The organism is Anoxybacillus sp. J5B_2022 (assembly GCF_026847645.1).
Lineage (GTDB): Bacteria > Bacillota > Bacilli > Bacillales > Anoxybacillaceae > Anoxybacteroides.
Genome location: NZ_JAPSMC010000023.1, coordinates 1 through 40759 on the forward strand (window position 1 = coordinate 1; position 40759 = coordinate 40759).

Annotated in this window: 33 protein-coding genes and 1 pseudogene; 27 read left to right on the forward strand and 7 right to left on the reverse strand. The window is 39.6% G+C overall.

The features are described from left to right. The first annotated feature begins 153 nt into the window (after nt 1-153). The 16 genes from M4I42_RS08330 (at nt 154) to M4I42_RS08405 (ending at nt 20055) form a co-directional block, all read left to right on the forward strand. Nucleotides 154-1317, forward strand: coding sequence for a hypothetical protein (locus M4I42_RS08330; RefSeq protein ID WP_268851746.1), 1164 nt, complete (start codon nt 154-156; stop codon nt 1315-1317). Between the two features lie 17 nt (nt 1318-1334). After that, nucleotides 1335-2372, forward strand: a complete 1038-nt coding sequence (locus tag M4I42_RS08335; RefSeq protein WP_268851747.1) for a ParA family protein — start codon at nt 1335-1337, stop codon at nt 2370-2372. A 17-nt stretch (nt 2373-2389) separates the two neighbouring features. Beyond that, nucleotides 2390-2752 carry a hypothetical protein gene (locus M4I42_RS08340; RefSeq protein ID WP_268851748.1) on the forward strand — a complete coding sequence of 121 codons (363 nt, stop codon included), beginning with the start codon at nt 2390-2392 and terminating at the stop codon, nt 2750-2752. A gap of 14 nt (nt 2753-2766) precedes the next feature. Further along, complete coding sequence (locus tag M4I42_RS08345; RefSeq protein WP_268851749.1) at nt 2767-4644, forward strand: HsdM family class I SAM-dependent methyltransferase; 1878 nt, start codon at nt 2767-2769, stop codon at nt 4642-4644. Nucleotides 4645-4648: 4 nt separating this feature from the next. Then, nucleotides 4649-5905 carry an AAA family ATPase gene (locus M4I42_RS08350; RefSeq protein WP_268851750.1) on the forward strand — a complete coding sequence of 419 codons (1257 nt, stop codon included), beginning with the start codon at nt 4649-4651 and terminating at the stop codon, nt 5903-5905. After that, nucleotides 5902-6414, forward strand: coding sequence for a hypothetical protein (locus M4I42_RS08355; protein WP_268851751.1), 513 nt, complete (start codon nt 5902-5904; stop codon nt 6412-6414). The genes M4I42_RS08350 and M4I42_RS08355 overlap by 4 nt, the downstream gene beginning before the upstream one ends. Before the next feature lie 105 nt (nt 6415-6519). After that, entirely contained in the window at nt 6520-7929 is a 1410-nt protein-coding gene (locus M4I42_RS08360) for a restriction endonuclease subunit S (RefSeq protein WP_268851752.1), read from the forward strand. A 32-nt stretch (nt 7930-7961) separates the two neighbouring features. Beyond that, entirely contained in the window at nt 7962-9047 is a 1086-nt protein-coding gene (locus tag M4I42_RS08365; protein WP_268851753.1) for a hypothetical protein, read from the forward strand. Next, nucleotides 9044-10123 carry a hypothetical protein gene (locus M4I42_RS08370; protein ID WP_171700541.1) on the forward strand — a complete coding sequence of 360 codons (1080 nt, stop codon included), beginning with the start codon at nt 9044-9046 and terminating at the stop codon, nt 10121-10123. The genes M4I42_RS08365 and M4I42_RS08370 overlap by 4 nt, the downstream gene beginning before the upstream one ends. Nucleotides 10124-10136: 13 nt before the next feature. Further along, nucleotides 10137-14189, forward strand: coding sequence for a hypothetical protein (locus M4I42_RS08375; RefSeq protein ID WP_268851754.1), 4053 nt, complete (start codon nt 10137-10139; stop codon nt 14187-14189). Between the two features lie 2 nt (nt 14190-14191). Next, nucleotides 14192-15001, forward strand: coding sequence for a hypothetical protein (locus M4I42_RS08380; RefSeq protein WP_268851755.1), 810 nt, complete (start codon nt 14192-14194; stop codon nt 14999-15001). Continuing rightward, the gene (locus M4I42_RS08385) at nt 14988-16151 is read left to right on the forward strand and encodes a hypothetical protein (RefSeq protein WP_268851756.1); all 1164 of its coding nucleotides are present in this window, start codon (nt 14988-14990) and stop codon (nt 16149-16151) included. Before M4I42_RS08380 ends, M4I42_RS08385 begins: the two co-directional genes overlap by 14 nt. After that, the gene (locus M4I42_RS08390; protein ID WP_268851757.1) at nt 16151-17839 is read left to right on the forward strand and encodes a helicase HerA domain-containing protein; all 1689 of its coding nucleotides are present in this window, start codon (nt 16151-16153) and stop codon (nt 17837-17839) included. The genes M4I42_RS08385 and M4I42_RS08390 overlap by 1 nt, the downstream gene beginning before the upstream one ends. Beyond that, a complete protein-coding gene (locus tag M4I42_RS08395; RefSeq protein ID WP_268851758.1) occupies nt 17832-18437 on the forward strand; it encodes a hypothetical protein in 606 nt (201 codons plus the stop codon). The genes M4I42_RS08390 and M4I42_RS08395 overlap by 8 nt, the downstream gene beginning before the upstream one ends. A gap of 5 nt (nt 18438-18442) precedes the next feature. Continuing rightward, the gene (locus tag M4I42_RS08400; RefSeq protein WP_268851759.1) at nt 18443-18946 is read left to right on the forward strand and encodes a protein kinase domain-containing protein; all 504 of its coding nucleotides are present in this window, start codon (nt 18443-18445) and stop codon (nt 18944-18946) included. Nucleotides 18947-19050: 104 nt separating this feature from the next. Beyond that, nucleotides 19051-20055, forward strand: coding sequence for a protein kinase domain-containing protein (locus M4I42_RS08405; RefSeq protein WP_268851774.1), 1005 nt, complete (start codon nt 19051-19053; stop codon nt 20053-20055). A 51-nt stretch (nt 20056-20106) separates the two neighbouring features. Here the strand turns inward: M4I42_RS08405 and M4I42_RS08410 are convergent, their stop codons facing one another. After that, nucleotides 20107-22434 (reverse strand): TOTE conflict system archaeo-eukaryotic primase domain-containing protein, encoded by a 2328-nt coding sequence (locus tag M4I42_RS08410; protein WP_268851760.1) that lies wholly within the window; start codon nt 22432-22434, stop codon nt 20107-20109. A gap of 181 nt (nt 22435-22615) precedes the next feature. Between M4I42_RS08410 and M4I42_RS08415 the strand changes: the two genes are divergently transcribed. From M4I42_RS08415 to M4I42_RS08465, 11 genes and pseudogenes are all read left to right on the forward strand, one after another. Continuing rightward, nucleotides 22616-22909, forward strand: coding sequence for a phasin family protein (locus M4I42_RS08415; protein WP_066324950.1), 294 nt, complete (start codon nt 22616-22618; stop codon nt 22907-22909). Between the two features lie 42 nt (nt 22910-22951). Continuing rightward, entirely contained in the window at nt 22952-24628 is a 1677-nt protein-coding gene (locus M4I42_RS08420) for an ABC1 kinase family protein (RefSeq protein ID WP_268851775.1), read from the forward strand. Beyond that, nucleotides 24629-24862 carry a hypothetical protein gene (locus M4I42_RS08425; protein ID WP_268851761.1) on the forward strand — a complete coding sequence of 78 codons (234 nt, stop codon included), beginning with the start codon at nt 24629-24631 and terminating at the stop codon, nt 24860-24862. It begins immediately after the preceding gene. 267 nt (nt 24863-25129) lie between these two features. After that, entirely contained in the window at nt 25130-26332 is a 1203-nt protein-coding gene (locus M4I42_RS08430; RefSeq protein ID WP_268851762.1) for a DNA polymerase IV, read from the forward strand. Between the two features lie 145 nt (nt 26333-26477). Continuing rightward, a complete protein-coding gene (locus M4I42_RS08435; RefSeq protein ID WP_268851763.1) occupies nt 26478-26897 on the forward strand; it encodes a ferritin-like domain-containing protein in 420 nt (139 codons plus the stop codon). Between the two features lie 285 nt (nt 26898-27182). Then, a pseudogene (locus tag M4I42_RS08440) lies at nt 27183-27326 on the forward strand (DoxX family protein); the annotation flags it as partial. Between the two features lie 559 nt (nt 27327-27885). Continuing rightward, nucleotides 27886-29292 (forward strand): cytochrome ubiquinol oxidase subunit I, encoded by a 1407-nt coding sequence (locus tag M4I42_RS08445; protein ID WP_268851764.1) that lies wholly within the window; start codon nt 27886-27888, stop codon nt 29290-29292. A 2-nt stretch (nt 29293-29294) separates the two neighbouring features. Then, nucleotides 29295-30308: a cytochrome d ubiquinol oxidase subunit II gene (gene cydB / locus M4I42_RS08450; RefSeq protein WP_268851765.1), complete on the forward strand. Its 1014-nt coding sequence runs from the start codon at nt 29295-29297 to the stop codon at nt 30306-30308. Next, nucleotides 30308-32029 carry a thiol reductant ABC exporter subunit CydD gene (cydD, locus tag M4I42_RS08455; RefSeq protein ID WP_268851766.1) on the forward strand — a complete coding sequence of 574 codons (1722 nt, stop codon included), beginning with the start codon at nt 30308-30310 and terminating at the stop codon, nt 32027-32029. The genes cydB and cydD overlap by 1 nt, the downstream gene beginning before the upstream one ends. Continuing rightward, nucleotides 32029-33816 (forward strand): thiol reductant ABC exporter subunit CydC, encoded by a 1788-nt coding sequence (gene cydC / locus M4I42_RS08460; protein WP_268851767.1) that lies wholly within the window; start codon nt 32029-32031, stop codon nt 33814-33816. Before cydD ends, cydC begins: the two co-directional genes overlap by 1 nt. A gap of 220 nt (nt 33817-34036) precedes the next feature. After that, on the forward strand, nt 34037-34234 hold the full coding sequence (locus M4I42_RS08465) for a hypothetical protein (protein ID WP_268851768.1): 198 nt from the start codon (nt 34037-34039) through the stop codon (nt 34232-34234). Nucleotides 34235-34472: 238 nt separating this feature from the next. On the opposite strand, the gene M4I42_RS08470 is transcribed toward M4I42_RS08465, so the two are convergent. The 6 genes from M4I42_RS08470 to M4I42_RS08505 form a co-directional block, all read right to left on the reverse strand. Beyond that, nucleotides 34473-34667 (reverse strand): hypothetical protein, encoded by a 195-nt coding sequence (locus tag M4I42_RS08470; RefSeq protein WP_268851769.1) that lies wholly within the window; start codon nt 34665-34667, stop codon nt 34473-34475. Between the two features lie 151 nt (nt 34668-34818). Then, nucleotides 34819-36018, reverse strand: coding sequence for a LysM peptidoglycan-binding domain-containing protein (locus tag M4I42_RS17105; RefSeq protein ID WP_328284600.1), 1200 nt, complete (start codon nt 36016-36018; stop codon nt 34819-34821). A gap of 114 nt (nt 36019-36132) precedes the next feature. Continuing rightward, nucleotides 36133-37365: a DHH family phosphoesterase gene (locus M4I42_RS08490; protein WP_268851770.1), complete on the reverse strand. Its 1233-nt coding sequence runs from the start codon at nt 37363-37365 to the stop codon at nt 36133-36135. Nucleotides 37366-37389: 24 nt separating this feature from the next. Next, nucleotides 37390-39306, reverse strand: coding sequence for a vWA domain-containing protein (locus tag M4I42_RS08495; protein WP_268851771.1), 1917 nt, complete (start codon nt 39304-39306; stop codon nt 37390-37392). Nucleotides 39307-39316: 10 nt separating this feature from the next. After that, nucleotides 39317-40195: an ATP-binding protein gene (locus tag M4I42_RS08500; RefSeq protein ID WP_268851772.1), complete on the reverse strand. Its 879-nt coding sequence runs from the start codon at nt 40193-40195 to the stop codon at nt 39317-39319. Nucleotides 40196-40338: 143 nt separating this feature from the next. Continuing rightward, the gene (locus M4I42_RS08505) at nt 40339-40713 is read right to left on the reverse strand and encodes a helix-turn-helix transcriptional regulator (RefSeq protein WP_268851773.1); all 375 of its coding nucleotides are present in this window, start codon (nt 40711-40713) and stop codon (nt 40339-40341) included. Between the last annotated feature and the right edge of the window lie 46 nt (nt 40714-40759).

Sequence of the window (40759 nt, forward strand, 5' to 3'; positions counted from 1 at the left end):
AAATTATAATTAAAGAAACGAACATCATATAAAAAGAGAGAAAAATGAACAAAAGGATGTGGTTATATCTGGTGGTTTGTCTACACAAAAGATTTACAGAATGAACGTTTAGACCCGTATTTTTATCAAATCGAATTGGAATTAAAAAAACACTTGGAAAATAAAAAAACTATCCCTTTACGGATGTTATGTAAAGAAATTACAGATGGGACAAGAAATGCAACGGAGTTTGTTGATTATAAGACGAATGTCCCTTATATCCGCTTATCAAATATTAAAGGTGGTAAATTAGTTCAGAAAGAGATGAAATACTTATTTGATTTAGATGGGATTGAGGAAAAAGCCATTGTTAGAAAAGGGGATGTTTTAATTTCGAAAATCATTTCGCTTCCAAAATTAGCTCTTGTTGATGAGACATATGATGGAGCGGTTATTAGCCCTGATATTATAAAAATTCGTCCGAACGATCAGCAGACACAAGAGAAACTAAAGAGATTTTTTTCTTCAGATATCGGGATGCTTTCACTAAAAAAAATGGCTGTCCCGTCTATATTACCGAAAATTTCGTTAAAACAATTAGGAGATTTAGAGATCATAATTGACGAAGAAACTGAAGGGGACATTCGTAGCGAACAAACCGATTTAAAACAAAAGCTGTACAGCTTATATGAATTGGAGTTCAATCACATCAATAAGTCATTATCAACAGAGTTTTGGGTTAAAGGTCAATTTTTAGCGGAACGATTAGACGTTGACTATTATCGCTACTATACTTCAGATGCTTTCAAACTATTGAAACATAAAATCAAAAACGAACAATGGACGCAGTTGAAAGACATTTGCGAAATCGTAACATATACGGTGAGTCCAAAAGATTTTCACAACAAAGAAATTCGTTACATTGGCTTCAAAAATATTGATGCTAATGCGTGTCGGATTGTTTCTGCAGAAACTATATCATTTGAGAAAGTGAAAAGCCGCGCTCGTTATGAATTGAAAGAAAACGACGTACTTCTAGGAGTTGTTGGACCACATATTGGAGAAGAAAACCACCCTTTAGCTTTTGTTACGAAAGAGTATGAGGGGGCACTGGCGTCAAGTGCGTTTGCTGTAATACGTTCAACAAAACTATCTGCATATTATTTGCTATGGTGTTTAAAACATCCGGGGGTTCTCTTCCAAATGAAAATGGGAAGACGTGGACAGTTACAGTTGATGATTAGTACAGAAAGTCTAAAAGATCTATATATACCTATACTAGAGCAGTCGAAAATTCGTCTAATAGAATCTTTATTTGCAAATTCACTAAAAGGTTAAACAAAGGGGGATTTATGATGGTAAAAATGATTTCGCTATTCAATCATAAGGGTGGTGTCAGTAAAACAACGACAACTTTTAATCTTGGCTGGGCTTTAGCAGATTTAGGGTACAAAGTGATTATGGTTGACGGAGATCCACAATGTAACTTAACTGGAATGGCGCTGGATTTTTCGGGAATGGACGATTTTGAATATTTCTATGAAAATAATCCAGAGTGCAATATAAAAGATGCCCTTAAGCCAGCCTTTTCCTCCCAACCTGTACCAATTAAACCTGTCAAATGTTTAGAAGTAGCAGGTAGATCCAATTTATTTGTATTGCCTGGGCATGTAGGGTTTTCAGAGTACGACGTACCACTCGGAATCGCTCAAGAAATGAGCGGAAGCTTACAAGTGACACAAAATTTGCCTGGTTCAATTAATTTCTTACTTCAAGAAACAGCAAAAATGTATGAAGCTGACTTTGTTTTAATTGATATGAGTCCAAGTATCAATTCAATTAACCAAAACTTGTTTATGTTAAGCGACTACTTCATCATCCCTTGTAGCCCTGATTATTTTTGCTTGATGGCTATCGATTCTCTTTGTAATGTATTTCCAAACTGGGTAGATTGGGGGAAAAGAATGAGAGAAAATAGAGTTTATGCCGAAGCGTATTATCCTGTGCCATCCACTCCTCCAAAATTCTTAGGTACAATTTCACAAAGATATCGCCCTCGAGATAAAAGTCCGGCGAAGTCTTTTCAGAAATGGATTGATAAAATTAATGGTAGAGTACAAAAAAAGCTAGTACCGACTTTAAAAAACTTAGATATGCTAATCGATACTTACGATATCCAAGACGACGGATCGACACCTGACTATAACTTGTCTTATATATCAGATTTTAACAGCCTTATAGCACAATCACAAAAACATAAAGTCGCTGTATTTGCGTTAACAGACGAACAGATTGAACAATCAGGAAAAATATTAGAAACTCAAAGAGCTAATCGAGAAGATTTTAAACAGGTATTCTTAGAGCTAGCACAAAAAATTATTGATAGAACATAGATATAAAGGTGTGCATAATGATGATTTTATATGATTATTTAAAAACCCCAAAAACGATTGAACAGCTTGTGACGATTGCGCATGAAAACGAGTTATATTGGAATCGGGAACAAATGGAGTTGTTTGTGCGCTTAGATCCAACTATTGTGCAAAATAAAGCAGGGCTGTGGACAGTAAAACAAGATGAACGTCAGCAAATCATTTTGGCAGCAATCGAGCGGGCGTTGCAAGGCCGCCCGCTAACAAAGATTGATCCCGATGTTTTCGCTCAGCTCCCTGCTGATATGATTGTGCCGCAACGTGAAATTATTGATGTTGCCATTAGCAGCGGCAAATACGAATCACCGCGGGAAAATTTACTTCGTGTCAAACGAAAATAGGAGGAGACAGCAACATGGAAACGACAATTCAACAAGTACAAGATCAATTAACAATGAAAGGATATGGCCAGTTCTCTGAACTTACTGTAAATGAAGAGGACGGAACAACGATTTTCACAGCAACAGGAGATGAGAAAGTCGTTTATGTAAAAATTTTTGAAAAAGATGCTGATTTATCATACGCTGTGCAACAATCGGCACTCATTGAAGCACAATATCATGAATCGGCTCCTGACTTTATTTGGGCCACGAACGGAGAGGTAAACTATTACGCTGACTGTATTGAATCTACGCCTATTGCGGAAATTCCATCTGTTGTCGATGTAACAAAAAAAGAAAAGAAAAAATTAACAAAGCAAGAACTTTGGTCGTTAGATATTTATTCAACTTTGCAAAAACGGTTTGATGATTTACACGAACGCCTTTACGGTCCTGCTGGTGCCGATAATATTAGCTCTACGAACGAGGCGATCGATGAAATAAGTAAATTATTGTTTATGGAAATTTTTCGCCTTTATCACCCTGACTACGTATTAAGAGAAGGAGAAAATGCTGGTTTAAAATTATATGACATTTTAAAGTATGAGTACATAAAGCAGCATGGAAAAGAAGCGGTAAAACAAATCAAAGCGGCATTTAAAGAAATAAAAAATCATGACGACTATGTAGCGATCAACGACAAAGGTGAAAAGTGCTATATTTTTAACGAAGATGAGTATATTAAGTTGGAAAATCCAGCAAACTATGTTGCCGCGTTTGAAACATTCCAAGAGCTCGGTGAGTTCGAAGATGATAACGGAGTCGTTAAAAAGGCGACATTAAAAGATGTTACAGCCGACATTTTAGGGCGTCTATTCGACGTTTTAATCCGCGGTAAATACGATAGTAAAGTCGGTCAAGCGACGTATTTAACACCGCGTCAAGTAACTGAAGCAATGGTTGATATGGTGATGCACGATTTAACAACAAATCCAAAAGAAGCGGCTAAATTACTAGAAACGGATGAAAACGGGAATCCAACCTTTCGTGTACTTGACCCAACTTGCGGCTCTGGAGGATTTTTAATTAAAGCCTATGAAGCAATAAAAAGATACTTTACGAGAGAATTTGCAGGAATTCAAAAAGAAAAAATAAAAGAACATTTAGAAAAAATGAAAGAGCATAGCTTTGTTGGTGCCGATAAAACACGGAGCATGATTGTAAAAGCACGTTTGAATATGGCGATGCACGGATTGCCGAAAGCACCGATTTTCTGGGTAAGCGACTCGTTAATGACCGATTCATTGCAACCTGAAACATTTGATGTGATCATCACAAACCCGCCGTTTGGCTCCGGGTCTGTATCGAATAAAACAGAAGAAGGTAAAGCAATTCTAGAACGTTACACATCCGGAATTGACGAAGACGGAAAACCGATGAAAAAAGGTTTATGTCTTGGAGCAAAGCCAAATAACAAAGGTGTTTGGAAGCAAGTCAATTCGACAGACCAAGCGGTGTTATTCATTGACCGAAATTTAGAGCTATTAAAACCGGGCGGTTATCTAATCATCGTTCTTCCAGACGGAATTTTAAGTAACTCAAGCTATAAACATGTGCGTGAATATTTAATGGGTAAGAAAAATGAAGTGACAGGTGAGTTTGAAGGCGGCCGCGCGATTGTGAAAGCGGTTGTTTCATTACCGACAGTAACATTCCAATTATCTGGAACAGGTGCGAAAACGTCATTCCTTTATATTAAAAAGAAAGAACATGAAAATGAAAAACAAGGACCAGTGTTTATGGCGGTTGCAGAAGAAATTGGGTTTGATGTGAAAAATAAGGTTGAAGTACAGTTAGGGAATGACCGGAACGATTTGTTAAAAATTGTTGAAGTGTATAAAAAAGGGATGTGAATCGATGTTAAAAGAAATTCGTTATAAAAATTGGAAAAGTTTTTCCGATGCGACATTATATATCGATCCGTTAACGATTTTAATCGGCACGAATGCAAGCGGAAAATCGAATGCGTTAGACGGTATTGCTTTTTTAAATCGAGTTGTACAAGGAAGGGATTTACAAACTATTTTATCAGGAGATCCTGCTCTTCTTTTAGAAGCAAACATTCAAGCGATTCGAGGCGGTGTGGAATGGGCCGCTAAACGTCCTTTCACAACTTTTACATTAGAAGCTGTTATTGAATATAATGAGGAAATTGACTATCTCTACGGAATTGAAGTGAGTACAAAATCAGATGTAGAAATTGTTTCTGAGTCATTAATCAAAATAAACCGCAAAACAAATAAAACAACCAATATATTTACGGCTACAGCGGAGGAAGGTAGTCCAAGTATTGAAGCTGCTGTTTATAATGGGAAAGGTCGTCCGAAACATAAACAATTAAAACGTTCTGTTTCGGTCATTAGCCAATTAAAAAATCAAGAAACTCGCCAGGAAGTTGATGAAGCGATTCAGTTTGTAACTCATACGTTAGAACATATTTTTATTCTTGACCCTGCTCCTGCATTGATGCGTGACTATAAGCCGTTTTCTAATCGGCTTGCAAGCAATGCTTCCAATGTGGCCGGAGTGCTGGCCGCATTGCCGGAAGAAGAAAAAAGTTATATTGAGTCGTTGCTTTCAAAATATGTTTCCCGCCTTCCTGAAGGAGATGTACAGCGGGTATGGGCGGAGCCGGTCGGCCGTTTTCAAAAGGATGCGATGCTGTATTGTGAAGAACAATGGCTAGGAAGCAATGAAAAATTGATTGTCGATGCGCGCGGTATGTCAGATGGCACACTTCGTTTTATCGGGATTTTAACTGCCTTGTTAACTCGTCCTAAAGGCAGTCTCATTGTGATCGAAGAGATTGATAACGGTCTTCATCCGTCTCGCGCTGAAATTTTGCTTGACATGTTAAACGAAATCGGCAGTGAGCGGCAAATTGATATTTTAATGACTACCCATAATCCAGCGTTGCTTGATGAGCTAGGACCGGAAATGATTCCATTTATTATCGTCGCCCATCGCTCAGCAGAAAATGGAGCAAGTGAACTGACGTTATTAGAAGATATTCAAGCACTGCCAAAGCTGCTCGCCAGCGGTTCGATCGGCAAGCTGGTGACAGAAGGAGAAATTGAAGAAACGCTTACACAACAAGGAAGTGCAGAGCGATGAAGCGAAAAATTCTTGTTATTGATACATCGATTTTATGTTGTTGGCTGCAAGTCCCTGGCAAAGAAACGTGCGGAGCGCAAGGAAACAAGTGGGACTATAAACGTGTAAACGATTTGCTGACGGAAGAAGAACGTCAAGGGGCAACGTTCGTTCTTCCGCTGGCAACGATCATTGAAACAGGCAACCATATCGCCCAAGCCGCAAAAGATCGTTATGAATGCGCGCAAAAGCTTGTTCGCATTATTCAAAAAGCATTAGATAAAGAGTCTCCTTGGGCGCAATTTTCTGAGCAGGCCGAATTGTGGACAGCCGGTGAATTGCATAAACTCATCAAGGAATGGCCGGATCAGGCGAACCAACGTTTATCGATTGGCGACGCCACGATCAAATCGGTTGCGGAATACTACGCCAAAATCAACGGATGGGAAGTCGAAATTCTCACCGGCGATGAAGGATTAAAAGCATACGAACCGACTAAACCAGCAAGAACGCCGAGGAGAAGGAGATAGTGTTTTCCAGTTTTATAAGTGGGAGCACGGTTGGGAAACGGGAGGAATGATTTATTTTTAACTTTAAGATTGCTGATGTATATAAGAAAGGGGTTAAAATACCTCATGAAAACTGATGCAAAGTATGTAACTACAAATTATATTGCAGATAGATTAGATGCTAATTATTATTCAAACAAATATTTTGCAATAGAGCAAAAAATTAAAAATTCAGTCTACAAAGTTGTTAAATATCAAGATATATGCGATGTCATAAAATGTGGTCCATTCGGTTCATCAGTTCTTGCAGAGAATTATAATGATACAGGGATTATTATGATAAGACCGTTGAACTTAAAAGAAGTACTTTTGTCCGAGGATGAATTAGTTCGTTTCCCAGAAGAATCATTAGGGACAGATTTTCCAGTATTTGAAGCAGGAGATATTCTTTTTACAAGAGTAGGTACACCCTCTTGTTCAATAATTCCTAATTCTATAGGGAAGATAACTATTAGTCCTAATATAATAGCATCCAAATTAAAAAAGACAATTAATCAATATTATGTAGCAATATTTTTAAATACTGTTTATGGATTGAATCAACTTGAGAGAAGATTTAAAGCTGTTTCTCAACCTACCATCTCTACAGACGAAATAAAAACAATAGACATGGTTCTACCTGACGTTCATATTCAAAACTACATTGGCAACAAACTCCGAAAAGCGGAAGAGTTACGAGAAGAAGCGAAGCTGTTGAAGGAAGAGGCTGAAAAATCACTGAATCAATTTTTAAAGTTAGATTCCCTTGAGCAAAAAATAAACAATGTATTGCATATCAAAGCAAACTATGTTTTACCAAATGATATGAATGATCGTTTAGATTCCGAGCATTATAAAAAGAAATTTACAATCCTTTACGAACATTTAAAAGAACTAGAACGCTCTAAAGTCAAAGTCCTGTCCTTAAAGAAAATTATTGACGAAGGAAGTTATGGTATTCTACCCGATTCTCAAGATTATGGAAAGGGAGAATTAATTTTTATTCGCTCTACTGACTTAAACGACTACATGATAGATTTAGATTCTTGTGAAAAAGTTCCTGATAAATACTTAACTCCTAAAGCAACTGTTTCGCCGGGAGATATATTGTTAGAAATTAAAGGAGCTATAGCTGGCGGAGCAATTGTGCCTGATATTAAAACAAATGCTATTGTAAACGGTAGTATATTCCGCTTTAGAGTGAAAAATGATTTTAATAACTTTTATATCTTGTCTGTTCTGCAATCCATTATTGGTAGTTTGCAAAAAGAACAACATGGCGCAAATAGCGTTATAAGCTATTTAAGCCTAGATGTTATAAATAACCTTAAAATCCCAGTAATAGACATAGAGAAGCAAAATGAAATCGGAGATAAACTCAAAAAGTTTGTCGAAAACAATATGAAAGCAAAAAATTTAATAAAATCTGCCAAACAAGATGTCGAAGATCTCATCGAAGGCAAGTTCGATGAGTCGAAAATTTCCGAAGGAGTGTAAGGACACTCCTTCTTTTCTAGGAGGTGAATGGGGTGGATTTGAAAAAGTTACATAGTCACTTAGAGAAGTTATATCACTATGGTGAGACCGTTTATGTGGCGGAGCTTGAGCCGTTTGTTGCGAAAGGTCTCTTATATGTACGTGGGAAGAAGGCAGTGATTACGAACAATTGGATTGCGTTTGTGAAGCGGTTTTCGAATCAAACTGATTTTCTTCATACATTGTTTTGCTTTGATGAGGAGTATCAACAATACTTGTTGAAAACTTCCTTGTTAACGGTATTAAAAATGCGTGAGGCTGAGGATTTGGAAGGAATTGTTGATTTTGTTCATAAAATGCCAAGATTTGCAGGGAAAATCGTAAAAATATTAGATGAGTTAAAACATGGTGAGCGGTACGAAACGGAATCTTTAGAGCAACATGTAAAGGAAGTTGAGCCTCTTTTCCGTGAGCGCAATCATTTGATTTTTAACGGGGCACCGTATTATCAGCGCATTATTTACTATTTAACCCATATCCAACAGTATCAACAAGAAGCGGTTGAACAAGACGAACTGCTCGGCAAAAAAATTGATGAGCAATGGGTGAAAGGGCGAAAAATAGCTACTAACTTGCAGTTATCGCCGTTAAAAGATGCACCGCTTACGGTATTAGCGCCGCATGAACCAGACATCGTTTTAAAAAATCCGTTATTTAAACATATTTTTACCCATCCTTGGAACTTATTTATTTTCCTTTGCTGCGTTGTTCGTGAACAGACGGAGGCGCAAGGGATGACGACCATTCGGTTTCATGCGGTAAACGACGAAGTTGACGTTATTTTAATGTCGTCAAAAAAACAAGAATATCGGTACGGAACGATCAATGATTTCGTTTTAGAGTTTTGTAAAGTGAGCAACTATCAACTATTCCCAAGCGAAATCGCAGGTTTAGAAACAATATTCCATCATTTGCATGATCGCGGTTTTTTAACGATTGTCGATGAAGAATATCGCATTCCGAGCCATATTGAAGATGAGTTATACAATACAAGTTTGTTTATTTCGCTGATGGCAGGCAGTAAACAGCTCCGCCAACGAATCGAACAGTGGATTGATGAATTGAGGGACAGAGGATGAAGCAAATCAAACTATCGATTGAGCGATTTTGGATTGAGCCAGGGAATTTTGAGAGATGGTGTGAGTTGTTATCGCGCATTCCCGAAAAAACCGAGGCACGCTCAATCAAGGAAATCGCAAAATTATATTTAGGAAAAGATGTGGAAGAAAAAGATAAAAAGCTAGACCGTTCCAAAGAATTATTTGGACTACATGGTTATGAGTACTCGAAACATTCGCGGAGTTTTGAAATTAAAGGTGTCCATTTCCTAACAAGAGCAGCCGATGGATATTTGATTCGTACAGAGGAAGCAAATGAACTTGTAGCTGCGTACGAACAACAACACGGATGGGAATTGTTACTTGCAAAACAACTATTGCGATACTCGCCAAGAACGCGAGTCATCATGCATTTATTGTTGAATGATGGTTTTTTTGAAACAAACGGTCAATCACTCGAACAGCTAAGCAAGTGGACATTACGATTTGCCGATGATCTGTATCATCCGTTTTCAAGCAATCCAGATCTTAATGATATGAACTTTCTTCTTCATACTTTTAAAAATGAAGCATTAGGGAAAGATTGGCGTAACATTCTTGCTCAAGAAGAAATTGAATTAGATGAAGATTGGATGTTTGTTGGCTCAAGCGGTAAAGAGCCGGCGAAAACAAATATTTCTTCGTTTATGCGGGCACCGATGCAATTATTTGCCTATTTAGACTGGTTTATCGAAGCTGATGTCGGAATCATCATTTTAAATAAAGAAAAGGTGTTAGAACATATTGATTCACATTCTTTATTTTCATTTACGAACGTTCAGAGTATATCAGAAATCGAATGGTTAAAGAAAAAAGTGAACGAAGAGCAGGATGATCGCGGTTTTGTTGCGATTGAACCGTTACTTCGTAAGCTGATGGAGCGTTTTTATCCAACATGGGAGCAAGGGCTTGCACGCTTTGTCGATTATTATATGACAAAAGGTATTCGTGAAGGTTTGTTTTATATTGCTGATTATGAATCAGGTCAGCCGAGACATGGAAGGGGTTATTTAGGTAAACGAGAATACCAATTATTAAAACTTGAATTTCAACGATAAAGGGGTTGAAAAGATGAGCAAATCTGTCTGGTTAAAAGATGGGGTCTCCACATTTCCGGTTCAGCAGCCAATGGTCGGTCAGCGTGAATTTTATGAGGCGTTTAAAGAGTATTTACGAGATTTAAAATCAGCGCCAATGGCGCGAGTTTTTACATTGATTGCTAAATGGGGAATTGGTAAATCGCGTATTGCTTATGAATTAGTGAGCGAAGCGCTTGGAATTGATAAAGGATGGACAATTCGTGACCAACAAGGTCAACTGCAAAAAGTCCGGTTATTAAAGCCAGATTTCGCTGACGGCATTTTACCTGTTTATATCCGCTATGAGCAAATGCATGAGGATCTTCTTTATGGGGAAAACTGGGTCGGTTATGGAGCGTATGTAGCGTTAGCAAAATTAGCGGAACAACAACCTGCCCGCACGATTCAAGGTTCGATTGTGAAACATATTCAAGATCATTTTCTTCCGCTTGGTTTTTCACCGGCAAAATTGGCAGAGGCAATTGAGTTAGGACAACATGAAACCGATGATTTACTGCAGCAGCTTGATCAGCTTGATCAACTTGTGCAAAATGGTTTAGCTTACTTAAAATCGTTTGGCATCGAACATTTAATGGTGATTGTCGATGAAGTGGAATCCGAATACGAATTATTTATGGATGGGATTCAAGAACAAAGTGAAGAGCGGAAAAAGAAACTAGACGGTGATGCGGTTAAAGTGATCACATCAGCGATTAAACATGAAGATAGCCGCACTCGCCATCCAAATGTCTCTTTCTTGCTGCTTTGTTCTCCGGCCATCGGCGATCAAATTAAAGCGCTCGAGGCGCTTGCTCGTCGTTTAGATAAATTAGAAATCAATCAAAACTCCTATGCAGATATTAGCGATTATATCGCATCGTTACAACAAAGTGGGAAATTGCGTGAATATCCTGCTGGGCTTGTTGAAGCAGCTTACACGATTGCCGCGGGAAACTTTGGTTGGCTAAATGTAATTATGGCTCATTGTGATCAATATCTTGAGCAGCATCCAGACAAGGAAACAGGTGAAATTTTACAAGACTTAGCTTATTCAGTGCCGCGTTTTAAAGAAAGTTTAATCGACCATTCCCAGCTAGATTACATTGATACAAAGCCAGTGCATATTCCGTTTGTGAAAAAAGCATTATTACGGCAGCTGCCATATCCGAAAGATTATTATAGTGAGGAAGAACAACAAATTTTATTATCAGCGAAACATATTGAAGGCATACCATTATTTAAAGAGTTTGTCGCTTTGCCGCTTGCGAAAAATGATTTAGGTTTTTATCTTGTGCAAAACAAATATAAAGCTGAATCTGATCATTTATTCGTGAATGAAACGACGGGTGAATCATTTAGTTTAGAAGTCCTCTTGCGCAGTCTTGAAACGTTCTCAATTAATGCACCTAAAGGTTCTTTTATTGTCGGAAAAGAACGGGAAACGTTTTTAGCGCAAGTGCGCATGCTTTATCCGAAAGACGAAGTCGTTGAAGCAGCGGAGCTTTTATATACGTATCTTGAGCAACGAATGAAAACAGAGCAATTCGAAACATATATCGGTCCAAACTTTGCGTTCCTTGAGCGGTTAAATCGTCGCTATGCCGTCAAAACAGGTATTGCGAACTATTTATTAAATGAAGAAAAAGATCAACAGCTTCAACAACATTTAAACGAATTGGCGAAACAATATGATAAAGATGGAGAAATTCAACGTCTTCTTCTTGGTTTTGCAAGAGCCATTGAGCAAGACTATCCAGACGTGCAAACAATTCAAGTAAAAGGAAATAAATGTGGGCTCCGTATAAAAGTAACGAATCATCTATATTTAGGAGTTCATCCGAAAAAAATTGTCGACATTATTTGGGCTAGCAAACTAGCTTCCTTGCACGATCTTGTTGACAGTAAATTACTAGATAGCGGAAATCACCCGATTATCATTTTAGCACTGACCGCTGATGCGGAAACAGAAATCGATGATATAAAACGAAAGTATGAGCGGCTCGGCCGTTGCTTACTCTTTTTCCAAGTGACGAATTCGCAGAAGAAAGTATTAGAAGCGTTATCGGTTGAGCGTGAGATGATGGATATCCGCAAGTCAGCCCATCAATTAACGCAGCCATTCCGCGCAAAAATTCGTGCGATTACAGATGAAATTACAAGAATCGCACGAGCTTGGTTTGAACGAATCGATAAAGAAGGATATATATTGCGCCCAATTGTTTTTACAAAATCAGAAGAAGACTATCTTCCGGTATTAGCGGAAGGATATGCGAAAATGATTATTCACGATGCAACAATTGCCGAACTAGGGGCAAAGCAAGGCGTAAAATTTATAGACAGCGAAGATTTTACTCGCTTTCAACATGCTTTAAAAGCGACGAAAGTTCCGGCTAAATTAGATAAGGACGGTTATCGAGGTACGGGCTTATTTATTCAAAATCACGAAAATGATCAATATGAAGTGCAAATTCCAAGTACGTTTGCCTCTTTAATGTCGTTTATTGGCCATCGTCGTGTAACATATAAAGAGATTGAAGATGCGTTTTTCTTTAGCTCTGTGGATGCCATTAAACCGCCAAAAATCGTTGAACAATGGATGACGTTCTTGCAAGCGCTAAAAGTCGTGAGAACCATCAACAATACTCATGTGGAAAATGTTACTTCATATACGTTGGAAGCAAAAAGAGATAAAATTAAACAGTGGTATGAAAAAGAATACGATCAACTCGTTGATCAGTTCAAGGAAACGTTTAAAGGACCTAGACTCGATTTACTGAAGGGATATAAAAGACACGGAAGCTTAAGAAAAATTAACGAAGCTTTGCGTAATATCGATTTAAAGCTATTGCAAGTTCATACAAATAACCACCTCGCTATTTGGAAAGAGCAATTAAGTTATTTGCAACAATTTCATGATGAATGTAATTTCATCTTTGATGAAGAAAAATGGAATACACTTCAACCAAACGAGCGCAACTTTGAGAATCTCACATTAGATGGAAAAGACATGCCGATTTGGAAAAAGATAAAAATTGTACAACAATTTCATGATTATGTGTCAACGATTCAAAAGGACATTCTTGCAAAAATTCAAGAAAAAGTAGAAGAGATAAAAAATACGAACGAATATAAGGGGTACTATATCCCTATTTCACCATTTACGTACGTGCTCGAATTATATAAAAACGAAATTGAAAATGCGATGAATCATGTAAAATCTTCGCAACTACGAACGATGGTATCAAATGAAGAAACACTGGCACATCATCTATCTCTAGGAAATTATAAAGAAGCAATTGATCGGTTAAATATCATTATTTCACAAATCGGCTTAAAAAAAGTGGACCATACAAAGGTGGATTGGAAAGAACGGAGCGGTATCATTGGCCGTTATTACGATTTGAAAGATAAATTTGTGCAAATGGTAGACCTTTTTGTAGAATCGAAACCGAAAGTTGAGAAATGGATTGCTTATTATGAAATTAGTGAGACCGATGTGAAGCGTGAGGTAGGGATTGTTGAGCTTTCTATACTTTTTGACAAGTTAACCGTATTTTTAGAATCCGGTTTTGAAGAAGCGGTTGATGATCTTTTTACCGCAAAAAAAGAAAAGGCGATGGCACTTATTGATGAAACAGAAAAGCTGTTGCAGGAACGAAAAAACGATCTGACGGATCTAATCGCCCAAGTGACAAAAGTGGAAAATACGACGAAGAAAAAGCGGAACCAATATTTCGATGACCTATTAATTGATGCGGTGAACCGCCTGTTCCGTCTGCAGCATCAACCGCTATATCAAGCAGACTTAAGTGCACCGATTCAAGAAGCAACTTATAAAGAAACAATAGATAAAGTACAGATGGAAATGAAACAATTAGAAACATATGCCCATCAGTTTTTTGCGGAACATGCCAAATTTGTGCAATTTGAGTTTTATAAAGAAGTGGTTGACCGCAAAGGAGAGTTAGACTGGACTAATTACCAAAAAGAAAAAGAAGAGCTTAAGCAAATCGGATTGATTCGGATAAAAGTGGAGGTTCTCTAATAATGTCGAGTTTGCAAATTTTAAAACCATTCGCAAGACGGACAGAGTATAAAATGTTGCGCGAATGGTTTGATGTGGAAGAGAAAGATGTCGGAGAGTTACGGTCAGGTATTTGTGTGATTCCAGCTATCATTCTTTTAAAAATGTCAGAAAGCGATCGTTCGCGCCTTATTCAATGGACAAAAGAGTGGGGAAACCAACTAATGGTTTTCCCACCATATCTTAATTTGGATATTTCATCATTATTGCAGCTGAATCATTCGATTTCCATTAAAGAAATGAATGAATGCATGTATGAAGGAGTTCCGGTTCGTGAAGAAATCGTGACTAACTTAACTCCAGAAATCCAATTACCGACAAAACAAACGGTTGCCGTTGACTTTTATTACGACACAAGCAGTGGCTGCATGACAATCACGACATTGCCGCTTCTTGATTACCGGTTGCTTGAGCAACGTGAAATATGTCAACGTCTATTTCAATCGTTAATGCACATCAATGAAAGAGATACAAAAGATGAAATGAGCGAAGAAAAACAAATTGCTTTTAAGCCTGTTCATCACTTTGTACTTCTTCTCTCAGCAGCCGACGTCATAGAACGAAAACAGCTCGTTCCATTCATTCAAAAGTTTTTCTATTTAGAAGTACGCGAAAATGATGTGAAAAGTGCTTTTGCTGAGCTCGAAAATTTACATTATATTCATTCAGACGGAACCATCACTGAGAAAGGGCAACAGTATATTATGGAAAATGGTTATCGTGCATTTGTAAGAGAAATCATAAAGCGGAGGAACGACGATGGAGAATGGTAAAACGAAACGGGATACCGCGATTGCCAATAGTTTAGTAGCGAAAATCCAGTTAGGGTTGCCAAGTACGGTTACGAAATTAAGCGCGAAAATGCGTTTTATTGATCATATTGCTCCGAAACTTCGCAACAGTGGTGTCATTCGTCCCGTTGAAAAAAAATCGCCACTAACGATTCGGGTATCGGGGATTGCAACAGCAAGCAAAACAATACCGGCATTTGGCGGTATTTTATATAGCGCTGGTGCTGTTCGTCAAGATTTATACATAGAGGAAGGCTCTGTGTACGAAACATTTCAAGACAGCCTCGTTGACATTGATGAAGCGGATGATATTGATATTAACCATAAATTAAAATTTATTCATATCATGCAAGTTTACGATTTGTTAGAAGAGATGTTGTTAGAAGCCCATAAGCCGGAACTGGTGATTGTCGACACTCCGTTAATGCTAGAACGGGCTGACGCGCCAATGGATACACATGGCCAATTATATATTGACTATCAAAACTGTGTAGAAAGAATCAAAAATTTTTGGGAGACATATCAACATTTTATTTTTCCTTTTAATCGAAACGGTATTCGGCTTGTTTCAGTGAGTACTAAACGTTTCGGTTCTATCTTCTACGGTCTCTTTTCTGAAAATAAAAATAAAGAGATGTATATTGTAGATGAAGTGAGTTTTAACGATATCGAGCAAAACAATGAATCGTTATACAAAATTAAAAAGGTTGGCGTAAAAAAACTGTTGCACGGTGTTTTAACTCGAAGAACGCGCACGGCTGCCTATCAATACGATTTATTAGTCCAAACCAATCAGTTAGAGCCTAAAGACATTAGAAATCTAGGGATTATCAATTTTCATTTCCGGGCAGGGATGCATACACAACCTTTATTAGTAGAGATAATGGGAAACGCTCAAGAATGGGATTCTCAAAGTTTAGATGAGCTTACATCCTATCTCGTTTCGCTTTATACGCTCGACCAACCAAAGGCACTCCCGTTGCCGCTTTGGTATGCCGAGTATGCTCTAAAACCAATTCGAAGTGGTGCCATTCTTCATTATTTTAAAACACAGGCACGCGAAATGATTAAAAAGGAAGAAGTAGAAAATGTTTGGACCGAAGAAGTAGACTTTTTCGGGGAGGATGAATGATGAGTCAAGAAAAATATATCGGTAAACTAATTGGGAATACTGGAAACCCGAATGATTTAAAAATGGTGCTTCAAGATAGCTTTTCCGCACGCCGTGGCGAGTTTGTGAAAATTTTACATCAAGAACGTCCAGATGAACAACCGACTTATGTGCTTGGGCGGATTACTTCTATTTCGCGCAGCAATATTTTATATAACAGCGATCTTGGAGAAGGATTGAATTCGATCGAATTATTACCCGGAACACAAATGACTGGGGAGACACTATTTGCTTCCATTGACCTTGTCGGTTACAAGGAACCAGCCACAGGACAAATTCGCATTCCACGTCGCCCGTTAGATCCTGGAAGTAAAGTATATGGTGTTGATTATGAATTTCTTTCTAAGTTTTATCAATTTGATGAAAATAAAAGCATTGCGATTGGCAACTTAATCGGCTATGAACGTGGAGAAAATATTGTTCCTGTTTACTTGGACGTCAATAAATTAGTGACAGAGCATTTAGCAGTTTTGGCGATGACGGGTTCAGGAAAGTCTTATACCGTCGGCCGTATCATCGAACGACTAGTGGCACAAATGAATGGAACCGTTGTTGTGTTTGATACGCATGGTGAATATGGAAAGGCATTTGAAAATGGGGACATTCGTTTCAATACCAACCTTGATCATATTGAAGATGAAAAAGAGCGGGAAAGCATTTTATTTATTCAAGAACGTTTCCGTGCTTTACAAGCGGCAGGAGGCGGCATTCATGTATATACGCCGCAAATGGAAGAATTTGATTACAAATACGCTGGAAAGAATAAACACCTCGCGTTGCAATTTGATCGTTTTGAAATGGACGATTTCGAAGAGATTTTGCCTGGCTTAACAGAACCACAACAACGAGTACTCGATGTAGCGATTCGTTATTGGAAATATAAATATCCACATCCGCCGCGCGATATTAAAGATTTGCGTGAGTTGCTTTCAGGCGATTTAGAAGAATTGCGGGGGTGGGATGAAATAACGGATGCAGAAGCAAGAGCTTTAAGTGGCAGAAGTGCAGCGGTCGCTTCGATGAAATTGAATCGCGTCATTAACGAAGCGCGAAGCTTTTACACAAAAGCGATTGGTGAAACGACGGATATTTATAAATTAATTGGTGAAATGAACGAAAAATATGGGCGATTAATTATTATTGATTTGCAAGGATTGTCAGACGATGCAAAGCAAATTGTCACGGCGCTTGTATCTAGTGAAATTATGCGCGCAGCGGCAGATAAACAACGCCCGATTCGACCTTGTTTTCTTGTATATGAAGAAGGTCATAACTACGCTCCGGCAGGCACACCAACGATTTCGAAAAAAATTATTAAAAAAATTGCCGCAGAAGGTCGTAAGTTTGGGGTAGGTTTTGCCATCGTTTCACAACGTCCTTCTAAATTGGATGCAGATGTCACATCGCAATGCAACACGATTATTACGATGCGCCTTAAAAATCCGGATGATCAACGTTTCATTACGAAAACATCCGATATGTTAACGAAAGCAGACATTGATGAACTTCCATCTTTATCTACAGGGGAAGCGTTAATTACAGGCCGTTCAACTCCTGCTCCGCTACTAGTGAAAGTTGGAACAAAGGCGCTAGTTCATGGCGGACAATCGCCGGAAGTTGTCAAAGAATGGGGCGTATTCGGTGGATAAAGAGCAATTAAAGGCAATGATTATTGAAGAGTTTAAGAATGGAAAAATTCGCGATTCACTTTTTCCCATGCTTTCTGTTCATGGGATTCGTGATTATTCGGAAACCGTTCATTCAGCAGGACTGAATTATATTACGGAAATCGGCCGGCATATTCAAGGAGTAACAGCTTTATCTGAATGTCCTGTTTATCCAATTAACCAACAATATGGCCATAGCATGACCCGGGAAGTCCGACTGGATTCGGTATGGTATCGTCAACAGGACGTAAAGCCAATTCTTGTTTCAGAGTTTGAACGATTTGAAAATTCAAAGGGCAAGCACGATAAACTAAGAGAGAAGATTGAAAATTTATTATTAGCATATCATCAACTTGGTAGCGATTTACCATTTATTCTTTTTGTCTACTGGTCTTACAGCGGGGCTATTCCGAAAAATATCGATAAATACATTAGCATTTTTGATGAAGGGTTCACGTTACCGAACGGTCGCTTTATTCCAGGAATTAATTCGTTCGTTACTGATTATCTCGTTTTTCAAGCTGTGGCCAGCGGAACGAAAGAAAATCTCACCATAAATGAATGGATTCAAGTGAGGTAACAGTCATGGTTCGTAAGCGTTATTCGATTCAACTAAAAAAGGGTATGAATATCGGAGATAAATATATTTTGCAAGAAATGATAGGCGAAGGGTCATACGGATATGTATGGAAAGCCCTTCGCTGTAAAGATGAAGAAATTGTAGCGTTAAAAATACCGAAAAGCCAGGAACGTGGTGATGCAGCATTAGTGGAAGGAGAACGTTTTATTGGCGTTTCCCATGAAAATATTATCAATATTTATTGGATGGGCAGAGTAGACGGTTATTTTGTCATCGAGATGGAACTGTTTGACGGAAAGCCTCTCTCACAAGAGTTAAGTGAAGAGGGAATTAACCATCCACGCACATTTCAAAAAATGTTTGATACTTTTGATCAGGTACTAAATGGCGTTGAATTTATGCACTCTCTACGCATAGCACACGGAGATATTAAACCTGACAATATTTTAATAAATGAAGCTACTGGCTCTTCACCACAAAATGTACTTGACAAAGAAAAATGTTCATGATACGTAAAATTAAAACGATCATTTTTTTCATTTTTTACCATTCGTCTTATTTGAATAATGTCGATATCATAATTTACTTTAAAAGTCAAGTACATCTTTCGGTGATGAACCAAGCTACTGTAAAATTAACAGATTTCGGAACAAGTCGATTGATTGAAGATATTTTTGTAAAAACAATTGATGGTGCAGGAACATTTGCTTATATCGCTCCTGAAGTTCTCCATTCACAGACGCGATATTTAAATTCTGACATTTATTCTTTAGGGGTTTTATTATATCAATTGTTAACAGGAAAAACCCCGCATGACACATATTTTAACGTGATTCATAATGTTCCTTTTCCAAAACCAAGAGAATTAAACGATAGTATTACACCTTCGATGGAAAAGGTAATCATGAAGGCGTTGGAGAGAAATCCGGAAATACGATATCAGTCGGTTACAGATTTCCGCGCGGAATTTAAAAAAGCGGTAGACGAACATTTTAAACAGCAGCAAGGTGAAAAATTTATTCCTCGTGCAACATTAGCCAACAAACAAGACCCGTTAGAATTGGCCATATTGAATTGTAAATTAAAGAAATTTACATTAGCAGAAAAAATTTTAGTTACAGAAATAACAAACGGGAGTACGGTTCCGGAAGTTGTTTTGCAGCTGGCATATGTATATTATAAAACAGGACGTTTATTCGAATCGTTGCGGAAAATTGAAGAGATTGAAAGAACAACGATTGAAGACACACGCCAAGAAAGCTTTACAACAGCCGTAAAAAGTTTAAAAGCAAAAATTTTCTTAGCAATGAAGAAATACGAGGAAGCGCTGCATTTATATGAAGAATTGCATCAAAAAGAACCAAAAAATTTAAATTATCGTTATAAATTGGCAGTGTGTTATGGAGTGTGTGGACAAGGAGAGAAAACGATTCAACTTCTAGAGCAACTCAATCAAGAGACACAAGGGATTTGGGTGGTTGTCAAAAAACTCGGTCAGGCATACGAACAAAAAAAGGACTACGAGCGGGCAAGAGCCTATTTCAAATATGCTTTAAAACTTCGGCCTGATGACGAGTATGTAAAGCAGAGGTTAACAACTTATGATTATTACTTGTAACCTCATATGTGGGGGAGCGGTTTTATCCTGTCCCCCACAATAACGTAGAAGCTAAAACAATTTCATTTGCTCCTCGGCTGAAATGTTTTCTCCATCTATTATATACCCCATTGCTCGGTATCCTGCTAATCTTTTTTCAAACATCTTTTTCATAATCGGTATTTTGTGATCGACGTAATCATATACACGTACTTCTTGTTTATTCGCATGAATTCGGTGCAGACGTCCTACATATTGTTGTAACGTACCTTTCCACGAAATTGGCATTGCTAAAAATAAGGTGTCCAGCCTCGTGTTATCAAACCCTTCACCCACATATTTACCTGTAGCAATCACTAGTCTCTCTACACCATCTGGAATAGAAGCAAGCTTTTGTAGAGCTTGCGTTTTTTCTTTTCTCTTCATATTCCCAGAAAGCACAATAATATTTTTAGCAAATCCCTTAAATAGATTTTGTAAAATTTCAACATGTTCAACTCGTTCTGTTAAAATTAGCGGGCAGCGGCCTTCTTCAAGTGCGGACAATACGTCATCAAACAATTGTTGATTTCGTTGTTCATTAATTACAATTTCATGATAAAGATGTTGGATGTCTTTGCTTAAAGATGTAAAATTTGTATATCTTGGTATTAAGCGGTGAATGAATGGCCGTACTTTTGCTTGTGTTTTCCCATCAATTTTATAACGAACAGGTCCACACTGCATATGAATAATGGGATGTAACCCATCTTTACGTGTCGGTGTAGCTGTTAATCCACACACATACTTAGCACGAATTTGTTTTAATACCCGTTCAAAACTGAACGCAGAAATATGATGGCATTCATCAATAATAATTTGACCGTATTGTGTAATAAACGACTTCAGTTCCCCTTTGTAATTTAAGCTTTGAATAGTAGCTATATCAACATTTCCTGTGATTTTGTTTTTTCCGCCACCGATTTGTCCAATTTCTTTTGATGGGATATTAAGAAACATAGATAATTGCTCTATCCATTGTTGTATCAACTGCGTCCGATGAACAACGACTAACGTATTAACTTTTCGTTCCGCAATTAAAGCCGCTGCTATCACTGTTTTTCCAAAACCGGTTGTTGCCGAGAGAATTCCTATATCATGCTTCAGTAGTTGCGATAAAGCATCATGTTGCTGGGAAGTTAACTCACCGTGAAATTGTACTTCAATTACTTGACCATCGAATCGATGGTCATTGACTTCAGCGTGAATAGATAGAGATGAGAGGAGATCAATAACCTCTTCCAAACAACCACGTGGTAATACTAAATATCCTCTTTCCTCCCAAGAACAGTTAATGACTCGTGGTATCCCGTATGTTGACAAACGGCTTTTCTGAGCTTTATAAAATTCAGGGTTTGCAAATGTTGCTGTTTTTGTCAACTTAGTCAAAAGGGAAGAGGGAACACCATCTTTTTTTACATATAGCCCATTTTTTAATTCAATTGTTACTTTCTTTGGATATATTTCATTAGTAGTAATCAACTTATTTTCATACTTCCGTATAACATCTTGCACTTCGTTTTTTGTCATCATTTGAACAGAAGACAAGTATAGCCATTGATCTGGATAAGGTGTAAAAGATTCGTCCACAAATACACTATTCCCGTTGGCTCTTGGTTTTCGCTGGAGAGGTAAAGCGATTAAGTTACCAAACCCGCCTTTAGGAAGTGTATCTTGATTCGGAAATAGTCGATCATAAGAATCTAAACCGAGTTCATATCGATTTTCTAACGTTTTTGCAAGCAACACCATTCCCATTTTACGAGCTACCGAAGCAGGAATCGCTTCGGAGAAAAAGATCCATACATGCGCACCATTTCCAGACCTTGATCGCTCAATACTATACGGTACGGAAAACTGTTTACATATGTTGACAAAAACTAATACATCTTCTTTCCAATTATTTTTATCAAAATCAATTGCTAAAAAGAAACAAGTTTCATCTTTTTGCATTGGATAAATTCCAATTGTGTGTTTTCCACTTAAATGATCGTAAAGTACCTGATCATCTAGTGGCAACAACGTTCGGTGTTTGCACTCACTACATTTAATCTCCGGTTTTCGACAAAAAGGCGGTTGCCATTCATAGGCACAAGCCGGGGTATATCCCGTTCGTCCATCTTTTGACTCCCAGCGAACCGCATATACATCTGTTCGGCCTCGGAAAAGTCGCTTGAATAATCGAATCTTTTCTTCCGGTGAGGAGCGGTTATTGACCATCAGATTAGCTGAAGGAACAACAGAACGAACGTCCCTATTCTTTTGCATCATTGTTGAAAGAACTTGTTTTAAATATTCGTTTTCTTTTCTCAAACGTTCACATTCCGCAAGTACCTGTTCCAATTGAATTCGGATATCCATAACCTTCCCTCTGACCCATTTTAATAAGCTGCTAATGTTATTGTAAAACATTGCGCTAGAAGTTAAAAGTGAACACACCTTCATTAACCTAAAGGAAAAATATTATTGGAATAGGAGAACTCGACACAAGGTTGTGAAAGTGATATCATGATATAAAAACTTGAAGGAGGCCGTAGTCATTATGAGCATTCTCAAAAAAGGGCTAGCGTTTGGACTCGGATTGGCGTTAGCGAGCAAAGAACAAGTAGAAAAGCTAATTGATGAATTGGTGAAAAAAGGGGAATTGTCCCTTGAAGAATCGAAGGATGTTATCGACCAGTGGAAGCAGCAAACAGAAGAAAGAAAAGCGGAATTGCAGCGTATCGTGCGCGAACAGATCAAACAAGTGATCGATAAATTCGATTTAGTGACGAAAGACGAGCTGCAACAATTAGAGCAACGAATCCGCCGTTTAGAAGAAAAAGAAGACCAGTAATCAAACGGGGCCGCCCATATGGCCATTAAAGGAGATGGACGGATGATTGGAAAAAGAATGCGCCATATGAGCCGCTATCGCGATATCGCTGTCGCTTTGCTCCGCCATGGCTTTGAAATGGTGGTCGAAGAAATCGGTTTTTCCCAGCTTCTTTCCCTTCCGCAACGGCTGCGTGTGGACAAAAAGGAGAAGAATGAAAAAACGATCGGTGAGCGCATCCGCCTAGTACTTGAGGAACTAGGACCAACCTTCGTGAAATTAGGCCAGCTGGCCAGTACGCGCCCCGATTTAATTCCAGAACAAATTATTCGTGAACTGGAAAAATTGCAAGATCAAGTCCCGCCTTTTTCGTTTGCCGATGTTCGCCGCATTATCGAGGAGGAGTTGGGGGAGGAACTGGATCATATTTTTCATTCTTTTGAGGAAACTCCGCTTGCCGCCGCCTCGATCGGACAAGTTCATCGGGCAGTCCTTCATTCCGGCGAAAAAGTGGCGGTGAAAATTCAGCGTCCGCATATCGCCTCAATCATGGAAACGGATTTGGAAATTCTTCAAGATTTAACCATGATTGCAGAACGCCGCTTGGCGTGGGCGGCGCAATATCAGATGCGGGATATATTGGACGAACTATCGAAATCGCTTCGCCTAGAGCTCGATTACACCGTGGAAGCGCGCAATGCCGAAAAATTTTCCAAACAGTTTCAAAGCGATCCGACGATTTATGTGCCAAAAGTGTTTTGGGACTATTCAACAAAAAAAGTGCTGACGATGGAATATGTGGAAGGCATCAAACTAGGGGAACTTGAGCGGCTGAAGCAACGCGGCTATAATTTAAAAATTCTCGCGGAGCGGCTGGCCAAGGGAATGTTCCAGCAAATTTTTATGAAAGGCTTTTTTCATGGCGACCCCCATCCGGGAAATGTGTTAGCCTTGCCAGGAAACGTGATTGCGTTCATCGATTTCGGCATGGTAGGACGAATCACTTCAGAAATGAAATATCATTTATCGTCCTTCATTATCGCTTTGATGCGCCAAAGCACCGATGGAATCATGAAAACGATCGGGGATATGGGCTTGGTGCCGGATGATGTAGATGTAAGCCAGCTGCGCGAAGATATCGAGAAATTAAGGGAAAAATATTATCATATTCCGTTGAGCCAAGTCAGCCTCGGCGCAGCGGTTCACGATTTGCTTCACGTTGCATTCCGCCACTCGATCCGCATCCCGAGCGATTTAACGTTATTAGGGAAGGCGTTGCTGACGGTGGAAGGGGTCGTGGAAAAATTGGATCCCGACTTTAGCATTATCGACATTGCCGAACCGTTTGGTCGCCAGCTGCTAAAGGAACGGCTGCGTCCGAAAAACGTAGCGGAAATGGCATGGAAACGCCTTTCCGATTACGGTGAACTGTTCGTAGATCTGCCAAAAAATGTAAAAGAATTAACAAGGCTGATGAAACAAGGGAAAGTGCGCTTAGAGATCGGCATCCCTGACTTGGATTTTCTATTAAGAAAATTAGACCAAATCAGTAACCGCTTATCGTTTAGCATCGTTTTGCTCTCCTTCAGCATCATTATGGTCGGCATCATCATTGGCTCGTCGATGGGCAGACAATCGACATTATTGTGGAAAATCCCGGCCATCGAAATTGGCTTTTTCGTCGCTACCTTAATGTTTTGCTGGCTTTTATATTCTATTTTTAGATCGGGAAGGTTTTGAGTGGAACTACCCCCGCTACTGGCTAACGTCAGTGGGTGGGGGATTTTTTTATGTTGCTGGCTGCAAGTGTGCGGCGGCGAAGAAAACAAATGGGACTATAAACGTGTGGACGGTTTGCTAATGGAAGAGCGTCAAGGGGCAATGTTCGTTCTTCCACTCTCAGCTATTATTGAAACAGGGAACCATATCGCCGAAGCGAATGTGCGCAAGAACTCATGCGGATTATTTGGATAAAGAATCGCCTTGGGCACAACTAAATTCAAGAAGGGGAACAGAAGATTCAAACTCCAGCTGATTTCTGTCTTGCGTTAGCTTCTTTTAGTTTATTGATCGTCTGGAAGTGCATGCTTCGGCTTGTCGTCATCTTTTCTGCTTCCGCAGGAACTTTTCTTGCATTGATCCACTAAATAAGCTCGTTTTCTTGAGTAAGAAACATATTACAAAAAGTGGGGAATCAAGTAAAATAAAAGAGAGAAACAAGCCGAGAGAAAGGGAATAGGTATGCAAGCGGCGAATGGAAAACATGGACGCATTATTTTTCATATCGACTGCAATTCGTTTTTTGCTAGCTGCGAGATAGCACGCGATCCGTCGCTGAAAGAGAAACCTGTCGTCGTGGCAGGCGACCCGAAAGAACGGAGAGGGATTGTGCTAGCGGCCAATTATCTCGCTAAGCAGCTTGGCATTTATACGACGATGCCGCTATGGGAAGCAAAGAAAAAATGTCCATCTCTTGTTGTGCGGAAACCAAATTTTTCGCTTTACCGCGAAATGAGCCAGCAAGTGTTCGCATTTTTACAGCGTATTTCTCCGCTTCTTGAGCGCGCTTCTATCGATGAAGGGTATTTAGATGTGACAGAAGTTTCATCGTCCCAACATCCGCTTGAATTAGCCCACCATATTCAGCGCGGACTACTTGAAACATTGCGTATCCCTGTCAGCATCGGCATTGCACCGAACAAGTTTTTAGCGAAAATGGCAAGCGAAATGAAAAAACCGCTCGGCATTACTGTCTTGCGCAAACGCGACGTCCCAATCGTATTATGGCCGCTTCAGGTTGAACAGATGCATGGAGTAGGCGACAAAACTGCTGAAAAACTGAATGCGATGGGGATTGTCACAATTGGCGACTTAGCAAAAGCCGAAGAAACAGCACTCCAACAAAAACTCGGTATTTATGGCCTTCGTTTGAAAGAGCGGGCAAATGGCATTGACCACAGTCCGGTTGATCCAGAAGCGGGGGAGAAGTGGAAATCAGTCGGCAACTCCACAACGCTTCCATACGATGTAACAGAAGAACATGTTTTGTTTCAAGTACTTCGTGAACTTGCGGAGTCTGTCAGCGTACGAATGAAACAGAAGCGGGTGGTGTCTGCGACGGTTCAATTGACGATCCGCTATCACAACTTCCAAACGATCACCCGCAGCAAAACGTGGGACAACCCGTTTCAAGAAGCGGAAGAAATTTTTCGCTATGCAGCGCATTTATTGAAAAAGCACTGGAACAGTGAGCCCATTCGATTGCTCGGCATCACCGCTCTTGACGTCTTTGATCGCAAAGAAGCCGTCAAACAGCTCGACTTGTTCCATTACGAAGAAGAAGCGAAAACCGAAGCGTTATGGAAAACGGTAGAGAAGCTCCGAAAAAAATTCGGCGACGCAGCGATTCAAAAAGGTGCCGCCTTGTTAGAAAAAGAGAACTAGCAACAAAATAAAATGATCACATGAAGATTTTCGCATGAGCCTGTCATATTGCAGGGGAATTTACCATAATAAATATGAACATGCATCCCATCCGTTAATGGCTCATAGGATATTACGAATGAGAAAAAATGGGAGGGATTTCATCATGGATTCTTATTTATACAACGATGCAAGGTTCATTAAAGACCTTGAAAAAGCCATTAACGGAGAGTATAGTGCGATTCATTGTTATGCCAAATTGGCTGATTTGGCAGCAAAAGAAAACGTGCGAAAACAAATTCTTGAAATTCGGCAGGATGAGATCAAACATTTTCAACAATTTGAGTATATTTACGTCAGTCTAACCGGAAAACGTCCTCAACCGAAGATTATTGAAGAATGCCCAGATGTTTATGTAAATGGGCTAGAATTTGCTTTACAAGATGAACAGCGAACAGTGGATTTTTATTTAGAAATTACAGATTATACGACCAGCCCGTATATAAAAGAAGTATTTCGCCGAGCAGCGGCGGATGAACAAAATCACGCCGTTTGGTTTTTATACTATTTTTCCAAAGCCCGATGATCGTTATCATGGGCGTTTTTCTTTTAGTGAAAATTAGTATTTAAGTCATTTTATGGTGTAGCAACATGGCATGAACGCCTATCCTAAAAACAAAATTTGTCTAAAAAACAACCTCCACCTAGCCTTTGGAATATAATTTCTAAATAAAGGTATTACGTTATATATATGGTTCATCACCAAAAGATGTACTTGATTTTTACAAAAATATGATAAGAGTCTCTAAACGGATACGTAACGTTGGATATTTCTGTAGCCATATCCTCGACGTTTAATCAGTTTGATTTGGTTGTAGAATTTATTAGTGGCGCATTGTTTGCATTAGGATTATTTACTCCGATTGCCGCTCTTTTGATTGCTGGAACAATGGTTGTCGCAATTGTTAAAGTTCACGGTCCAAATGGTTATTGGATTACTCAAAATGGTTTTGAATAATACACGATCTTCGATTAGACTTTACGGTCGTTTCCTCTAGAGAGCTGTTTCAACAATGTTGCTAACTTCTGCTTCTTTTAGCGATTTTTGATTATATGTATAAGATCTTTTACGAATTTCGTCGTAATTCTGTAACATATTTGTCAAACTATCAAAGAATTTATGGTTGTTTTTTTGTTATAGTATTTTAGTGAGATTTCCACTAAATAGTTTTCGTCACTCAGAAAGTGACTGATTTTTATGGGGTTTTCATGTTTTTCATATTAATAATGTTTTATTTAATGTTTAATTTTGTGAAATTATGAACATAATAACACCAAATTTTTGATGAAATCCCTAGAAAACAGAAATGTTAAAATGCCACGTATAAATTACACATAATTGTTTGTTATATTTCATAAATTACACATGATTGTCTGTTATATTTCATCTTGGAAATACAGATTAAGAGAAAAAGGAGGAAACTCTAATGAATCAAGATGCATAGTCATGTGAAATTATGAACATGATATCACTAAAGGTCAAATTCTGAGGAAATACTTAAGGAGGAACTACTATGGATTCAGTGTTGTTGGCAAGAATGCAATTTGCTTTGACTACAATCTACCATTTCTTCTTCGTGCCGCTTACCATTGGCTTAGCATTTATTATCGCTTTGATGCAAACGTTATACGTCGTGAAGAAAAATGAGATTTATAAAAAAATGGCGAAATTCTGGGGACATTTGTTCCTGATTAACTTTGCTGTAGGGGTTGTAACTGGGATTATTCAGGAATTCCAATTTGGGATGAACTGGTCGGATTATTCTAGATTTGTCGGTGACGTCTTCGGGGCACCCTTGGCCATTGAAGCGTTGCTTGCTTTCTTTATGGAATCCACTTTTATCGGCCTTTGGATTTTCGGTTGGGATCGTTTACCTAAAAAAGTGCACTTGGCAAGCATTTGGCTTGTATCTATTGGGACTATTATTTCCGGTTTTTGGATTTTAACAGCAAACTCTTTCATGCAAGTGCCTGTTGGTTATGAAATTAGAAATGGCAGGGCGGAAATGGTTGACTTTCTTGCACTTATAACCAATGGACAATTATGGGTGGAGTTTCCGCATGTCATCACAGGTGCATTAGCTACCGGAGCATTCTTCATTGCTGGTGTAAGTGCCTATAACCTATTAAGAAAGAAACATATTGAATTTTACAAGAAATCGATGAATATTGCCTTAATCATTGGTTTCATCGGCAGTTTAGGCACAGCCTTCACCGGACATGGCCAAGCACAATATCTTGTGAAAACACAGCCGATGAAAATGGCAGCTGCAGAAGGTATTTGGGAAGATACTCCCGATCCTGCACCATGGTCAGCATTTGCTTGGATTGATACAAAGAACCAAGAAAATAAGTTTGAACTAAATATTCCTTACGCATTAAGCTATTTAGCTTATTCTAAATTTGAAGGCAGTTTAAAAGGAATGAAAACTCTCCAAGCTGAATACGCGAAAAAATACGATCCAATCGTTGGCAAAGGAACGAATTATATCCCTCCAGTCAAAACGACGTATTGGAGCTTCCGTTTAATGATTGGCTTTGGCATGGCGATGATCTTATTATCGATGATTGGTCTGTATCTGTGGAAAAAGGGACGCCTTGAGCAAAGCAGTATGTTCTTGAAAATCCTTGTACCGGCTATCTCGTTTCCGTTTTTGGCAAACACTTTCGGATGGATCATGACCGAAGTGGGCCGTCAGCCATGGACAGTATTTGGATTGATGACAACAGCTGACGCTGTATCACCAAATGTTTCTGCAGGGACCATTTTATTTTCCATCATTATGTACACACTGATATTCACGATTCTTGCAGGTGTGATGGTTTATTTAATGGTTCGTGAAATTAAACGAGGACCGGTAGAGCATCAAGATGTAAATTCAACGGTATCAATAGATCCATTCAATAAGGCAGGTGTTTAAGGATGGAATTGAGTGAACTTTGGTTTGTCTTAATCTCCGTACTTTTTATTGGGTTCTTCTTTCTTGAAGGTTTTGATTTTGGTGTAGGAATGTCGACTCGTTTCCTTGCCCGTGATCAAAAAGAGCGGACTATCATGGTGAACACAATCGGGCCTTTCTGGGACGCGAATGAAGTATGGCTAATAACTGGAGCGGGTGCCATTTTTGCAGCCTTTCCGCACTGGTATGCAACGATGTTCAGCGGCTATTACTTGCTGATGCTGACAGTCTTGCTGAGCCTAATTGGACGCGGTGTTGCTTTTGAATATCGCCGCAAGGTTGAAGACACGCGCTGGACGAATGTATGGGACTGGGTGATCTTTTTCGGAAGCTTGCTGCCGCCGTTTCTTCTAGGCGTTCTGTTTACAAGTATGCTTAAGGGTATGCCGATCCATGAAGATATGAATATGGAGGCAGGTTTCTCGGATGTTATGAATATTTATTCCATTTGGGGCGGCTTAACGATTACATTACTGTGCTTATTGCATGGATTGACTTTCCTATCTTTAAAAACAGAAGGAGAGATCAGACAACGGTCGGCTGCTTTAGCTAAAAAATTGGTGTTGGCCGTATTGGGATTACTTATCGTCTTTGTAGGACTCTCTTCGTTTATGACAGATATTTTTGAGGTACGCCCTATCCTTGAGCCTATTATTGTTGTATTGATTGTGCTTGCTTATGGATTATCATACTATTTCATTTCCAATAAACGCGAAGGAATGGCATTCACTATGACAGGACTTGGAATCGGACTAACGGTATCATCGATTTTCGTTGGACTGTTCCCAAGAGTGATGGTCAGTTCCTTGAACAAAGCCTTTAATTTAACGGTCTACAACGCATCCAGTGGGGCATATTCCTTGAAAATAATGACAATTGTGGCCGTAACGATTTTACCGTTTGTATTAGGGTATACTATTTATAGCTATTACGTATTCCGTAAACGAGTATCTGACAAGGAGCATTTAACGTACTGATGGATAAAACATTGTTCTCTTACAAAGGGATTAAGCCGGTTTTAGCTGGTCTGGCGATATTAACGGTTATTCAAGGTACTATCATTATTATTCAGGCTTATTTTTTGGCAGACGCAATCTCCTCCCTTTTCGGGAGAGATTTGTTTGCCAATGTCTTTAAAAAATTGGCCATATTCTTTCTTGCGTTAGTTGTTCGCCAACTGCTTACCGTTTGGAAAAGAAATATATCCTACTATTTTGCTGCCAGAACAAGTAAAGAGTTGCGGGAATCATTATTGCAAAAGCTGTTTCAACTCGGCCCTCGTTTTGTAAAAGAAGAAGGCTCCGGACAGACAGTCACCTTGGTGATGGAAGGAATGATGAAATTCCGCCGCTATTTGGAGATTATTCTTCCGAAATTGATGAATTCGGCAATTATACCTGTTATGATCTGTATCTTTATCTTTTTTGTAAATATCCGATCCGCTGTCATTTTGGGCCTAACCGTTCCGATACTTATTGCTTTTATGATTTTGCTTGGATTGGCGGCAAAAATAAAGGCTGATCGCCAATATGAATCCTATCAAATGCTGTCCAATCATTTTGTCGATTCTTTAAGAGGATTGGAGACGCTCAAATATTTGGGATTAAGCCGGCAGCACATCAACAACATTATTTTCGTAAGTGAAAGATATCGACGGGCTACAATGGAAACTTTGCGTATCGCCTTTTTATCTTCGTTTGCATTGGATTTTTTTACAATGCTTTCCATAGCGACCGTCGCCGTTTTTCTTGGAATGGATTTAATAAACGGGAAGATGGAGTTGCGTCCAGCGTTGACGATTCTTATCCTGGCGCCGGAGTACTTCCTGCCAATCAGGGAGGTAGGGGCCGATTACCATGCGACGCTTGACGGTAAAGAAGCAGGAAAAAAGATTCAGGAAATCCTTGATAAGGAATCGTTGCAGCAAAAACAGGATCCTATCCCCCTTTGGAAATCAACAAGTACATTTACATTTTCTGTTAAAGGGATAAGTGTACATTTTGCAGACAGCGATCGTCCAGTTTTGCAAGATATCCAATTTTCTGTTTCAGGCTCAAAAAAAATTGGAATTATTGGAGCCAGCGGTGCGGGAAAATCCACATTGATTGATACATTAAGCGGATTTTTAACACCTTCGTCAGGTGAATTTCAGATAAACGGCAAGAAGTTAACAACTTTATCTCAGTTGAATTGGCAAAATCAAATAACGTATATTCCCCAACACCCTTATATATTTCACGATACTGTTTTAAACAATATTCGTTTTTATGATCCGGAAGCAACCGTGAAAGAAGTAGAAAAGGCGGCAGAGAGAGCGGGCCTCACCGAAGTGATTCAATCGCTGCCGCATGGATTCGAGACGATCATTGGGGAAGGTGGACGGAGCCTAAGCGGCGGACAAGAGCAACGGATCGCCCTCGCACGAGCATTCTTAAGCAACCGTCCTATCATCATTCTTGATGAGCCAACTGCCCATCTTGATATTGAAACGGAATACGAATTAAAAGAGACGATGTTACAATTGTTTAACGGCAAGCTCGTATTTTTTGCTACACATCGCTTGCATTGGATGCTTGATATGGATCAAATCATTGTTCTTGATCAAGGCAAAATAGTGGAAATCGGAACACACGAACAGTTAATCAGACAGCATTCTACTTATTATCAGCTTGTTAAAACACAAATGGAGGACCTCTAATGGACAAAGAGAATTGGATCTTCCCGTATTTGCGTCAATATCACGGCTTGTTTGCGTTGGCTATTCTTCTTGGTCCGCTTACCATTCTCTTTGGCGGAGCATTGATGTTTACTTCAGGTTATTTAATTTCTAAAGCGGCGACACAACCAGAATCCATTTTAATGGTTTATGTGCCGATTGTTGGTGTCCGTGCATTTGGTGTTGGTCGGGCTGTGCTTAGCTATGTGGGGAGACTGACAGGACACCAATTCATTTTGAAGATACTTTCCGAAATGCGCGTTCGCTTATATAAAATCATTGAGCCACAAGCTTTGTTTCTTCGTTCCCGCTTACGCACGGGCGACATTCTTGGTGTACTCGCCGATGATATTGAGCATTTGCAGGATTTTTACTTAAAAATACTGTTTCCTTCGATTGTTTCATTAGTCATTTACACAGTGATCATTATTTGTGCGGGACTTTTCTCGATTCCATTCGCAATTCTCCTAGCTGTATTTATAGGGTTGTTGATTTTTGTCGGCCCAATTATTTCATACATTTATATGAAAACAAAAAATGAACAATTGAAAAGGGGAAGGCACCAACTTTATCAACAGTTTACCGATATGGTTTTTGGCATAAGCGACTGGATATTTAGCGGGAAACACGCGACTTATATTCAACGATACGAAACACAAGAACAAAAATTGCTCGAACTTGAAACAAAGAAACATTCCTTTGTGAACTGGCGAGACGTTTTAAATCAGATTGTGCTTGGTGCCATTGTCATCATCGCCATCTATTGGGCCAATGAGCAGACGCTAAGAGGAGAATTTTCGCCCACGATGATTGCTGCTTGTGGTCTCGTAGCACTGTCCTTAGTGGAATCATTTTTACCGATCGCGGGGGCAGTTAGTGAAACATCATCTTATCAAGATTCATTAAAGCGTCTTGAAGCCATTCAAGCAGAGTCCTCCCTACCTTGGATAGAAGCAGATGGATGGAAAGATTCACTGAATTTATCTCAAGTAGCGATTGAAATCAACCATTTATCATTTGGGTATACTTCTGAAACTCCATTGCTGGACGGTTTTAATTTAAAAATAGGTCAGGGTGAGAAAATTGCCATTATCGGGCGCAGCGGATCCGGAAAATCGACGCTGTTGAAACTAATTCAAGGAGCACTTGTACCGACTCATGGAGAAGTGCGTATAAATGGGATGAATGCACATGAGTTGGCTTCAGCTGTTCCAAAATTAATGGCTGTTCTCAACCAAAAGCCTTATTTATTCAATACATCCGTCATGAACAACATCCGTCTTGGCAACCCAGAAGCAACGGATGAGGAAGTATATGAAGTAGCCAAAATGGTTCAATTGCATCAGATGATTATCCAACTGCCTAAAGGATATGGGACGAACATGCATGAAACAGGTTCTCGCTTTTCCGGTGGTGAACGGCAAAGAATCGCACTTGCACGGATATTATTGCAAAAAACTCCGATAGTCATCATGGATGAACCGACAGTTGGGCTCGATCCAATCACAGAAGCGAGCCTATTGGCTACTATTTTCGATACACTGAAGGGAAAAACGATTATTTGGGTAACACACCATTTGATGGGTGTGGAGAAAATGGATCGCATCCTTTTCCTTGAAAAAGGAAAAATCATCATGGATGGCAGCCATCAACAACTGTTTGAAAGTGAGGAAAGATATCGACGTTTATATGCACTGGATCGTCCGCTTTACAATTTACAATCGGGGAAAGCTCATGCAGGGCGTAGCCCGTCTTTAGACACGGGATGAACCGATTGCTTTGACGCAGTCAAAGATAGTATACTTCTTAATTAGAAGGGGAAAAGTCAAGCGTCTTGAATCGGGCGTACAGGGCACAAAGCACCATAGCGGTGTTTGCCCATGAAAGTCTTGCGGAACAAGGGTGAGTTCCTATACGGTAGGTATAAGAGAAACCCTTTTGTACGCAAGAACCCCTCGGCTTCAGCCGTTGGGAGGTTCAGAGGAGTGAGTGGTAGGTAATCAACGAAGTTTATCGAACAAAACGAAGTTTATCGAACAAAAAGAAAATCTCATTATGAAGTTCCATGGTCATGATCATTCAGATGGAACACCAGAAGAAATCTCCGAGTTCGATCCTTTTCATATTCATAAAAAGAAAGACTCTTTCGATACCCAAGCGGCATTCCGTGAAAGCGAGATTGTGTAACTAAAAAACCTAAGAGGGCAGTAGTAAATAGCAACTGCCTTGTTTTTTGTTTTTATTATTAGTTTACATAACATAAATTATAGGAAGTTATAGTATGATTATCTCATAATATAAGTAAACTTAATATATTGAGATAAAAACAAAAAATAAAACGTGCAGCGGCTCAAAATGTTTAGCAAACCGCTGCACGTTAGTGTTGGAACGATTGTTGAATCATCATCTCATCCTTCCATGTAAGTTACGCGATGTCGACGTTCCGGTAGCGTACGCCTTTATATTGAACACGGACAGGAATGCCTAATTCTTTTTCATACGCCTTCATTATCTTTTTCGCTTTTAAAAACGCATCCATCATTCCGTCGGCGAGAATGGCTTCTTCTCGCACCATTGGCTTGGTTTGATCTGTATAGAAAGAAAAGACATACTGTTTCAACGCTATCACCTCCCATTTATATTATAGAAAAAATCTGTGTCCATTCAAATATATAAACTGTTACAATTGTGTTAACTTTTTATTAATCTCTTACCATATTCAATCACAGAAAAAAACGTGTAGTCATTTAAGCTACACGTTTGTAAGTGTGTTACGGGTTATTTATTTTCCATTCCCAATACTTCAAATAGCTATAAGGGTTGATCGCATTCCAATTCAAATCATACATGCCAAAATGCAAATGAGCAATAAATTTTCCTGTCGTTCCGACTGGACCGTATCCAGAATCACCTACATAACCGATGAGTTGCCCTTTTTTTACCATTTGTCCTTGTTCGATGCCTGTTGCGTAGCCTTGCATATGTGCATAATAAATGTAAACCCCTTCATTTGTTTTGACAGTAAGACGCCAGCCACCAAAATCACTCCACCCTTTCCGAATGATCGTTCCGTCTGTTGCGGAGTAAATCGGTGTTCCTTTTGGCGCGATAATGTCTGTTCCTTCATGAACGCGGTCACCGCCATATTGTCGGCTTTCTCCGTACGTATCTCCAAACGGCGTGTACGTCCCTGTTTTAAGCGGGAAAAGAGCGTTTTGCAAGCGGTCGGGAGCTACAGGCTTCGAAAGTTCTCCGTCAGTCATTTTTAATACTTGGCCAACATAAATCGTGTCGGAAGCTAAATTGTTTATCGTTTTCAACTGTTGCACCGTCGTTCCGTATTTAGTCGCGATACTATATAAGCTATCCCCTGCTTGCACCGTATAGGTGACGGCTTTTGTAGTTGTTGTTGGCTCAGTCGGCGCAGCAGCTGCCGGTGTTTCCGCTGGCTTCACGACATATAAAATTTGACCAACATAAATCGCGTCTGAGTTTAATTGGTTCCAAGTTTTTAAATCAACAAGTGAAACTCCATAATCCCGAGCAATGATAGAAAGCGATTCGCCTGACCGAACGGTATGGGTCGCATATGTTCCTTTCTCTGCTGGGATGATTAACGTTTGACCAGGATAAATAAAATCACTTGCAAGTTTGTTGCGAATTTTAATATCGGCAATCAACACTTGGTATGTTTTAGCAATTGAGGATAAACTATCTCCTGCCTTTACTATATAAGTTGATTCATGCTGATGTGACGGCAATAATGTCAACGTTTGGCCAACATAAATCCGGTCATCTTTTAGCGTATTCCAAGTTTTTAAATCGGCAACGGATATATGATACGCCGTAGCAATTTTCCATAAACTATCCCCTGTTTGTACTTTGTACGTCAATTCGTGTGCATGTGCTTGTCCTACTCCGCTAGCGAACAATGCGAAGGTTAATCCTGCTACCCATGTTTTTTTCTTCATGCTGCACCTCTCTCTGCTAGTTTGATATATTCCCATTTTACTTGGAAAATAGCAGAGGAGGCAGACTGTAATTGTTGGAAATATTCGAACAACAAAAAAAGCTGACGCTAAGCATCAACTTCTTTTGTTTTTATATTCGCTAATCGCTTCTGAATAACGGCGAAAAATCTCTTCTTTCGGCCATAAAAGTTGTTGCTGTAAATACTCAGCCACGAGTGTATCTTCTGCTAATCCTGCCGCAAATTGCCGTTTCACCCAGCGTTCCGCCTCGTCTATACTTTGGAAAGAAACGGAATCGTCGTTGAACACTTTCCACGCGCGTTCGTCTTCATAAACAAGCAGAAACCACTGTTCTTCGCTGTTTTTGAAAAAGATGCCTTGAACATGTGCCTTTGTATTATAACGGTTTTGCTCCGCATCGCGATAAACAGGCGGAAGATGAAATGCCGCCACGGCAAAGCGCGAAAACGTATGTTCATACATCAAACAACCAGAAGCTTTCGGGTGGCCTCCACCGCCAAATTGCCGAGCAAATGCCGCCACATCTACTTCGTCATGAATCGTTCGAAACCCAATATGTTTCGTGCCAACATTCACCATCGCGATTAAATCCAAATGCGGCAGCCGTTTCGCTAAAGCATTTCCTAATTCGGATATATGTTGCTCTGCAAATACGATTCCAACACAATATCTGTCGATCCATGTTTGCACTAATTGTTTTTGTTTTAAGCGGATGTAGCGTTCGACTTTCTTTTCTTCCGTTTGAAATAAATACTGTTCCATATCTGTAAATGAAAACGGCATTTGTGCTCGCAAACGAGCCATCATTTGCTGAATAAACTCTTCCATCCCTAATATCGTCAATAAATCATTTAACCGTTTCGCCTCAATGTTTTGATTTTCATCCCACTCCCACGTATCGTACTGACGGACAAGCTCAACAAACGCATCTAACGTTTCGTTTCGCTGCAATTTTTGCTCACGAACGAGATATTCATAAAATAGCGATGTCGCACACGTTTTCTTTCCGTGTTCATCCATCGGCTCAACTAATCCCCACGGATAGCGGTTAAAATGAAGGGCAGTCACATGGTGGTCAATCATTTGTACATGCTTTCCCGCCTGAAACCGTTTGGCCAATTTTTTCTCTATTTCTTCGTTTACCGCTAAGTCGGTAATATATAAATGCACTTCGTCATGCTGGCTATTTTCAATGAATTGTCGCACGCGCTCATTTAAATTTCGATACGAACAATAGGAAATATCGACATTGTCACCGAAAGCAAGCTTTGCAAGCAATCCGCAACCAATTCCGTCTAAGTCGCTATCTGTAAACAATTTCACCATTCTACTTCCCCGCCTTATTTTGTCCTACAAGCTCTTATACAATAATTTCTTTAAAAGTGGGAACAACATATCTGGAAGGTGGGCAACGTCTGGAACAAAAAGGCTATGTTTTCCGTAAATGTTTTGAATCGTTTTCTGCTGTCCTTCCTCTATTTCCCCATTTGCTAAAAAAATATTGATCACTTCGATTCCTTTTTTTCTTGCTTCGAGTACGGCTTCGTGCGTATCAATGATTCCATTTTGCTCATAGCCATATGCCGCCGGCTCTCCATCAGAAAAAACTAATAAAAATTTTTGTTTCTCTGTACGTTGTGCTAATTGATCTGTCATCATTCGGATCGCAAAGCCGTCGCGATTATCTTCTTGGGGCTCAAGCTGAACAATTTCTGCGCCACTTTGCTTCTTCAGTGAAGTAGAAAAAGAAATGACCGTCTGAAAATAATTCGGTTGCTTCGTTTCATCGGCTTCATTCGCATCTTCCCAAAAACCAACAATTTGATGCGGAACGGCTACCGATTTCAATGCCTCATGAAATAAAACGATTCCGCGTTTCGTTTCGTCCATTTTATCATACATCGAGGCGGAGCAATCAACTAACAACGTAAAAACAGCATCGATGGCGATAGACGGATCTTGTTTTTTGTAAAACAGGCGCGGCTGTTCCTCCGTCCATAAACGAAGTAATTTTTTATGCAGGCGGCCAAAATGCAAATCGGCGCGCGGCATCGTTTTTTTATGCTCGAGCGTTTTTTCGATCATTTTCTTTAATTTCTTCTGATAAACAGCAATCTCTGCTTTCTTTTTCTCGTATTCTCGAATTTGTTGCGAAGAAGGTGGATGAGGGGAAAGGAAAATCGCTTCTGCGTACCGATTTTCTTTTCCGTACGGCTCGCCTTTTCCAGATGACCGGATGTCGATCTTTTCTGCCGTTTTTTGTTTCGTATAGTCGGTTCGGTTGCTTTTTTTGGCGGAACCTTGAACGATGGCAAGCGCTTGATCTCCTTCTTCTCCTTCGCGCACCCCTTCTCCTAACCAATTCGTTTGTGAGCCTTGTTCCAGTTCAAATCGCAAAAAACTTTTCGTCATATCGCTCGTTTCGCGATGCCATGTCGGTAATGTTTGTTCGTGAAGGTCCTCATCTCCTTCAGCCGCTTGATCGAACACGTCACAGTTATTCAATGGATCCTTTCGTTTTATATCTTCGATTGTCGTTGCCGGTGCATCAGGTTCGTAGCTATGTTCTGGCAAATAAAAATACGTATTTAACATATCCTGTTCTAACACTTCATCGAACATTTCCGTCAGCATAAACACGGTATGGGCTACATCGTTCGTCGAAGCGGCGTCGAAAATTTGGCTCAACATTTGCCGAAGTCGCGGCATGAGGCGGTCAATCGGTTCGTGAATGAAAGGAATCTCTTCGAGTGGTGATTCAGATGTCAGCAACAAATAGATGACCGCAAATAATGTATCGGTATACACGCTTTTTATTAAATTGGCATTCATTTGGCTTTGGAAATAATGACGGTACGCGCGGCGCCGAGTACGGAACCACTTTTTTGTCCCAGGGCGCTCTTTTTTGCAAAGTTCCTCAAGCCGTAAATCTTCCGCCAGCATAAATAACTGTTTCGCAAAGCGAGGAATCGAAGTCGTATTCGCTTGATCAATGAACGCTCGCACTGCAGCAATATCTGTATACTGTAACGTACCGACAGCTCGCAAGCATACATCGCTTTTTAATCCGTCTATTTTTTCAGCATTCGAACGGTTATCCCAAAAATAACTGACGTATAATTTCCGATTCACAAAATCCACATACGATTGAAACCCAAATGCCACTTCCCAGTCGCTTTGCTTCGTCAACGTTTTCGTTAAATCAGATAGCTGCATAAATAAAAACGAATCCATTTTTTTATCATTAAACTGGATGAACCGTTTCATCGTTATTCCCTCACTCGAAGAGCGTTTCAGCAATGTTGCGTACAGCGGCTTTTTCGCGATCATCTTCTAGTTTTTCGACAATCCCGCGTTCAATTGCTCGGAGCGGCGGCAAATAGACCGCTAAGTCGCATGCGTCAATTAAGGCACGAATGGAAGCCGCTTCCTCAGAAATTTGACCGTTTTTGACTTGGATAAGCAAATCTGCCGAGAGTTTAACAAAACGTTCGATTAACACGTCGTCCTTTAATATACTTTGCGCCAACAAGACAGATTTTAATGCAGCGCCTTGAATGTACGGCACATCGATGACAATAAAGCGATTTTTCAGCGCTTCATTCAAAGGAACCGTTCCGATATAGCCTTCGTTAATCGCTGCAATCACTCCAAATGTATTTTCCGCTTTGACCACTTCGCCAGTAAATGGATTCGTGATCGTTTTCCGATAATCGAGTACTCCGTTCAAAATCGGCAACGTTTCTGGTTTCGCCATGTTAATTTCGTCAATATAGAGCAAATGCCCTTTTTTCATCGCTTGAATGACAGGCCCGGGAATAAACTCAATGACCGTTTTTCCGTCTCGTTCTTGAATCGTTTTAAAGCCGAGCAATGCTTCTGCATCTAAATCAACAGAGCAGTTGATACTATGCATTGGTTGACCAAATAAAAACGATAACGTTTCTGCTAGCTTTGTTTTTCCGGCACCTGTTGGCCCTTTCAAGAGCACATTTTTCCCGAGCGCCAACGCAACGACGGCGTCGTGAATTATGTCTGTAGCCGCTTCTGTATAACCGCCATTTCCGATTAAATAGGCATCTTCATCATAAGCAAATTGCTGCTTTCGTTTTTGAATCATTTGTTCGATCGCAGCGGGCAATGATGGAATATTCATGATGTTTATCGTCCTTTCTGTCATATTTAATCACCATATCATTCTACTCGATCTCTTGCGTTTGACGCAAAAAAGACGATTAGTTTCTTGTAAAAATGTTATGTAAACAAAATAGGTGGAAGAGAGCAACTACTTTTGCCCTCTTAGCTATAGTTATCTTGAATAGCCTTACGAATAAGCGCTTCACAGCGGTCTAACTCCGCCTTCAACTGTCGTTTATACAATTTCGCTTTTTCGTATCCGCCATCGGCAAATCGATAGTAAACGACTTCTTGATACTTCATGCCTTCTTTCTTTTGTTTCACTTGTTTTAAAATGCCGTCTTCGATTAAATCGTGCAACGCCTTATATACTTCTGAATGGTTCGGTTTATAGCCGTACGGTTTAAACTCTTGCCGCAGCACGTCTAATATTTTCAGACCGTATAAACGTTCTTGTTCTGTCAACGTAATTAAATACAATTTTAAAAACGCGCGCTGCTTTAATAAAAATCCGCTTGGTGTCCGTTTCTCTGGCATAAATCTAGCTCCTTTCCTGTTGGAAATGATCGTATGTCATACTCAT

What these genes read in the sequence shown, in the direction of transcription:
- M4I42_RS08380 (WP_268851755.1), top strand. Translation starts at nt 14,192, where the DNA reads ATGTCGAGTTTGCAAATTTTAAAACCATTCGCAAGACGGACAGAGTAT.
- M4I42_RS08360 (WP_268851752.1), top strand. Translation starts at nt 6,520, where the DNA reads ATGAAAACTGATGCAAAGTATGTAACTACAAATTATATTGCAGATAGA.
- M4I42_RS08335 (WP_268851747.1), top strand. Translation starts at nt 1,335, where the DNA reads ATGGTAAAAATGATTTCGCTATTCAATCATAAGGGTGGTGTCAGTAAA.
- M4I42_RS08370 (WP_171700541.1), top strand. Translation starts at nt 9,044, where the DNA reads ATGAAGCAAATCAAACTATCGATTGAGCGATTTTGGATTGAGCCAGGG.
- M4I42_RS08430 (WP_268851762.1), top strand. Translation starts at nt 25,130, where the DNA reads ATGCAAGCGGCGAATGGAAAACATGGACGCATTATTTTTCATATCGAC.
- M4I42_RS08435 (WP_268851763.1), top strand. Translation starts at nt 26,478, where the DNA reads ATGGATTCTTATTTATACAACGATGCAAGGTTCATTAAAGACCTTGAA.
- M4I42_RS08375 (WP_268851754.1), top strand. Translation starts at nt 10,137, where the DNA reads ATGAGCAAATCTGTCTGGTTAAAAGATGGGGTCTCCACATTTCCGGTT.
- M4I42_RS08355 (WP_268851751.1), top strand. Translation starts at nt 5,902, where the DNA reads ATGAAGCGAAAAATTCTTGTTATTGATACATCGATTTTATGTTGTTGG.
- cydD (WP_268851766.1), top strand. Translation starts at nt 30,308, where the DNA reads ATGGATAAAACATTGTTCTCTTACAAAGGGATTAAGCCGGTTTTAGCT.
- cydC (WP_268851767.1), top strand. Translation starts at nt 32,029, where the DNA reads ATGGACAAAGAGAATTGGATCTTCCCGTATTTGCGTCAATATCACGGC.
- M4I42_RS08385 (WP_268851756.1), top strand. Translation starts at nt 14,988, where the DNA reads ATGGAGAATGGTAAAACGAAACGGGATACCGCGATTGCCAATAGTTTA.
- M4I42_RS08410 (WP_268851760.1), bottom strand. Translation starts at nt 22,434, where the DNA reads ATGGATATCCGAATTCAATTGGAACAGGTACTTGCGGAATGTGAACGT.
- M4I42_RS17105 (WP_328284600.1), bottom strand. Translation starts at nt 36,018, where the DNA reads ATGAAGAAAAAAACATGGGTAGCAGGATTAACCTTCGCATTGTTCGCT.
- M4I42_RS08345 (WP_268851749.1), top strand. Translation starts at nt 2,767, where the DNA reads ATGGAAACGACAATTCAACAAGTACAAGATCAATTAACAATGAAAGGA.
- M4I42_RS08490 (WP_268851770.1), bottom strand. Translation starts at nt 37,365, where the DNA reads ATGGTGAAATTGTTTACAGATAGCGACTTAGACGGAATTGGTTGCGGA.
- M4I42_RS08500 (WP_268851772.1), bottom strand. Translation starts at nt 40,195, where the DNA reads ATGAATATTCCATCATTGCCCGCTGCGATCGAACAAATGATTCAAAAA.
- M4I42_RS08415 (WP_066324950.1), top strand. Translation starts at nt 22,616, where the DNA reads ATGAGCATTCTCAAAAAAGGGCTAGCGTTTGGACTCGGATTGGCGTTA.
- cydB (WP_268851765.1), top strand. Translation starts at nt 29,295, where the DNA reads ATGGAATTGAGTGAACTTTGGTTTGTCTTAATCTCCGTACTTTTTATT.
- M4I42_RS08495 (WP_268851771.1), bottom strand. Translation starts at nt 39,306, where the DNA reads ATGAAACGGTTCATCCAGTTTAATGATAAAAAAATGGATTCGTTTTTA.
- M4I42_RS08505 (WP_268851773.1), bottom strand. Translation starts at nt 40,713, where the DNA reads ATGCCAGAGAAACGGACACCAAGCGGATTTTTATTAAAGCAGCGCGCG.
- M4I42_RS08390 (WP_268851757.1), top strand. Translation starts at nt 16,151, where the DNA reads ATGAGTCAAGAAAAATATATCGGTAAACTAATTGGGAATACTGGAAAC.
- M4I42_RS08445 (WP_268851764.1), top strand. Translation starts at nt 27,886, where the DNA reads ATGGATTCAGTGTTGTTGGCAAGAATGCAATTTGCTTTGACTACAATC.
- M4I42_RS08420 (WP_268851775.1), top strand. Translation starts at nt 22,952, where the DNA reads ATGATTGGAAAAAGAATGCGCCATATGAGCCGCTATCGCGATATCGCT.
- M4I42_RS08340 (WP_268851748.1), top strand. Translation starts at nt 2,390, where the DNA reads ATGATGATTTTATATGATTATTTAAAAACCCCAAAAACGATTGAACAG.
- M4I42_RS08350 (WP_268851750.1), top strand. Translation starts at nt 4,649, where the DNA reads ATGTTAAAAGAAATTCGTTATAAAAATTGGAAAAGTTTTTCCGATGCG.
- M4I42_RS08405 (WP_268851774.1), top strand. Translation starts at nt 19,051, where the DNA reads ATGAACCAAGCTACTGTAAAATTAACAGATTTCGGAACAAGTCGATTG.
- M4I42_RS08400 (WP_268851759.1), top strand. Translation starts at nt 18,443, where the DNA reads ATGGTTCGTAAGCGTTATTCGATTCAACTAAAAAAGGGTATGAATATC.